At 71.9% G+C, this 56,329-nt stretch carries 50 protein-coding genes and 2 tRNA genes (2 of these 52 running past the window's edge); 23 read left to right on the top strand and 29 right to left on the bottom strand.

Annotation, left to right across the window (positions count from 1 at the left end; genetic code table 11):
* The 5 genes from ACIPTO_RS01440 to ACIPTO_RS01420 form a co-directional block, all read left to right on the top strand.
* Nucleotides 1-1,164: the 3' portion of an ABC transporter substrate-binding protein gene (locus ACIPTO_RS01440; RefSeq protein WP_401188430.1), read on the top strand. 183 nt of this gene lie to the left of the window's left edge; only the last 1,164 of its 1,347 coding nucleotides appear in the window; its start codon lies beyond the left edge, outside the window; the stop codon is at nt 1,162-1,164.
* 4 nt (nt 1,165-1,168) lie between these two features.
* Complete coding sequence (locus ACIPTO_RS01435; protein ID WP_401188427.1) at nt 1,169-2,125, top strand: carbohydrate ABC transporter permease; 957 nt, start codon at nt 1,169-1,171, stop codon at nt 2,123-2,125.
* Nucleotides 2,122-2,997, top strand: coding sequence for a carbohydrate ABC transporter permease (locus ACIPTO_RS01430; RefSeq protein WP_366311247.1), 876 nt, complete (start codon nt 2,122-2,124; stop codon nt 2,995-2,997). Before ACIPTO_RS01435 ends, ACIPTO_RS01430 begins: the two co-directional genes overlap by 4 nt.
* Before the next feature lie 40 nt (nt 2,998-3,037).
* Entirely contained in the window at nt 3,038-4,639 is a 1,602-nt protein-coding gene (locus ACIPTO_RS01425; RefSeq protein WP_401188426.1) for a glycoside hydrolase family 13 protein, read from the top strand.
* Between the two features lie 66 nt (nt 4,640-4,705).
* Nucleotides 4,706-6,886: a discoidin domain-containing protein gene (locus ACIPTO_RS01420; RefSeq protein WP_401188424.1), complete on the top strand. Its 2,181-nt coding sequence runs from the start codon at nt 4,706-4,708 to the stop codon at nt 6,884-6,886.
* Here the strand turns inward: ACIPTO_RS01420 and ACIPTO_RS01415 are convergent.
* The 4 genes from ACIPTO_RS01415 to ACIPTO_RS01400 are packed head-to-tail and all read right to left on the bottom strand — an operon-like array spanning nt 6,876 to nt 10,217.
* Nucleotides 6,876-7,682, bottom strand: coding sequence for an ABC transporter ATP-binding protein (locus tag ACIPTO_RS01415; RefSeq protein WP_401188421.1), 807 nt, complete (start codon nt 7,680-7,682; stop codon nt 6,876-6,878). The two genes, ACIPTO_RS01420 and ACIPTO_RS01415, sit on opposite strands and share 11 nt — an antisense overlap.
* Before the next feature lie 20 nt (nt 7,683-7,702).
* Nucleotides 7,703-8,482 carry an ABC transporter permease gene (locus ACIPTO_RS01410; protein ID WP_401188418.1) on the bottom strand — a complete coding sequence of 260 codons (780 nt, stop codon included), beginning with the start codon at nt 8,480-8,482 and terminating at the stop codon, nt 7,703-7,705.
* The gene (locus ACIPTO_RS01405) at nt 8,479-9,252 is read right to left on the bottom strand and encodes an ABC transporter permease (RefSeq protein WP_401188415.1); all 774 of its coding nucleotides are present in this window, start codon (nt 9,250-9,252) and stop codon (nt 8,479-8,481) included. The genes ACIPTO_RS01410 and ACIPTO_RS01405 overlap by 4 nt, the downstream gene beginning before the upstream one ends.
* Complete coding sequence (locus tag ACIPTO_RS01400) at nt 9,249-10,217, bottom strand: ABC transporter substrate-binding protein (RefSeq protein ID WP_401188413.1); 969 nt, start codon at nt 10,215-10,217, stop codon at nt 9,249-9,251. The genes ACIPTO_RS01405 and ACIPTO_RS01400 overlap by 4 nt, the downstream gene beginning before the upstream one ends.
* A 200-nt stretch (nt 10,218-10,417) precedes the next feature.
* Here ACIPTO_RS01400 and ACIPTO_RS01395 point away from each other — a divergent pair, with 200 nt between their 5' ends.
* The gene (locus ACIPTO_RS01395) at nt 10,418-11,191 is read left to right on the top strand and encodes an IclR family transcriptional regulator C-terminal domain-containing protein (protein WP_401188410.1); all 774 of its coding nucleotides are present in this window, start codon (nt 10,418-10,420) and stop codon (nt 11,189-11,191) included.
* Here ACIPTO_RS01395 and ACIPTO_RS01390 read toward each other — a convergent pair.
* The 3 genes from ACIPTO_RS01390 to ACIPTO_RS01380 are packed head-to-tail and all read right to left on the bottom strand — an operon-like array spanning nt 11,142 to nt 13,314.
* Nucleotides 11,142-12,077, bottom strand: coding sequence for a PDR/VanB family oxidoreductase (locus tag ACIPTO_RS01390; protein ID WP_366311231.1), 936 nt, complete (start codon nt 12,075-12,077; stop codon nt 11,142-11,144). The genes ACIPTO_RS01395 and ACIPTO_RS01390 overlap by 50 nt on opposite strands.
* A complete protein-coding gene (locus tag ACIPTO_RS01385) occupies nt 12,074-12,253 on the bottom strand; it encodes a hypothetical protein (protein ID WP_366311229.1) in 180 nt (59 codons plus the stop codon). The genes ACIPTO_RS01390 and ACIPTO_RS01385 overlap by 4 nt, the downstream gene beginning before the upstream one ends.
* Complete coding sequence (locus ACIPTO_RS01380) at nt 12,250-13,314, bottom strand: Rieske 2Fe-2S domain-containing protein (RefSeq protein ID WP_401188405.1); 1,065 nt, start codon at nt 13,312-13,314, stop codon at nt 12,250-12,252. The genes ACIPTO_RS01385 and ACIPTO_RS01380 overlap by 4 nt, the downstream gene beginning before the upstream one ends.
* 252 nt (nt 13,315-13,566) lie before the next feature.
* Here ACIPTO_RS01380 and ACIPTO_RS01375 point away from each other — a divergent pair, with 252 nt between their 5' ends.
* Nucleotides 13,567-15,210, top strand: coding sequence for an MFS transporter (locus ACIPTO_RS01375; RefSeq protein ID WP_401188403.1), 1,644 nt, complete (start codon nt 13,567-13,569; stop codon nt 15,208-15,210).
* Between the two features lie 55 nt (nt 15,211-15,265).
* Here ACIPTO_RS01375 and ACIPTO_RS01370 read toward each other — a convergent pair whose 3' ends face one another.
* A complete protein-coding gene (locus tag ACIPTO_RS01370; RefSeq protein WP_401189660.1) occupies nt 15,266-16,888 on the bottom strand; it encodes a glycoside hydrolase family 76 protein in 1,623 nt (540 codons plus the stop codon).
* 636 nt (nt 16,889-17,524) lie between these two features.
* Here ACIPTO_RS01370 and ACIPTO_RS01365 point away from each other — a divergent pair.
* A complete protein-coding gene (locus ACIPTO_RS01365; protein WP_401188400.1) occupies nt 17,525-17,905 on the top strand; it encodes a hypothetical protein in 381 nt (126 codons plus the stop codon).
* A 54-nt stretch (nt 17,906-17,959) separates the two neighbouring features.
* Here ACIPTO_RS01365 and ACIPTO_RS01360 read toward each other — a convergent pair whose 3' ends face one another.
* From ACIPTO_RS01360 to ACIPTO_RS01335, 6 genes are all read right to left on the bottom strand, one after another.
* Nucleotides 17,960-18,295 (bottom strand): hypothetical protein, encoded by a 336-nt coding sequence (locus tag ACIPTO_RS01360; protein ID WP_366311183.1) that lies wholly within the window; start codon nt 18,293-18,295, stop codon nt 17,960-17,962.
* 93 nt (nt 18,296-18,388) lie between these two features.
* Nucleotides 18,389-20,314 (bottom strand): glycoside hydrolase family 9 protein, encoded by a 1,926-nt coding sequence (locus ACIPTO_RS01355; RefSeq protein WP_401188397.1) that lies wholly within the window; start codon nt 20,312-20,314, stop codon nt 18,389-18,391.
* Entirely contained in the window at nt 20,311-21,597 is a 1,287-nt protein-coding gene (locus ACIPTO_RS01350; protein ID WP_401188395.1) for a sensor histidine kinase, read from the bottom strand. The genes ACIPTO_RS01355 and ACIPTO_RS01350 overlap by 4 nt, the downstream gene beginning before the upstream one ends.
* Entirely contained in the window at nt 21,594-22,259 is a 666-nt protein-coding gene (locus ACIPTO_RS01345) for a winged helix-turn-helix domain-containing protein (protein ID WP_401188392.1), read from the bottom strand. Before ACIPTO_RS01345 ends, ACIPTO_RS01350 begins: the two co-directional genes overlap by 4 nt.
* A 76-nt stretch (nt 22,260-22,335) precedes the next feature.
* Nucleotides 22,336-23,763, bottom strand: coding sequence for a cellulose binding domain-containing protein (locus tag ACIPTO_RS01340; RefSeq protein WP_401188390.1), 1,428 nt, complete (start codon nt 23,761-23,763; stop codon nt 22,336-22,338).
* A 122-nt stretch (nt 23,764-23,885) separates the two neighbouring features.
* Entirely contained in the window at nt 23,886-25,418 is a 1,533-nt protein-coding gene (locus ACIPTO_RS01335) for a beta-N-acetylhexosaminidase (RefSeq protein WP_401188387.1), read from the bottom strand.
* Nucleotides 25,419-25,694: 276 nt separating this feature from the next.
* Between ACIPTO_RS01335 and ACIPTO_RS01330 the strand changes: the two genes are divergently transcribed.
* From ACIPTO_RS01330 to ACIPTO_RS01315, 4 genes are all read left to right on the top strand, one after another.
* The gene (locus ACIPTO_RS01330) at nt 25,695-26,534 is read left to right on the top strand and encodes a GntR family transcriptional regulator (RefSeq protein WP_401188384.1); all 840 of its coding nucleotides are present in this window, start codon (nt 25,695-25,697) and stop codon (nt 26,532-26,534) included.
* A 173-nt stretch (nt 26,535-26,707) separates the two neighbouring features.
* Complete coding sequence (locus ACIPTO_RS01325) at nt 26,708-27,766, top strand: NAD(+)/NADH kinase (RefSeq protein WP_366311169.1); 1,059 nt, start codon at nt 26,708-26,710, stop codon at nt 27,764-27,766.
* 148 nt (nt 27,767-27,914) lie between these two features.
* Nucleotides 27,915-29,969, top strand: coding sequence for a phosphocholine-specific phospholipase C (locus ACIPTO_RS01320; protein WP_401188381.1), 2,055 nt, complete (start codon nt 27,915-27,917; stop codon nt 29,967-29,969).
* A 53-nt stretch (nt 29,970-30,022) separates the two neighbouring features.
* Nucleotides 30,023-30,856, top strand: a complete 834-nt coding sequence (locus ACIPTO_RS01315) for a phospholipid scramblase-related protein (RefSeq protein ID WP_366311165.1) — start codon at nt 30,023-30,025, stop codon at nt 30,854-30,856.
* A gap of 6 nt (nt 30,857-30,862) precedes the next feature.
* Here the strand turns inward: ACIPTO_RS01315 and ACIPTO_RS01310 are convergent, their stop codons facing one another.
* Entirely contained in the window at nt 30,863-31,822 is a 960-nt protein-coding gene (locus tag ACIPTO_RS01310; RefSeq protein WP_366311163.1) for a hypothetical protein, read from the bottom strand.
* On the bottom strand, nt 31,819-32,613 hold the full coding sequence (locus ACIPTO_RS01305) for a phosphatase PAP2 family protein (RefSeq protein ID WP_366311161.1): 795 nt from the start codon (nt 32,611-32,613) through the stop codon (nt 31,819-31,821). Before ACIPTO_RS01305 ends, ACIPTO_RS01310 begins: the two co-directional genes overlap by 4 nt.
* Nucleotides 32,614-32,837: 224 nt before the next feature.
* On the opposite strand from ACIPTO_RS01305, the gene ACIPTO_RS01300 reads away from it, so the two are divergent.
* Entirely contained in the window at nt 32,838-33,452 is a 615-nt protein-coding gene (locus tag ACIPTO_RS01300) for a TetR/AcrR family transcriptional regulator C-terminal ligand-binding domain-containing protein (RefSeq protein ID WP_366311159.1), read from the top strand.
* A 147-nt stretch (nt 33,453-33,599) separates the two neighbouring features.
* Here ACIPTO_RS01300 and ACIPTO_RS01295 read toward each other — a convergent pair whose 3' ends face one another.
* The 3 genes from ACIPTO_RS01295 to ACIPTO_RS01285 form a co-directional block, all read right to left on the bottom strand.
* A complete protein-coding gene (locus ACIPTO_RS01295; protein ID WP_366311157.1) occupies nt 33,600-34,631 on the bottom strand; it encodes a DUF2510 domain-containing protein in 1,032 nt (343 codons plus the stop codon).
* Nucleotides 34,632-34,739: 108 nt separating this feature from the next.
* Entirely contained in the window at nt 34,740-35,894 is a 1,155-nt protein-coding gene (locus tag ACIPTO_RS01290) for an anhydro-N-acetylmuramic acid kinase (protein WP_401188377.1), read from the bottom strand.
* On the bottom strand, nt 35,815-37,191 hold the full coding sequence (locus tag ACIPTO_RS01285) for an MFS transporter (protein ID WP_401188374.1): 1,377 nt from the start codon (nt 37,189-37,191) through the stop codon (nt 35,815-35,817). The genes ACIPTO_RS01290 and ACIPTO_RS01285 overlap by 80 nt, the downstream gene beginning before the upstream one ends.
* A 155-nt stretch (nt 37,192-37,346) precedes the next feature.
* Between ACIPTO_RS01285 and ACIPTO_RS01280 the strand changes: the two genes are divergently transcribed.
* A complete protein-coding gene (locus tag ACIPTO_RS01280) occupies nt 37,347-40,031 on the top strand; it encodes an ATP-binding protein (protein ID WP_401188372.1) in 2,685 nt (894 codons plus the stop codon).
* Between the two features lie 120 nt (nt 40,032-40,151).
* Here ACIPTO_RS01280 and pcaD read toward each other — a convergent pair whose 3' ends face one another.
* From pcaD to ACIPTO_RS01245, 7 genes are read right to left on the bottom strand one after another with little or no spacing between them, the layout of a single operon-like run.
* The gene (gene pcaD, locus ACIPTO_RS01275) at nt 40,152-41,270 is read right to left on the bottom strand and encodes a 3-oxoadipate enol-lactonase (protein ID WP_401188369.1); all 1,119 of its coding nucleotides are present in this window, start codon (nt 41,268-41,270) and stop codon (nt 40,152-40,154) included.
* Nucleotides 41,267-42,601, bottom strand: coding sequence for a 3-carboxy-cis,cis-muconate cycloisomerase (gene pcaB / locus ACIPTO_RS01270; RefSeq protein WP_401188366.1), 1,335 nt, complete (start codon nt 42,599-42,601; stop codon nt 41,267-41,269). Before pcaB ends, pcaD begins: the two co-directional genes overlap by 4 nt.
* On the bottom strand, nt 42,598-43,203 hold the full coding sequence (gene pcaG, locus ACIPTO_RS01265) for a protocatechuate 3,4-dioxygenase subunit alpha (RefSeq protein WP_401188364.1): 606 nt from the start codon (nt 43,201-43,203) through the stop codon (nt 42,598-42,600). Before pcaG ends, pcaB begins: the two co-directional genes overlap by 4 nt.
* Before the next feature lie 6 nt (nt 43,204-43,209).
* On the bottom strand, nt 43,210-43,983 hold the full coding sequence (gene pcaH / locus ACIPTO_RS01260; RefSeq protein WP_401188361.1) for a protocatechuate 3,4-dioxygenase subunit beta: 774 nt from the start codon (nt 43,981-43,983) through the stop codon (nt 43,210-43,212).
* 7 nt (nt 43,984-43,990) lie between these two features.
* A complete protein-coding gene (locus tag ACIPTO_RS01255) occupies nt 43,991-45,193 on the bottom strand; it encodes a thiolase family protein (protein WP_401188358.1) in 1,203 nt (400 codons plus the stop codon).
* Nucleotides 45,190-45,834, bottom strand: coding sequence for a CoA transferase subunit B (locus ACIPTO_RS01250; RefSeq protein WP_401188356.1), 645 nt, complete (start codon nt 45,832-45,834; stop codon nt 45,190-45,192). Before ACIPTO_RS01250 ends, ACIPTO_RS01255 begins: the two co-directional genes overlap by 4 nt.
* Nucleotides 45,834-46,589: a CoA transferase subunit A gene (locus tag ACIPTO_RS01245; protein WP_401188353.1), complete on the bottom strand. Its 756-nt coding sequence runs from the start codon at nt 46,587-46,589 to the stop codon at nt 45,834-45,836. Before ACIPTO_RS01245 ends, ACIPTO_RS01250 begins: the two co-directional genes overlap by 1 nt.
* 210 nt (nt 46,590-46,799) lie before the next feature.
* Between ACIPTO_RS01245 and ACIPTO_RS01240 the strand changes: the two genes are divergently transcribed.
* On the top strand, nt 46,800-47,264 hold the full coding sequence (locus ACIPTO_RS01240; RefSeq protein ID WP_401188350.1) for a MarR family winged helix-turn-helix transcriptional regulator: 465 nt from the start codon (nt 46,800-46,802) through the stop codon (nt 47,262-47,264).
* Nucleotides 47,265-47,353: 89 nt separating this feature from the next.
* On the opposite strand, the gene ACIPTO_RS01235 is transcribed toward ACIPTO_RS01240, so the two are convergent.
* Nucleotides 47,354-48,352 (bottom strand): DUF3048 domain-containing protein, encoded by a 999-nt coding sequence (locus ACIPTO_RS01235; protein ID WP_401188348.1) that lies wholly within the window; start codon nt 48,350-48,352, stop codon nt 47,354-47,356.
* Nucleotides 48,353-48,479: 127 nt separating this feature from the next.
* Complete coding sequence (locus ACIPTO_RS01230; protein WP_401188345.1) at nt 48,480-49,559, bottom strand: ATP-dependent DNA ligase; 1,080 nt, start codon at nt 49,557-49,559, stop codon at nt 48,480-48,482.
* Between the two features lie 74 nt (nt 49,560-49,633).
* On the opposite strand from ACIPTO_RS01230, the gene ligD reads away from it, so the two are divergent.
* The 3 genes from ligD (at nt 49,634) to ACIPTO_RS01215 (ending at nt 52,874) form a co-directional block, all read left to right on the top strand.
* Nucleotides 49,634-50,758: a non-homologous end-joining DNA ligase gene (gene ligD, locus ACIPTO_RS01225; RefSeq protein ID WP_401188343.1), complete on the top strand. Its 1,125-nt coding sequence runs from the start codon at nt 49,634-49,636 to the stop codon at nt 50,756-50,758.
* A gap of 4 nt (nt 50,759-50,762) precedes the next feature.
* Entirely contained in the window at nt 50,763-51,692 is a 930-nt protein-coding gene (locus ACIPTO_RS01220) for an ornithine cyclodeaminase family protein (protein ID WP_401188341.1), read from the top strand.
* 135 nt (nt 51,693-51,827) lie between these two features.
* Nucleotides 51,828-52,874 (top strand): LacI family DNA-binding transcriptional regulator, encoded by a 1,047-nt coding sequence (locus ACIPTO_RS01215; RefSeq protein WP_366311125.1) that lies wholly within the window; start codon nt 51,828-51,830, stop codon nt 52,872-52,874.
* A 222-nt stretch (nt 52,875-53,096) separates the two neighbouring features.
* Here ACIPTO_RS01215 and ACIPTO_RS01210 read toward each other — a convergent pair whose 3' ends face one another.
* Nucleotides 53,097-53,888 carry a VOC family protein gene (locus ACIPTO_RS01210; RefSeq protein WP_401189659.1) on the bottom strand — a complete coding sequence of 264 codons (792 nt, stop codon included), beginning with the start codon at nt 53,886-53,888 and terminating at the stop codon, nt 53,097-53,099.
* Nucleotides 53,889-54,185: 297 nt separating this feature from the next.
* On the opposite strand from ACIPTO_RS01210, the gene ACIPTO_RS01205 reads away from it, so the two are divergent.
* The 5 genes from ACIPTO_RS01205 to ACIPTO_RS01185 form a co-directional block, all read left to right on the top strand.
* A complete protein-coding gene (locus tag ACIPTO_RS01205) occupies nt 54,186-54,434 on the top strand; it encodes a WhiB family transcriptional regulator (protein WP_352181364.1) in 249 nt (82 codons plus the stop codon).
* A 60-nt stretch (nt 54,435-54,494) separates the two neighbouring features.
* Nucleotides 54,495-54,569, top strand: a tRNA-Cys gene (locus ACIPTO_RS01200).
* Nucleotides 54,570-54,579: 10 nt separating this feature from the next.
* Nucleotides 54,580-54,651: transfer RNA gene (locus ACIPTO_RS01195), tRNA-Asp, on the top strand.
* 30 nt (nt 54,652-54,681) lie between these two features.
* The gene (locus ACIPTO_RS01190; RefSeq protein ID WP_401188338.1) at nt 54,682-56,037 is read left to right on the top strand and encodes an SDR family NAD(P)-dependent oxidoreductase; all 1,356 of its coding nucleotides are present in this window, start codon (nt 54,682-54,684) and stop codon (nt 56,035-56,037) included.
* 275 nt (nt 56,038-56,312) lie between these two features.
* Nucleotides 56,313-56,329: the start of a ribonuclease inhibitor gene (locus ACIPTO_RS01185; RefSeq protein WP_401188335.1), read on the top strand. Its footprint extends 1,108 nt past the window's final position; the window shows 17 of its 1,125 coding nt (coding positions 1-17); it begins with the start codon at nt 56,313-56,315; its stop codon lies beyond the right edge, outside the window.

Raw genomic sequence — 56,329 nt, 5'->3', positions numbered from 1 at the left:
TTCGAGAAGAAGAACCCCGACATCGACGTCGTCACCCATGACGCGTTTCCCTGCCAGGATCCGAAGACCTTCGACGCGAAGCTCGCCGGCGGCCAGATGGAGGACGTGTTCTACACGTACTTCACCGACGCCAAGCACGTCGTCGACATCAACCAGGCGGCCGATCTCACGCCGTACATCAAGGAGTTGAAGAGCTACGACACGCTGCAGAAGCAGCTGCGGGACATCTACACCGTGGACGGCAAGATCTACGGCATCCCGCGCACCGGCTACTCGATGGGCCTGATCTACAACCGCAAGCTCTTCCAGCAGGCCGGTCTCGACCCCGACAAGGCGCCCACCACCTGGGCCGAGGTCCGGGCCGACGCCAAGAAGATCGCCGCACTCGGCAACGGCACCGTCGGCTACGCCGACTACAGCGCCCAGAACCAGGGCGGTTGGCACTTCACCGCCGAGATGTACTCCCAGGGCGGCGACGTCGTCAGCGCCGACGGCAAGAAGGCCACCATCGACACGCCCCAGGGCCACGCCGTGCTGCAGAACCTGCACGACATGCGCTGGACCGACAACTCGATGGGCAGCAAGCAGCTCCTCGTCATCAACGACGTGCAGCAGCTGATGGGTTCGGGCAAGCTCGGCATGTACCTCTCCGCGCCGGACAACATCCCGATCCTGGTCAAGGAGAAGGGCGGCAACTACGACGACCTCGCCCTCGGCCCGATGCCCGGCGGCCAGGGCACGCTCATCGGCGGCGACGGCTACATGTTCAACAAGCACGACACGCCCGCCCAGATCCGCGCCGGCCTCAAGTGGCTCGACAACATGTTCCTCACCCCGGGCAGCGGTTTCCTCGGCGACTACGCCCGTGCCAAGAAGTCCAACGCCCCCGTCGGACTGCCCGAGCCCCGGCTCTTCACCGGCGCCGCCGACGCCAAGGACCAGCAGGTCAAGAAGGCCAACTCCAATGTCCCGGTGCAGAACTACCAGGCCTTCCTCGACGGCAACCAGTCGCTCCAGATGAAGATCGAGCCGCCGGACGCCCAGCAGATCTACTCCGTCCTCGACGGGGCCGTCTCCGCCGTCCTCACCAAGAAGGACGCGAACATCGACCAACTCCTCAAGGACGCCTCCGGAAAGATCGACGGCATCCTGGCCCGGGGCTGACCCGATGACCCGAACGGCCACCAGGCGACCCGTCGAGACGACCCACGTACGGCAGGTCCAGGCGCCGCCCCCGGCAGGGGGCCAGGGGCGGCGCCGCCTCCTCGACCAGGCCCGCGCCTACGCCTTCCTCATCGGCGGCCTGATCTGCTTCGCCCTGTTCTCCTGGTACCCGGCGATCCGCGCCGTCGTGATCGCCTTCCAGAAGTACACGCCCGGCTCCCCGCCCGAGTGGGTCGGCACCGCCAACTTCACCCAGGTCTGGCACGACCCCGAGTTCGCGTCGGCCTGGCGCAACACCCTCGTCTTCACGGTGCTGGCCCTGCTCATCGGCTTCGCGATCCCCTTCGTACTCGCCCTGGTCCTCAACGAGTTGAGGCACTGGAAGGCGTTCTTCAGGGTCGTCGTCTACCTCCCGGTGATGATCCCGCCGGTGGTCACGGCCCTGCTGTGGAAGTGGTTCTACGACCCGGGAGCCGGCCTCGCCAACGAGACGCTGCGCTTCCTGCACCTGCCCACCTCGAACTGGTCCAACGGCACCGACACCGCCCTCGTCTCCCTGGTGATCGTGGCCACGTGGGCCAACCTGGGCGGCACCGTCCTGATCTACCTGGCCGCGCTCCAGTCCATCCCGGGCGAGCTGTACGAGGCGGCCGAACTGGACGGCGCGAGCCTGCTGCAACGCGTCCGGCATGTGACGATCCCTCAGACCCGTTTCGTCATCCTGATGCTGATGCTCCTTCAGATCATCGCCACGATGCAGGTGTTCACCGAACCGTTCGTCATCACCGGCGGCGGACCCGAGAGCGCCACCGTCACCGTCCTCTACCTCATCTACAAATACGCCTTCCTCTACAACGACTTCGGCGGCGCCTGCGCGCTCAGCGTGATGCTCCTCGTGCTGCTCGGTGTCTTCTCGGCCCTCTATCTGCGGCTCACCCGATCCGGAGAGGACGACCTGTGACCACCCGCACGCTGCTCTCCCCGGCGAGCCTCGCCCGACCGCGCGGCAGGGCCGTCTACTGGACCGTGTTCAGCGGCGTCGTCGTGCTCTTCGCCCTCGCCTTCCTCTTCCCGGTGTACTGGATGGTGACCGGCGCGATGAAGTCGCCGGACGAGATCGCGCAGACCCCGCCCACGATCGTGCCCCACCAGCTGCACATCAGCGGGTACACCGACGCCTGGGACCTGATGCAGCTCCCGGAGCACCTGTGGAACACGGTGGTCCAGGCCGCCGGCGCCTGGGCGTTCCAGCTGGTCCTGTGCACGGCCGCCGCCTACGCCCTGTCCAAACTGAAGCCCGCCTTCGGCAAGGTGATCCTCGGCGGCATCCTGGCGACGCTGATGGTCCCGGCGCAGGCCCTGGTCGTCCCCAAGTACCTGACCGCCGCCGACCTCCCGCTGATCCACACCAGCCTGCTCAACAGCCCGCTCGGCATCTGGCTCCCGGCCGTCGCCAACGCCTTCAACCTGTATCTCCTCAAGCGGTTCTTCGACCAGCTCCCGCGCGATGTCATGGAGGCCGCCGAGATCGACGGCGCAGGGAAACTCCGCATCCTGTGGTCCATCGTGCTGCCCATGTCCCGGCCGGTGCTCGGCGTCGTGTCGATCTTCGCGCTCGTCGCCGTCTGGCAGGACTTCCTGTGGCCGCTGATGGTCTTCTCCGACACCGACAAGCAACCGATCAGCGTGGCACTCGTCCAGCTGTCGCAGAACATCCAACTGACCGTGCTCATCGCCGCGATGGTGATCGCGAGCATCCCCATGGTCGCGATGTTCCTGGTCTTCCAGCGGCACATCATCGCCGGTATCAGCGCGGGCAGCACGAAGGGCTGACGCCGCCCCCTCGACGCCCCCCGACCGAAAGGCCAGCACCGTGGGACAGCCCACCCCTGCCCAGAGCCACGACGACTGGTGGCGCACCGCCGTCATCTACCAGGTCTACGTCCGCAGCTTCGCGGACGGCGACGGCGACGGCACCGGCGACCTCGCGGGAGTCCGCTCCCGGCTGCCGTATCTCGCCGAACTCGGCGTGGACGCCCTGTGGTTCAACCCCTGGTACCTGTCACCGCTGAAGGACGGCGGCTACGACGTCGCCGACTACCGCACCATCGACCCGGCCTTCGGATCGCTCGCCGAGGCCGAGAAACTCATCGCCGAGGCGCGGGAGCTGGGAATCCGCACGATCGTCGACATCGTGCCCAACCACGTCTCCGACCAGCACCCGTGGTTCCGTGCCGCCCTCGCCGGCGGACCCGAACGCGAGCTGTTCCACTTCCGCCCGGGACGCGGCGAGCACGGTGAACTCCCGCCCAACGACTGGCCGTCGCAGTTCGCCGGCTCCACCGAACCGGTCTGGACCCGGCTGCCCGACGGCGACTGGTACCTCCATCTGTTCACCCCCGAACAGCCCGACCTCAACTGGGCCCACCCGGCGGTGCGCCAGGAGCACGAGGACATCCTGCGCTTCTGGTTCGAGCGCGGTGTCGAAGGCGTCCGCATCGACTCGGCGGCCCTGCTCGCCAAGGACCCGGACCTGCCCGACTTCGTCGACGGACGCGACCCGAACCCCTTCGTCGACCGCGACGAACTCCACGACATCTACCGCTCCTGGCGGGCCGTCGCCGACGAGTACGGCGCGATCTTCGTCGGCGAGGTCTGGCTCCCCGACACCGAGCGCTTCGCCCGCTATCTGCGCCCCGACGAACTGCACACCGCCTTCAACTTCTCGTTCCTGTCCTGCCCCTGGGACCCGGACCGGCTGCGCGCCTCGATCGACGAGACCCTCGCCGAGCACGCCCCGATCGGCGCCCCCGCCACCTGGGTGCTGTGCAACCACGACGTGACCCGCACGGTCACCCGCTACGGCCGCGAGGACACCGGCTTCGAGTTCGCGACCAAGGCCTTCGGCACCCCGACCGACCTCGCCCTCGGCACCCGGCGCGCCCGGGCCGCCGCCCTGCTCTCACTGGCCCTGCCCGGTGTGGTCTACCTCTACCAGGGGGAGGAGCTGGGGCTGCCCGAGGTCGAACTGCCCGCCGACCGTATTCAGGATCCGATGTACTTCCGCTCCGGCGGCACCGACCCGGGCCGGGACGGCTGCCGGGTGCCGCTGCCCTGGGCCGAGGACGCGCCGTACGCGGGCTTCGGTTCACGGGGCGAGCCGTGGCTGCCGCAGCCGGCCGACTGGGCATCGTATGCGGTCGACCGTCAGCAGCGGACCGTCGACTCCATGCTCAACCTGTACCGCCACGCGATCCGCCTCCGGCCGGTCTTCGGCGACGGCCCCCTCACCTGGCTGCCCGCCTCCGACGGTGTGCTCGCCTTCACCCGCGCGGAGGGCGTGATCTGCGTGGTCAACCTCGCCGACGCGCCCGCCGACCTCCCCGCGCACACCCGGCTCCTGCTCACCAGCGGCCCCCTGGACGACCAGGGCAGGCTGCCGCGGGACACGGCGGCCTGGCTGCACACCGCCTAGCCGCCGGCCTCCGGCCGCCACCCCGCATCCGCTGTCCCCGCACCCCCACCTCGAAGGGATCGGCACATGCACAGCACCATCCTCCCCTCCCTCAGGCGCATGCCCGTCATCGGTACGGCTGTCGCGCTCGCCGCCGGCACGCTCGTCGCCCTGGCTCCCGGCGCCGCCCACGCGGCCCCGGGCGCCACCCTCCCCTTCACCTCCGTCGAGGCCGAGTCGGCCACCACCACCGGCACGAGGATCGGCCCCGACTACACCCAGGGGACGGTCGCCTCCGAGGCGTCCGGGCGGCAGGCCGTACGGCTCGGGTCCGGGCAGCGGGTCGAGTTCACCGTGCCGCGCGCGGCCAACGCCGTGAACGTGTCCTACAACGTCCCGGACGGCCAGAGCGGCAGCCTCGACGTGTACGTCAACGGCGTCAAGATCAGCAGAACCCTCCCCGTGACGTCCAAGTACTCGTACGTCGACACCAGTTGGATCGCCGGCGCCAAGACCCACCACTTCTTCGACAACGCGCGCCTCCTGCTCGGCCAGAACGTCCAGCAGGGCGACAAGGTCGCGCTGGTGGCCACGGGGGTCCAGGTCACCGTCGACGTCGCCGACTTCGAACAGGTCGCCGGGGCCGCCGCGCAGCCCTCCGGTTCGGTCTCCGTGGTCTCCAAGGGCGCCGACCCCAGCGGCGCGGGCGACTCCACCCAGGCCTTCCAGGACGCCATCTCCGCCGCGCAGGGAGGAGTGGTGTGGATCCCGCCGGGCGACTACCGGCTCACCTCCTCGCTCAGCGGGGTGCAGAACGTGACGCTGCAGGGCGCCGGTCAGTGGTACTCCGTCGTGCACACCTCGCGCTTCATCGACCAGACCAGCTCCTCCGGCGGCGTCCACATCAAGGACTTCGCGGTCATCGGCGAGGTCACCGAACGCGTCGACTCCAACCCGGACAACTTCGTCAACGGATCGCTGGGACCCGGCAGTTCGGTCTCCGGGATGTGGATCCAGCACCTCAAGGTCGGCCTCTGGCTCACCGGCAACAACGACAACCTCGTCGTCGAGAACAACCGCATCCTCGACACCACCGCCGACGGCCTCAACCTCAACGGCAACGCCCACGGCGTCGTCGTCCGCAACAACTTCCTCCGCAACCAGGGCGACGACTCCCTCGCCATGTGGTCGCTCAACTCCCCGGACACCAACAGCAGTTTCGAGAACAACACCATCTCGCAGCCCAACCTCGCCAACGGCATCGCGATCTACGGCGGCACGAACATCGCGGTCAGGAACAACCTGGTCTCCGACACCAACGCCCTCGGCAGCGGCATCGCGATCTCCAACCAGAAGTTCCTCGACCCCTTCTCCCCGCTCGCCGGAACGATCACGGTCGACGGCAACACCCTCGTCCGCACCGGCGCGATCAACCCCAACTGGGGCCACCCCATGGGCGCGTTGCGCGTCGACTCCTACGACAGCGCGGTCAACGCCACCGTCAACATCACCAACACGACGATCAGCAGCAGCCCGTACAGCGCCTTCGAGTTCGTGTCCGGCGGCGGGCATGGCTACTCCACCGGAAACGTCACCGTCAGCGGGGCGAACGTGCAGAACACCGGCACGGTCGTCGTCCAGGCCGAGGCACAGGGCGCGGCCAAGTTCAGCAACGTACAGGCCGCCGGGGTCGGGGTGGCCGGCATCTACAACTGCCCCTACCCGTCCGGCTCCGGGGCCTTCACCCTCACCGACGGCGGCGGCAACTCCGGCTGGAGCAGCACCTGGTCGGACTGCTCGGCCTGGCCGCAGCCCGGCCAGGGCACCCCGCCCCCGGACCAGAACGCCAACCTCGCCAAGGGCCGCCCGGCCACCGCGACCGGCTCGCAGGACGTGTACACGCCCGGCAAGGCGGTCGACGGCGACGCGAACTCCTACTGGGAGTCCGCCAACAACGCCTTCCCGCAGGCCCTGACGGTCGACCTCGGCGCCAACCGGGCGGTGCGCAGGCTGGTGCTGAAGCTGCCGCCGTCCTCCGCGTGGGGCGCGCGCACGCAGACGCTGTCCGTGCTGGGCAGCACCGACGGCTCGTCCTACTCGACCGTCGCCGGCTCCACCGGCTACCGCTTCGACCCGGCGTCCGGGAACACCGTCACCGTCGCCCTGCCCAGCGGCACGAACCTGCGCTACCTGCGGCTCAACGTCACCGCCAACACCGGCTGGCCCGCGGCGCAGTTGAGCGAGGTGGAGGCCTACCTCACTTCGTGAGCCGGTCCTGCACCGGGAGAGTCCCGCGCTTCGCCGCCTGGATCTGCTCGTAGACATGGGTCCGCAGTTCGGCGAAGCGCGGGGCGACCCGGGTGTGCAACTGGTCGCGTTCCAGGGGCAGATCGACCTTCAGCTGCTCCTGAACGACGGTCGGGGACGCGGACAGCACGACGACCCGCTCGCCCAGGTAGACGGCCTCGTCGATGTCGTGCGTGACGAACAGGATCGTGATGCCGCGCTCCCGCCACAACCCCCGCACCAGGTCCTCCAGATCGGCCCGGGTCTGCGCGTCGACCGCCGCGAACGGCTCGTCCATCAGCAGGACCTCGGGCTCGTAGGCGAGCGCGCGGGCGATGGCGACCCGCTGCTGCATCCCGCCGGACAGCTGCCACGGATACGCTCCCGCCGCCTCCGTCAGACCGACCGACTCCAGCGCGTCCGCGACCAGTTCGCGCCGCCGATCCTTCGACACGTCCTTCTGTTTCAGAGGGAGTTCGACGTTCTCGCCGACCCGCATCCACGGGAAGAGACTGCGTCCGTACTCCTGGAACACGAACGCCATCCCGGGCGGCGGACCGGTCACCTTCCGTCCGCCCAGGAGGACTTCGCCCGCGGTGGGCGCGAGCAGGCCGGCCATGCATTTCAGCAGGGTCGTCTTGCCGCAGCCCGACGGGCCGACGAGACAGACGAGTTCACCGGCGTCGACGGTGAAGGTGAGGTCCCGTACCGCCTCCACCCGGCGACCGGAACCCTCGTAGACCTTCCGCAGGCCGGATACGTCGAGTTGCGCGTGCATGGACCGCCCTTTCATGAGCGTCACGAGGACCGGCGGGTGGCGGCGCGCAGGCCGTGGTACCAGCCGAGCACCCGCCGCTCGACCACCTGGAAGACGACGGAGAGCAGGAATCCCAGGATCCCGAGAACGAGGATGCCCGTCCACATGTCCGGTAGGGCGAAGCTGCGTTGGAACTGGACGATGGTGAAGCCCAGTCCGTCGGTGGCCGCGAACATCTCGCTGATGACCATGAGGATGATCCCGATGGACAGCGCCTGGCGCAGGCCCGCGAAGATCTGCGGGCTCGCCGAGCGCAGCACCAGCGAGCGCAGCCGGGCGAGGCCCGTCACGCCGTAGGAGAGGGCCGTCTCCTTCATGACCGGGTCGACCGCGCGGACGCCCTCGACGGTGTTGAGGAGGACGGGCCAGACGCAGCCGCTGGCGATGACGACAATCTTCATCGTGTCGCCGATGCCCGCGAACAGCATGATGACCGGGACCAGCACCGGAGGCGGTACGGCGCGCAGGAACTCCAGGACCGGTTCGCACACCGCGCGGACCCGGCGGTACGAGCCGATCACCGTGCCGAGCGCGACACCGACGACGGCCGCCGTGGCGTAACCGGCCGCGAGGCGCAGGACGCTGGGCAGGACGTCCGTCCTGAGGCGGTGGCCGGTCCATACGTCGGGGAAGGTCGTGAGGATCGTGCGCAGCGGCGGCCAGTACACGTTGGTGCTGCCGTCCGAGGCCAGCCACCACAGGGCGATCAGGACGGCCGGGAGGGCGACGACGAACAGCAGCCGGATCAGGGTCCGCCTCACACCGTCACCTCCCCGCGCACCGACTGGTGCCAGGCCAGCGCCCGCCGTTCCACGGTGCGCGCGCCCACGTTGATGACGAGCCCCAGCAGTCCGGTCACCACGATCAGCGCGTACATCTCGGGCACGGCCTGCGAGCTCTGGGCGACCGCGATGGTCGCGCCCAACCCCGGTGCGCCGATGACCAGTTCGGCGGTGATGGTGAGGATCAGCGCGACGGCCGCCGCGAGCCGCACGCCGGTCATGACGTACGGCAGCGCGCTCGGCCACAGCACGTGCCGGACCCGTGCCCAGGTGCCGAGACCGTACGACCGCGCCGTCTCCTCGGCGACCGGGTCCACGTCCTGGACGCCGTAGAGGACCTGGATCAGGATCTGCCAGAAGGAGGCGTAGACGACGAGCAACAGCACCGACTTCAGCTGGGTGCCGTACAACAGCACGGCCAGCGGGATGAGGGCGACGGACGGGATCGGGCGGAGGAACTCGATCGTGGAGGCCGTGGCCTCGCGGAGGTGGGGGACCACGGAGAGCAGGACGCCCGCGGCGATGCCCGCGCCGACGGCGATCGCGAGGCCCAGGGCCCAGCCGGTCAGGGTGTCCCCGAGGGCCGACCAGAACGCGCCGTCCGCGAGCTCGTCCCAGAACGCGGAGGCGATGCGGCTGGTGGGCGGGAAGTAGGCCTGCTTGACGATGCCGACGCGCGGCACGACCTCGCCGAGGGCGAGGAAGGCCGCGAGCCCGGCCGCACCGAGTGCGGTGTTCTGTCCCTTCACGGCAGCAGCTTGTCCAGGTCGGGGGCCGTCTTGAAGAGGCCGTCCGTCACGCTCAGCCGCGCCAGCGCCTCGATCGACGAACGATTCGGGTCCGCGGGCCACTTGGGCAGGATCACCTTGGCCAGCACACTGGCGGGCACCTTCGTGTAGGTGGCGACGATCTGCCGGACCTCGTCCGGGTGGGCGTCGGCGTAGGCCAGGGACTCGGCGGTGGCCTCCTGGAACTTCTTCACGGTGTCCGGGTTCTTCGCGGCGTACGCCAGCGAGGTGAAGTACATGGCGACGGTGAGGTTCTTCGCCACGTCCACCATCGGCCAAGCGATCTGCTGGGCGCCCTGGCTCAGCATGGTGGTCAGCGCGGGTTCGACGGCCATGGCGGCGTCGATCTGGCCCTTGTCCAGCGCGGCCGGCATCTGGTCGAAGGCCAGCTCGACGAACTTGACCTTGTCCGGGTCGCCGCCGGCCTTGCGGACGGATTCGCGGACGGCGGTCTCGTTGATGTTCTTCAGCGTGTTGACCGCGACCTTCTTCCCCTCCAGCTCCTTCGCCGACTTCAGGCTGCTGCCCTTCTTGACGACGAGCGCGCCGAAGTCCTTGCCGGACACGCCCGTTGAAGCGACGCCGTTGGCGATGGCCTTCACCGGCACGTTCTGCGACTGGGCGAGCATCAGCGAGGTCATGTTGGAGAAGCCGAACTGGAACTGGCCGCTGACCACTCCCGGCACGATGGCCGCGCCGCCCTGCGCGAGGGTCATCGACAGTTTCAGGCCGTGCTTGCCGAAGAAGCCCTTCTTCTGGCCGAGGTAGAGCGGGGCGACGTCGACGATGGGGATGACGCCCACCTTGACGGTCGTGGTGCCTCCGGACGACGCGCTCTTCGACGAACCCGACCCGCCGGACGAGCCGCAGGCCGCGGTGGCGAGCAGAAAGGTGCCGACCGTGAGGCCGGCGAGCAGACGACGCATGGCTCCTCCTGTGCAGACAACGGTGTTCCGACAGGCTGTGCGCACAGCGCACAGGGGTGCTCTTCTTGGTGTTCAGCGGGAAGGTAGAACCCGGCGTCCGACCGGGTCAATGGTTTGGCTAACAAAATTGTTGACAGTTATCGAAATGCGCTTCTACCGTGCTCCCGGGGCGCACCCCGTGCGCCCGACGGGAGGCGACGATGCCTGCGGCAGTCCGCGCACCGCACTTCGTGAGGTCCTTCGAGCGCGGCCTCGCCGTCATCCGCTCCTTCGACGCCGAGCACCCCGCGCGCACCCTCAGCGAGGTGGCCCGCGCCTGCGAACTCACCCGTGCGGCGGCCCGCCGACTGCTGCTGACCCTGGCCGATCTCGGCTACGTCCACTCCGACGGGCGGCTCTTCCGGCTCACCCCGCGCGTCCTGGAACTCGGCCACGCCTATCTCGCCGGCTCCACGCTGCCGCGGACCGCGGCCCCGCACCTGGAGCAACTCGTCGCCCGGACCGGGGAGTCGGCGTCCCTGTGCGTCCTCGACGGCGACGACGCCGTCCACGTCGCCTGTCTTCCCGCCCGCCGCGTCCTGGCCGTCACGATCACCGTGGGCACGCGGCAGCCCGCCCGCGCCACCGCGGCGGGCCGGGTGCTCCTCGCCCATCTGCCCGCCGGGGAACTCGACGCCGGGCGCCCAACCGGCTTGCTGCGCAGGGAACTCGACCGGATCCGGCGCGAGGGGCACGCGCTGGTGGACCCGGAGCTGGAGGAGGGCCTTCGCGCGGTCGCCGCCCCGGTGCGGGACCGGGACGGCGCGGTGGTGGCCGGCGTGAGCATCGGGATGCCCGCGGGCCGGTGCTCCGTCGACGCCGTACGGCGCGACCTGCTGCCTCAACTCCTCGCCGCGGTCGCCCTGATCGAGAGCGACCTGAGCATCACAGATCCAGCACGAGCCGCTTCCCCCGGCAGCGCGAGACACAGATGAGCATCGTCTCCCCGGCCGCCCGCTCCTCCTCGCTCAGCACCGAGTCCCGGTGGTCCGGCACGCCGTCCAGGACATCGGTCTCGCAGGTCCCGCAGGTGCCCTCGGCGCAGGAGAACAGCACCTCGACACCGGCGGCGCGCACGGTGTCCAGCACGGAGACGCCGACCGGGACGGTGAGCGTCCTGCCGCTCTGCTCCAGCACCACCTCGAACTCGCCGTCGGCGCCCACCACGTGGACCTTCGGCCGGAACCGCTCCACGCGCAGGACGTCGCCGGGACACCGTGCCTCGACCGCGTCGAGCAGCGGCCCGGGACCGCAGCAGTAGACGAGGGTGCCCTCCGGGACGTCGTCGAGGACGGAGGGCAGGTCGAGCAGCCCCGCCTCGTCCTGCGGAACGACGGTGACCCGGTCGCCGTAGCGCCCCAACTCCTCGGTGAACGCGAGGGAATCGCGGGTGCGACCGCCGTAGAGCAGGCTCCACTCGGCGCCCGCCGCCTCGGCGGCGGCCAGCATCGGGAGCAGCGGGGTGATGCCGATGCCGCCCGCGACGAAGCGGTAGCGAGGGGCGGGCTCCAGGCGGAAGTGATTGCGCGGGCCGCGCACCCGCACCTTGTCGCCCTGCTCCAACTGCCCGTGCACATAAGCGGATCCGCCACGCCCCTCCGGCTCCCGCAGCACCGCGATCCGCCACGCCGTACGGTCCGCCGGGTCGCCGCACAGCGAGTACTGGCGCTCCAGACCCGGGCCGAGCAGGACGTCGATGTGGGCCCCCGGTTCCCAGGGCGGGAGTCGCTCGCCGAGCGGATGGCGCAGGGTGAGGGCGAGGACCCCGTCGGCGGCGAACTCCTTCGTCCCCACGACGAGTTCGGCTTCGAAGTCGTTCATGCGCCGGCTCCCCGCGGTGCGTCGACCGTGTGGCCGCGGGGGTGGGCGAGCATCCACTCCCACATCTCGATCGGGTCCTGGGAGGTGTGCTCGCGGCCGCAGTGGCAGGTGCCGTGCAGGACGTCGGTGCCCGGCAGCCAGTCGATGCGGTAGACCTCGCCGGTCGGAGCGGTCACTGGACCCTCTCCACGGGCTTGGCGCCCTCCTCGGCCAGCCGGGCCAGGATACGGCGGGCGGCGAGACCGCCGGTGTCGATGTTGATGCTCAGCTCCTGGTAGCCGGAGCGTTCCGAACCCAGCGTCCTCTGCAGGAGGTTGAGGGCGTCGACGTCCTGCATGACGACGGTGTGGTTGTTGCTCCGCAGGAACTCGGTGACCTCGGCGTCGGCCGTGGCCCAGTCGCGGGAGACCGCCCAGAAGTCGTAGACCCTGCCGTCCGACGAGGGGGTGATGGCGTAGGTGATCTCGGTGTGGAAGCCGTTCGGGTCGCTGCCGTCCTGCTCGGGGAGCACACCGACCGGGGCGATGCGGCTGTGCAGCAGATACAGGCAGGGCGCGTGGTACTCGATGTCCTGCCAGCGGGTGATCCGCCCCTGTATTCCGGTGGACCTGGCGTAGAACGGCGGGCACTCGGCGTCGTCCATGTGCCGGCTCACCCGCACGACGCCCGCGCCCTCGTCGACCTCCGTGGTGATCGGAGTCTCGGCGACCTCGGGGGAGCCGATGTAACCGCCGTGCAGATACGTCTCGTGGGACAGGTCGAGGAGGTTGTCGACGAGGAGGCCGTAGTCGGCGTCGATCGGCTCCATGCCGCTGACGGTGACCCAGTCGGGGGAGGCGAGATGCGGGGCGCGGGGGATGATCCCCGGGTCCGCGAGCGCCGGGTCGCCGATCCACACCCAGATCAGCGCGTCCTGCTCGGCCACCGGGTAGGAGGCGACACGGGCGGTGCGGGGGACGCGTTTCTGGCCCGGCACGTACACGCAGGTGCCCGTCGTGTCGTAGGTGAATCCGTGGTAGCCGCACACGACCCGGTCCCCGTCGAGACGGCTCTCGGAGAGCGGGAACCGGCGGTGCACGCACCGGTCGTGGAGCGCCACGGGCGTGCCGTCGTCCTCGGTGCGGTAGAAGACCAGGGGCTCACCGAGGATCGTCCGGCCGAGCAGGTCGCGGCCGACCTCGTGGCTGTAGGCGGCGACGTACCACTGGTTCCTGGCGAAGGCGGTGATGTGCGGCATGGGTGATCCCGTCCCTGTCGGCGGGGCTCCGTCGCCCCGCGTGCCGTGGTTGGAATCAGGGTCGTGACGGGGGCGGGGGCGCGACAAGGCGGCTTCTGCCAGACGGAAGGGTTTCGGGGGCGGGGGAGAGGAGGGCGGACACGTGCGGTGCGCGCCTTCGGGCCCGCCCTCGTCCGATCCGCCGCCGGCTCCGCCCCCGGGCTGCCGTACCTTCTTCTGGACCGACCGCACACCTGGCCCGGGAGCAGCAGCATGAGCGCGAGGACGACGACGGGGAGGACCGGGGCGTCCGGCTCGGCGTGGGCGCCGTTGGCCCGGCCGGTGTTCCGGGCGCTGTGGATCGCCCAGTTCGTGTCGAACATCGGCACCTGGATGCAGACCGTCGGCGCGCAGTGGCTGCTGCTCGGGCACGGGGCGACCATGGTGACGCTGGTGCAGACGGCGTCGAGTCTGCCGATCGTGCTGCTGGCACTGCCGTCGGGTGTGCTCGCGGACCGGTTCGACCGGCGCGGGCTGCTGCTCGTCGCGCAGGTCGCGATGTTCGCCGTGTCGGCGGTGCTGACGGCGCTGGCCTTCGCCGACGCGCTGTCCGCCGTACCCCTGCTGGTCCTCACGTTCCTGCTCGGCTGCGGGACCGCGCTGATGGGCCCGTCGTGGCAGGCCATCCAGCCGGAGCTGGTGGAGCGGGAGCAGTTGGGGCAGGCGTCGGCGCTGGGCGCGGTCAACATGAACCTCGCGCGGGCGGTCGGTCCCGCGCTCGGCGGTGTCGTGGTCGCGGCGGCGGGCGCGGGCTGGGTGTTCGGCTTCAACGCGCTCTCGTTCCTCGGGATCGCCGCCGTGCTGCTGCTGTGGCATCGCCCGGAGTCCACCGTTCCCGCCGCCCAGCGGGAACGCCTCCTGACCGCGCTGTACGCGGGCCGCCGCTATGTGTGGAACGCTCCGGGCGTCCGCCGGGTCCTGCTCCGCACCGCCCTGTTCATCCCCGGCGCGGCGGCCCTGTGGTCGCTGCTCCCGCTGATCGCCGCCGACTCGCTCGGGATGGGCTCGGGCGGTTACGGCCTGCTGCTCGGCGCGGTCGGGGCCGGCGCCGTGGGAGGCGCGTTCGCACTGCCGTGGCTGCGCCGGCACCTGGGGATCAACGGCATCCTGGCCGCCGGTGCCGTCCTGTTCGCCCTCGTCCTGTCGGTCCTCGCGACCGTGCACACCACCTGGGTCGCCGTCCTCGTGCTGCTGCCCGCCGGGGTGGCCTGGATCGGCGTGCTGTCCACCCTCAACGCGGCGATGCAGACCCGGCTCCCCGGCTGGGTCCGGGCCCGCGGTCTCGCCGTCTACCTGCTCGTCTTCCAGGGCGGCCAGGCCGTCGCCGCCCCTGTGTGGGGCGCCCTGGTCCAGTGGCTGGGCCTGACCACCGCCCTCCTCGTCGGCGCCGTGGTCATGCTGCTCGGCGCGCTCACCCTCCTCCGCTGGAAGCTCTACGGCATGGAGGGCATCGACCCCTCCCTCTCCGACCACTGGCCGACCCCGCCGCTGGTCTTCGAGCCCGGCCCCGCCGACGGACCGGTGCTCGTCTCCGTCGTCTACCGCGTGGGACCGGACGACCGCGCCGCGTTCATCGACGCCATGGACCGTGTCGCCCTGTCCCGTCGCCGTACCGGCGCCCTGACCTGGGGCCTCTTCGAGGACGGCAACGAACCCGGCCGGTTCGTCGAGAACTACCTCGTCGGCTCCTGGGCCGAGCACCTGGCCCAGCACCACAACCGGCTCACCACCACCGACCGGGACTTCGAGGAGCGCGCCCGCGCGCTCCTCCTGCCCGGCACCGGACCCGAGGTGACCCACGCCTTCGACGCCACCGCGGGACCGGTGGTCACCGGGACGCGGACGCCCTCCTCCTGACGAACTCGGGGCGGGCAACGGCCCCCGGAATCAGGCCTGTTGCCGACCCCGGCGCTCAGCCCGCGGCGGCGGTGAGCGCCTCCAGCGCACTGGCCTGGGTCCGCCAGTCGGTCTGGTTCGGGCCGGTGCCCGCCCAGCGCTCGCCGAGGGCGTTGAGCGTGGACCGGTCCGCCGCCCACAGGGTGTCGGCCTGCTTCTGGAGGTAGGCCCGGTAGGTGCCGGAACCGGTCGCCTGCGCGAGATCGGCGAGGTTCCGTACGAAGATGCCCTTGAACTGCTTCTGGTTGTCGTCGCAGGACGCCGAACCGACGTCGCAGGACTCGGTGAGCACTCCGCCGGACGTCAGCGCGGGACTGCTGACCGCCGCGTCCGCCAGCGTCCGCGCCGTCGTCAGCAGCGAACCGTCCCCCGTCGACCTCCACAGTTGCGTGAAGGCGCCGATGGCCAGGCCCTGGTTGTAACTCCACACGGTGGAACCGTTGTTGGCGCACGACGAGGACAGTCCGTCGTTCACCAGACCCGAGGAGTTGATCATCCCGCTGGCCTTGTACCAGGCGGCCGACGTCCGCGCCCGCTGCAACCACACGGTGTCGCCCGCGATCCGCTGGTGCAGCGCGGTGGTCAGCCACAGGTACTGCCCGTTCGTCACCGCGTTCTTGTAGGTCCGCTCCCGGTCCCACCACACACCGCCGCCGCAGGTGCCGGTGTCCCAGTACTGCTGGATGTAGTCGGCGATGGTGACCGCCTCGTCGAGGTACCGCGCGTCGTGCGTGTAGTCGTAGGCGTCGATCCACGCGATGGCCCACCACCCCGAGTCGTCGATCGCCCGGCTGATGAAGTCGCCCTCGATCGCGTCCGAACTGCGCGTCCCGGCCGGGAACACACCCTTGTTCCGGTCGAAGGTGCGGGCGATGATCCAGTCGTAGTCGTGCGTCCCGGTCGTCCTCGCGAAGTCGATCACGGCGGTGAGGGTCGCCGCCGAGTTCCACCAACTGCTGGGCCACCAGCCGTTGTAGGGGTCGTACGACGTCATCAGCGCGTCCGCCGCCGCGCGCGCCCGGGTCGGCACGGGCCGGTACCAGGCGGTGCAGCTGCCCTCGTTGTGGCTCGCCTCCCGGCCGCAGGCCCGGACCGCTCCACCGAAGAGGAGGCCGCGTGGATCGCGGGTGGCGTACATCGCGGTACGGGTCGTGGTCGCCCCGGACGGGGTGCTCGTACGGCCGAGGGAGGAGCCGTCCGGCCAGCTCGAACCGCCGTCCCAGGACCGGTCGAGCCAGATCTCGTCACCGGCGCCACCGGTGTCGATGCTTCCCCAGGCCATGGAGTTCTTCTGGTCCACGTGGAGCCGAATCGTCCGGCCGTACAAGGTGGTCGAGGGGATCGGCTGGTCGTCGCCCGCCGCCTGGGCCGGGCTCGTGCCGTCGCAGACGGTGTCGCAGACCGTGGGGCGGACCCAGTCCGTGCAGCCGACGCCGGCCGCGTCGCCGCAGGCCCGGACCAGGCCGCGCCGGTGGTCGCGCGGGTCGGTGATGTTGTACATCAGCGTCCTGGTACCGGTCCATGTGCTCGGGATGCTCGCCTTGCCGAGCAGGCCGTCCCAGGTGGCGCCGCCGTCCCAGGACCGGTCGAGCCAGACCGCGTCGCCGGTCGTGCCGCCGTCGATGCTCGCCCACGCCATGTCGTCCGCGTCGGACACATGGAGCCGGACGATCCGGCCGTTGAGATTCCTGTCCGGTACTGGAAACGTTTCCTGCCGTGCCTGCGACGGGTCCAGCGTGTCGCAGGACAGGACGCACACCTGGGCGGCGGCGGACGCGGGCGACGCGAGGGGGACGAGTGCCACGACCGCGAGGACGGCCGTCAGGAGAAAGCTGAGGAACCGTGGTCCGACAACGATGTCGAAGCTGCGTGGGGGCACCGGGACTCGCCTCGATTTCACGATGGGGGGACGCGGGCCGGCGGGTGCGGCCGGGGCTTTCGGCTCGTGGTGGGGTGAGCCGGGCGTGAATGGATTCAGCACGGGATCAATGGTCCGAACCTGCACCCGTCTCCGAGGCAGTGAACTCGCTTGGCGCGACCCTGTCAATGCGGCAAGAACGGGTTGTTGCGCGGGAGTTGGGCGGAAGACGATGGTCGACATGACGGGTTGACACCCGCTTTTCGGGCGCCCATCATCGGTGCGAACTTCGGCGAGTCATCTCGCACCCCCGTTGCCGCTCCCGCCTCAGGCCCTCGCGGCCGGTCGGATTGAATCGATTCACCATCCGGCGGGGGGAGTTGAGCAGCGGGTTCCCCACCGATCCGGGAGGTACTGATGCGTCGTCGCCGACCACCGCCGGGCCGAAGGCCCCGACCAAGACGCGCGGTCGGGCTCACCGCGGTGGTGGCCGCCGCGCTGGCGCTGACGCCCGCACTGTCCGCGGGAGCGGCGGCCGCGCCCCCGACGCTCGCGACCACGGCACCGGCAACACCCGCTCCCCGAGCGGTACGTGACGTGCCGAACTACTCGCCGACCTCCCGCACCCTCAAGCCGACCGCCGTCCACCGCACGTCCGGCAGCGTCGCCAACCCGACGAACGTGCTCGACGGCCGGGCGACCCGGGTCTCCGGCTCGCAGTCGGCCGTCACGCTCGACTTCGGGAAGGAGGTCGGCGGGTTGGTGACGTTGTCCTTCGGGGGCGTCCTCACGCCCTGAGCGGCCCGGTGCGTCCGGCGGCCTCCACTCCCCGCGTGACCGGAGGCCGCCGGATCACTCCGGATGCGCGACCGCGTCCTTCTGCAGCTGCACGGCGGCCAGCAGACTCAGCCGCGGCTCCGCCTTGCGCAGCGCCCGCACCGCCTCGACCGAGGCGGGGTCGCCGGCGAAGCCGACGGAGTCCAGCCGGGACCGTACCCAACGCGCGTGCAGCCGGCCCTCGTCGGCGGCGGCCGTGGACTCGACGAGCGCGACGGCGCGTTCCAGGCCGGGGCGCTCCTCGGGAGACGCCCCGGCGAGTGCCTCGCGCAGAGCCGCCGCCACCACGTCCGAGTCCCGGACGGTCAGTACGAAGGTGTTCTTCTTGCTCAGTCCCGTGATTCCTGTCATGGGGCCCAGCCTGTCCCTCGTGTCCCGGGTGTGCAAAGCGACTTGAGGAGGCTCAGAGGGAAGAGCGCGGGGAACGGAGCGCAGGGAAGAGCGCTACGCGTCCTCGTCCGCCGCCGTCAGGGCGAAGGCCAGCAACGCGGTCGTGGTGAAGTCCAGCGAGGGCTCCACCGTCTGCCAGGCGCCGACGTCGTCCACGTACCGCGACCCCTTGCCGTCGAAGTCGGTCCAGGCTCCCGACGGCGGGGCGGCGGTGCACTTCCTCATGGTGGGGAACCTGTTCAACTCGGCGAGTTGGTCTGCCGCGTTGGGGCCGTTGACCACCGCGCCGCGCAGGATCGCGCCCTTCCCGTCGAGGCTGCCCCGGAGGTTGGCGACCTGGTGTTCCGGGCAGTGCGGGTAGACCTCACCGGCGCCGATCATGAAGCTGGTGCCCCACGGGTTGGCGCCGAGCGCCCAGCCGCGCTGCCGCCCGGCGAAGGCGTCGTAACGCGTGTCCCCGGTGGCCCTGGCGTAGAGGCGGGCGGTGGCCACCAGCCCGAACGTGTGCGGTACGGCGTCGAAGTCGTCGTAGACCGCGCCGGCACCGAACGGGTCGTGCGCGCCGCGGCCGACCCCTTCCTCCAACTGGCGGCGCAGGTCCCTGTCGAGGTCCGCGGCACCGATTCCGTTGCGGTGCGCGCCGTCCAGGGCGGTGCTCAGGTCGGCGTGGGCCAGGGCGCTGACGTCCGCGACGTCGAGGGTGCCCTTCACGTCGGAGTCCAGGTAGGCCTTGGCCCAGTGGGCCGCCTCGCCGGTCCAGGCGGTCTCCCGGTCGTCGCCCAATGCCCGTGCAGCCAGGGCCAGTTCGGCTCCGGCGAACTCCATGTCGTCCTGCCAGGAGTCCTCTGGGTAGAAGGCGCTGGGGAAGGCGGTGACGAGCGGCTCGTCGGGGTCGTGGCCGGTGTCCGCGAGGTCGTGGACGGCGGCGGCCTTGTCCAGCCACTCCCGCGCCAGGTCCGGGTCGGAGTCGGCGGTGCGCTGCGCGGCGAGGGCGAACACCGCGGCCACCCGTCCCGCGAGGCTCGGTGTGATCGGCCCGCCCGGTGTGTTGGCGCGGAACACCGGCCGGTGCTTGACCGGGTAGTCCGGGTCGCCGGGCGCCACATCGAGCCGGTCGTCGGCCTCCGGCAGCCGCCACACGTCGTGATCGGTGCGCACGGCGTCGTTGCCCGCGCCGATGCCGACCTGTGCGTAGAGCGTCCCGCTGTCGCCGTCCCACATCCTGTCCAGCCACTCCAGCCCGTGCTCCGCCTCGGCGGACAGCGCGTCCATGTCGGGCAAGTCCCGCTCGGCGAGCAGGAGTTCGGCTGTCGAGTAGGAGGTGGTGCCGGTGAACTTGAGGAAGTCGCCCGCGTCGAACCAGCCGCCCGAGACGTCGGTCGTGACACCCGTCGGGGTCAGCCGCTCGTCGAGGAGTTCCTCGCCCGCCTCGTCGTAGTGCGGGTCGCTGTAGACGGTCGCGTCCTCGTCGGCCAGATGGGACGGGCCGTGGGACAGCCCGCCGGGCACCACGTCGGCGCCGTCGCGCTGGGCCTGGAGGAAGCGGACGTTGTCCCGGACGAGCGGGGTCATCAGCTCGCTCGCGTCGGCGATCCGGAAGGCGGGGGAGCGGCCGGACGCGCTGCCGGACAGGACGATGCGGTAGGTGCCGGGCCGGTCCAGCACGGTGAGGTCGACGGTCCGCACCGACGGGAACCTCGCGTTCCAACGGCCGGTGACGGCACCGAGCCGGCCTGCCGTGACCACCTCGTCCCGCGCGTCCACGACCTTGAAGCGCGCTCCCGCGAGCGCCTTCGTGGGCCCCATCACGTACGCCCGCTTCGCCTCGCCGCGCACATAGCCGACCTGGTCGACGCGGACGGCCACCGTCGGGGCGGACGGGGTGACGGCCTCGCCGTAGACGTTGAGGCCGACGAGTACGGCGCCGACGGTCACGGCGGTGGTGGTGACCAGCAGGACTGGGCTGCGCAGTGCGTTCATGCGTCCACGGTGCCGGGACCTTCATGAGATGACGATGAGGACCCCGGATGCGCGTCCGCGGGGAGGCGGAGTTCGGCGAGGAGACCGCCGCCGGGGGCGTCCGTGAGACGGGCGGTGCCGTGGTGCAGACCGGCGACCCAGCGGACGATGGCGAGGCCCGCGCCCGTGCCGGGCCCGGACCCGGTGACCCCGCGCGCGAACACGCGCTCCCGGTCCGCGGGCGGCACGCCCTCCCCGTGGTCGCGGACCGTGACAAGGCCCGGCGTGACGGCGACCTCCACCGGCGAACCGGCCGGCCCGCCGTGCCGCTGCGCGTTCTCCACCAGGTTGCGCACGGCCTGCGCCAGCAGATCCGGGTCCCCGCGCACCACCACCGGCTCGGCCGTCACCGTCACGCTGTCGTGGTCCGGCAGCTCCTCGACCGTGGTCTCCACCAACTGGTCGAGCCGCAACGGCACCAGCTCCACCCGCTGCGCCCCCGACTCCAGCCGCGCCCGCGCGAGCAGCCCGGTGACCAGCCGGCTCAGCCGGTCCACGAGCCGCAGCGCCTCCTCGGACGACCCCGTCCGCTCCACCACCAGCCGCAGCGTCGCCAGCGGGGTCCGCAGCTCGTGCGCGGCCTCGGCCAGGAACTGCTCCTGCCGGCCGAGCCCGAGCAGCGCGGGCCGCATGGCCCGACCGGACAGCAGATGCCCTACGGCCGCCGCGCAGCACACCAGCGCCGTGCAGCCGAGGGCGAGCCAGCGCACCAGGAGGTCGTGGTCGTGCTCGCTGCGCGCCAGCTCCGTGCCGACCAGGACGGCCGCCCCGATCCGGTCGTCGTCCCAGACCGGCGCCGCCGCCCACCGCAGCCGCCCGCCCCTGGCGGCGGAGGCGCTGACCTGCACCGTCTCCTGTTCGTCCAGGACGCGGTGCCAGATCTCGTCCAGCCGGTCCGCGCCGGGCAGCGACGACCGCCCCGGTACGACGTTCCGCGCGGTCGGCGACTTCCCGGGTGCCGCCTGCAGCACCGCCAGCACCTGGGCGCCCTGGGCGAGTTCGTCCTCGCGCAGCGGCTCAAGATGCAGGACGCCCGCGTCGAACCAGACAGCCCGCGACAGCCCCGCCGCACGGCTGCCGACCTCGTGGTCGAGGCCGGAGCGGCGGGACGCGGAGTCGATACGGATCGCGACGACGGCGAGGACGACGAGGCAGGCCGCGGTCGTCGCCGCGAACAGCAGCGTCATCAGCCGGCGGGTGCGGCGCAGCCGGGCCACGGCGGGCGACGTGCCGGGGCGGTTCACGCCTCGCCGCCCAGGCGGTAGCCGACCCCGCGCACCGTCGCGATCGGGTCGGGGGGCCCGAGCCGTCTGCGCAACTGCCCGATCAGCACGTCCACCACGTTGGACATCGGTTCGCTCGCCTCGTCCCAGCAGCTCTCGATCAGCGCGCTGCGGGTGACCACCTCGCCCGCGCGGAGCATGAGCAGTTCGAGCACCGCGAACTCCTTCGCGGAGAGGCTGAGCAGGACCCCGGCCCGGGTCACCCGGCGTCGTGGCAGGTCGAGTTCCAGGTCGCCGGCGCGCACGACGGACGGGCGCGCGGGCTGCTCCCTGCGGCACAACGCCCGGACGCGGACGACCAGTTCGGCGAAGGCGAACGGTTTGACCAGGTAGTCGTCCGCGCCGTGCTCGAAGCCGGCCACCCGGTCGCCGACCGTGTCCAGCGCCGTCAGCAGCAGGAACGGCAGCACCGACCCCGCGCGCCGGTGCGCGGCGAGCAGCGTGAGGGAGTCGCCGTCCGGGACCGAGCGGTCGGCCACGACACAGTCGTAGCGGTTGACGGAGAGTTTGAGGTCCGCCTCGGCCAGCGTGCGCGCGAGGTCCACCGCGAACCCCGCGTCACGCAGTCGGGCGGCGACGACGGGACCCAGTTCGGGGTCGTCCTCCAGGACCATGACGCGCATGGCCCGGAGCTTAGGCGACGGCGGGCCGCGCGCCCGGAGGCGCTGCGCCGGGTGCGCGGCCCGCCGCCCCGCGTGATCAGCTGCCGGGCACGGTGTCCTCGAACGTGGTGCCCGCGCCGCGGTACGCCGTCACCTTCGCGGCGACCTGCGCCGGGGTGAGGACCTGGTCCTTGACGTGCAGGACGTAGTCGACCTGCTCGTCGTAGGCCCGTGGGGTGGAACTGGTCAGGCCGCCGAAGTCGATCAGCCACTGGTTGAAGTTGATCGACATCGGCCGCTCCGGGAGGTACGCGGCGTCGTGGGTGCCGAAGAGCCGGCCGTCGATGTAGTACTTGATGCTGTTGTCGTCGATGGTCAGCACCAGGTCGTGCCAGCCGTTGTAGCTCTGCCGGCCCTCGGTGTGCTGGTTGACGGCCACCCACGGGTCGGCCTGGTAGGTCTCCCAGGACGTCGTGTAGAGGATGTTCGAGCTCTCGCCCCAGCCGCCGTTGGGGAGGTACTCGAAGTCGTACTCGGAGTAGTCGTCCGCCATCGGTGCGGTGAGGTCGTTGATGGTGAAGAACGTCTGGACGAGGTGGTCGCCGTCCGGGCCCGACGTGGGAGCGTCGTTGAACCTGACCCGGGCCGCGTAGGTGCCGTTCTTGAACTTCCGCGCCGCGGTGACGACTTCGGTCTGCTTGGTGCTCTCGCCGGTGCCGGAGGTCGACGTCTCCAGGTTCATCACGGAGCTGCCGCCGGTACTGGCGAAGGTGACGTTCTCGGGCGCCCAGGTGGCGCCGGAGACACCGGGGCCGCCGGAGCTGGAGCGCACGCTCCAGCCGTGCGCGGAGATCTTGGGGTCGCTGTGGCCGCTGTAGTTGAAGTCGTCGAACAGCGTGGCGCCGGTGGCCGGGGGGTCGGTCGGCGGGTCGGTGGGCGGGTTCGTCGGGTCGTTGCCCGCGGGCGCCTGGCCCCACAGGGTGGTGCCCGCCAGCTGCGCGGTGACCTTCGACCAGTCGGCGTACGACGTCTGCGAGGCGCCGAAGGAGTAGTCGTCGCTCTGGGTCAGCGTCTGCCACGTCGACTGGTAGAAGCGCAGCTGCAGGTCACCGGTGTCGGTGCCGGGCGCGAGGGTGCCGGCGCCGGAGGTGAAGCCGATCTCCAGGTAACGGTCCGCTGTGGCCGTCGGGTTGGCGAGCGTGCCGAAGGTGCCGGTGACGTTGGCGCAGCCCTTGACGGCCCAGGAACACGCGAAGCGGTAACTCGCGCCCGCCGAGTCCGCCTTGAAGTAGTAGCGCAGCCTGACGTTCGCCAACTGCACTGTGGTGGAGCCGGTGTTGCGCACCTTGAACCAGGGCTCGGACTGGTCGGCGGTGGCTCCGGTGGCGCTCGTGCGGTACTGCACGCTCAGACCGTCGCCCGCCGCGCTCGCGGTGGACGGCATGGCGGTGAGCGCGGCGGCGCCCAGGGCCACCGCGACGGCGGCGGACGCGGCGGCGCGCACTCTGTTCTTCGCGTATCTCATGGTGGGGCCTCTCCAGAAAGGTGGGGTGATTCCGGAACGGACATATGAGGGGCGGTACGTGGGCGCGGGACGGGCCGGGGCCGGAGAAGGGACGGGCGGGGTCGCGGGCGGCGGGGGACGGCTCAGGGGTGGTACGTGACGCCCAGCGCGTCGAGCCGGGCGGTGTGCGCGTCCAGCCGGCTGCGGAAGTCCGCCCAGTCGGTCGCCCCGCTCCAGGCCCGGTCCGCCAGCGCGCACAGCCGGGGATACGTGAGGTACTCGATCTGCTCGGGCGTCCTCACAAACTCGGTCCACAGCTGCGCCTGGGTGCCCGACACCCGCTCGGCGGCGCTTCGTTCGGCGCCCTCGGGCACCGGATCGTGGTCGTGCACGGCGCGCAGATCGACGACGTCGCCGGGCTGGGCCGGAGGCTCGCCCGGGTCCTGGGACTGGGCGTAGTCGAGATAGGTCGCCCGGTGGTACGCGCTCACCACGGGGTGGCCGCGACGGGCCGCCGTCAGGGTGTGGGCCGCGTCCCGCCAGGTCATCACCGTGAAGTCCAGGGGGAGTTCGGCACCCGTCTCGGCCCAGGCGACCGGCCGCCGTCCGTGCCGCACGAGGAAGTCGCCCATCCGCCCGAGGAACCAGCCGTGCAGCGCCGCCGGGCTCGACAGGCCCTGCGCCAGGGCCCGTTCGCGGGCGGCGGCACTGTCCGTCCACTCGGAGGTGGGGCACTCCTCGCCGCCGATGTGGAGGTACGGCGAGGGGAAGACGTCCATGACCTCGTGGAGGACGGTACGGCAGAAGTCGAGGACCTCGTCGTGGACGCCGAGGACGGTGTCGCACACGCCCCAGCGGGTCCAGACGTCGAGGGTGCGGTCGGGGCGGTTGCCCAGTCCGGGATAGGCGGCGAGCGCGGCTCGCACATGTCCGGGCATCTCTATCTCCGGCATGACGGTGACACCGCGAGCCGCCGCGTAACCCACCAGACCGGCGAGTTCGGCGCGGGTGTACGAACCGCCGTGCGGGACACCGTCGTACACGTCGCCGCCCGCGGGCCCGACGAGGGACTCGGCGCGCCGGCCGCCGATCTCGGTGAGCTTCGGGTAGGCGGAGACCGGCATGCGCCAGCCCTGGTCGTCGGTGAGGTGGAGGTGGAACACGCCGATCTTGTGCAGGGCCAGCAGGTCGACGTACCGGCGCAGATACGCGACGGGCTGGAAGTGCCGGGCCACGTCCAGCATCGCGCCGCGCCACGGGTGCCGGGGCAGGTCGGTGATCTCGACGCACGGCAGCTCCCACCGGAAGCCGGGCCGCGGCGACGCCGACAGGGCCTGCGGGGGCAGGAGCTGACGGATCGTCTGGATGCCGCGCAGCAGGCCGGTGAGGTGTGCGGCACGCAGGAGGACGGCGTGCGGGGCGACGGTGAGGCCGTAGCCCTCCTCGCCGAGACCGGCCAGGCTGGGGTCGAGGGTGAGGGTGAACTGTCCGTCGGGGGAGGATGGCAGGGGCAGTCCGGTGGCCGGGGCGAGCAGGGTGCGCAGCAGGTCGGCGGCCGGTTCGGCGCCCGCGCCGATGTGCAGGGCGGTGCCGGCGTCGAGCGTGAACAGGCCCGGCCGGACGGTGGACTTGGTGGGCCGGGGGACGAGAGCGAGCGCGGAACGCTGTGCGGGCATGGATCGTCTCCGGGACGGGGGCGTACGGGAACTGACCACCTGACCAGTGAAGCCCACTGGACAGCTCACCTCTCGATGTGGGGTCGAAGGTGGCATAGACCAATACGGGCGTCAACCCCTGCTGCGGTAAGGGGACTTGGCGTGCACGGCCGTACGGATCGGATGGATCACCGGCCGGTGGTGGTTACACTGCCCAGATCGACAGGGCAACTGCGGGCAGCAGTTGGTCAACTGGTCAAGTGGAAACCCGGGGGCTCCGCGCATGAGGAGTACGACATGAAGGCCGACGCGCCAGGGGCGGTGCTCAAGCGGGAGCGGGTCCGGGACTTCATCCTCGACCTCGTCGAGTCGCACCACCCGGGGGACGCGATCCCCTCGGAGCGCGCCCTCTGTGCCCAACTCGGCGTGTCCCGGCCGACGTTGAGGGCGGCGGTGGACGAACTCGTCGCCTCCGGGCTGCTGGTGCGGGAGCACGGGCGCGGCATGTTCGTGGCCCCCGAGAAGATCACCCAGGAACTCGTCGCCGGCGAACGGTCCATGACGGCGCCTCAGGCCTCCGGGGCCTGGTCGAGCCGGCTGCTGGAGTTCACCACCATCCCGGCCGGCGCCCGCGTGGGACGCAGGCTGCGGCTCTCGCCCGCGGCCGAGATCGTGTACGTGGCGCGGCTGCGGCTGGTCGACGGCGCGCCGATGGCCATCGAGCACCTGCACATCAGGGCGGACCTCGTACCCACCCTGTCCGCACGCGAGCTGGAGGCCGGCGACCTGTACGAACACCTGCGGGAACACCACGGAGTGCACGTCCAGGAAGCGGTCCAGGCGATCGAGCCCACGGTCGTCACCCGCGCCGAGGCCGAACTCCTCGACGTCCCGGAACTCTCCCCGGCCCTCCTCTTCGAACGCCTCACCACGGACACGGCGGACCGGCCGGTCGAGTACGTCCACTCCGTCTACCGGGGCGACCGCTACCGCATCGTCTCCCGCCTCACCCTCGGCCCTGCCCTCACGGCCCCGTCGACACCGCTCGGCCACCACCCGGGCATCCCTCCGGGCGACTTCGCGCACCGGGACACGATCGCCGCCTCGACGCGGGGGGACATCCAGAAGGGAGGCTGACGACACCCCGGCGGATCCGCGGGAACAGGTCCAGGAGGCCTACCGGCAGGTGTGGCGACGGCTCGCGCGCGGGAGGATCGTGCACAGCCCGGTTCCGCCCGACCGACGCCCGCACCGGCCGCCGCACTCCGCGTCCGGCACCCGCGCGCCGACCGCTCTCCACGGAGGACCCCATGTCCGTACGCCGTATCGGCCTCGTCGTCCACCAGGGGCGCGAGACCGCCCGGGACGCGGCGGCCGCCGTGCACGCCTGGAGCGAGGCCCACGGCGTCCGCTGCACCGAGATCGACGTGTGGGCCAAGGACCACCACCGCCGTACCGGACGCGCGGAGGCCGAGGCCGCGGGCAACCCCGACCTCGTCGTCACCCTCGGCGGCGACGGCACCTTCCTGCGCGGCGCCCGCATCGCGGTCAAGAGCGGAGCCGTGGTCCTCGGCGTCGACCTCGGCAAGGTCGGCTTCCTCACCGAGGTCCCGGCCCACGACATCGGCGAGGCCCTCGACGCCGTCCACGAGGAGCGGGCGATCGTGGAGGAGCGCATGACCCTGACCATGCGGGCCTCCCGCCCCCTGGACATCCCCGAGGAGATGGAGGCCCTGCTGCGGTACGGCCGGGGTCCCGCGCTGCCGCCGCCGCGGGTGCGGCCCGAGACCACCGAGGGCGGCGGCTGGGGCTGCGCGCTGGACGTGACCGCGCTCAACGACGTCGTCCTGGAGAAGCTCGCCCGCGACCGGCAGGTCGGGGTCGGCGTCTACCTCGCCGGACGACTGCTCGCGACCTACTCCGCCGACGCGCTCGCCGTCGCGACCCCCACCGGGTCCACGGCGTACAGCTTCGCCGCCGGCGGACCCGTCCTGTCGCCGCACATGGACGCGCTCGTCTTCACCCCGATCGCCCCGCACATGACGTTCGACCGCAGTGTCGTCGCCGCCCCCGACGAGCCCGTCGGCCTGCGCGTCCTGCCCCACTCCGGCCAGGCCGCCGTCAGCGTCGACGGCCAGCTCCGCGGTGTCCTCGACCCCGGCGACTGGATCGGCGTCTTCCGCGCCCCCCAGCGCGTCCGCCTCGTCCGCCTCCGCCCCACCGACTTCTACGGCCGCCTGCGCGACCGGTTCCGTCTCACCGACGCCCCCGCCAACGCCCAGGACGGCCCCTCGGAACCCTTCTTCCGGCCGGACACTCCGGTCCCGCCGGACCTCGCCGGGATGCGCCTGCCGCCGCCCGGCGTGTAGGCCACCCGTCGCCCCCGCACGTACGGGGGAGTTTCACATGGGCGCCACCGGACCCTTCCCTGACGTTTGTTGCACTTGGAACACTCGCACCGCGCGCATTTCGCCATGTTCCGGCCGGCCGCGCGTCAGGATGAGAGGTGCCTCACCCATGTCCGAAGTCAATCGGCGTCGCTTTCTCCAACTCGCCGGTGCCACGACGGCGTTCACCGCGCTGTCGAACAGCATCGAGCGGGCCGCCGCGCTCCCGGCCAACCACCGGTCCGGGAGCATCGAGGACGTCGAGCACATCGTCGTCCTGATGCAGGAGAACCGTTCGTTCGACCACTACTTCGGGTCGCTCAGAGGCGTCCGGGGCTTCGGCGACCCGCGTCCGGTCGTGACCCGGCAGGACGGGAAACCGGTCTGGTACCAGTCGGACGGCACGAAGGACATCCTTCCGTTCCGCCCCGAGGCCGACGACCTGGGCCTGCAGTTCATCCAGGACCTCCCGCACAGCTGGAACGACGGGCACGCCGCGTTCGACGGCGGCAAGTACGACAAGTGGGTGCCGTCCAAGGGCTCCACGACGATGGCGTACCTGACCCGCGAGGACATCCCCTTCCACTACGCCCTCGCCGACTCCTTCACCATCTGCGACGCCTACCACTGCTCGTTCATCGGCTCCACCGACCCGAACCGCTACTACATGTGGACGGGTTACACCGGCAACGACGGTGTCGGCGGCGGCCCCGTCCTCGGCAACGACGAGGCCGGCTACAGCTGGACGACGTACCCCGAGCGCCTGGAGAAGGCCGGGGTCTCCTGGAAGATCTACCAGGACGTCGGCGACGGCCTCGACGCGAGCGGGGGCTGGGGCTGGATCTCGGACGCCTACCGCGGCAACTACGGCGACAACTCGCTCCTGTACTTCAAGCAGTTCCAGAACGCGAAGCCGGGCGACCCGCTCTACGACAAGGCCCGCACCGGCACCGACGCCACCACGGGCGAGGGCTTCTTCGACCGGCTGAAGGCCGACGTCAAGGGCGGCACGCTGCCGAAGATCTCCTGGATCGTCGCCCCCGAGGCGTTCACCGAGCACCCCAACTGGCCCGCGAACTACGGCGCCTGGTACGTCTCCCAGGTCCTGGACGCGCTGACCTCCGACCCGAAGGTCTGGGCGAAGACGGCCCTGTTCCTCACCTACGACGAGAACGACGGCTTCTTCGACCACGTGGTCCCGCCGTTCGCGCCGGGCTCGGCCGCGCAGGGCAAGTCGACCGTCGACGCGGGCCCCGACTTCTTCAAGGGCAGCGCGGGCAACCCGGCCGGCCCCTACGGCCTGGGCCAGCGGGTGCCGATGATCGTCGTCTCGCCCTGGAGCAAGGGCGGTTACGTCTGCTCGGAGACCTTCGACCACACCTCGGTCATCCGGTTCATGGAGGCCCGCTTCGGTGTCCACGAGCCCAACATCTCGCCCTGGCGGCGCGCGATCTGCGGCGACCTGACCACCGCGTTCGACTTCTCCCGGACGGACGTCAGGAAGGTCCCGCTGCCGGACACCGACGGTTACCAGCCGCCGGACAGGAACCGTCACCCGGACTACGTGCCGACCCCGCCCGCCAACCCCGTGCTGCCCCGGCAGGAGCGCGGGCAGCGCCCGGCCCGGCCGCTCAAGTACGCGGCGGCGGTGGACGGTTCGGCCGACCCGGCGACCGGGAAGTTCACGCTCACCTTCACCTCCGGCGCGAAGGCCGGCGCGGGCTTCCTGGTCACCTCCGCCAACCGGACGGACGGGCCCTGGAGTTACACCACCGGGGCCGGCGCGTCCGTCTCCGACGCCTGGAACTCGGCGTACTCGAACGGCTCGTACGACCTGACCGTGCACGGTCCGAACGGCTTCCTGCGCGCCTTCAAGGGCCCCGGCAGGACGGCGGGCCCCGAGGTCACCGCCCGCGGCTGCGGCGACGACATCGAGCTGACCTTCACCAACAAGGGCTCCGGCACAGTGCAGTTGAAGGTCGTGAGCGGCTACGGCGGTCGCGCTGAGACCGTCAAGGTGCGGGCCGGCGCCACCGTACGGCACACCGTCGACCTCGGCGCCAGCAAGCGGTGGTACGACCTGACGGTCACCTCCGACGGCGACGCGACGTTCCAGCGGCGATTCGCCGGACATGTCGAGAACGGCCGCGCGGGGGTCAGCGACCCAGCGTTCGGGACCGTCTGAGGGGCTTGCCGGGAGCCGGTTGTTTTCCGGGGCACTCGCGGTAGTGTGCCCCGGTGACCACGCATTCGAACACACCTGCAGGCTGGTACCCGGATCCGCACGGAGCGCCCCAGACGCTCCGGTACTGGGACGGCGCGAAGTGGACCGACCACACCAACGCGGACCAGCAGGGCAAGGCCGCCCCGCAGCAGCCGCAGGCCGTGCCGCAACAGCAGTCGGGGCCGGACCCGCGGGTCCAGCGACAGGTGCAGCAGCAGGCCGGGGTCGCCGCGGGCGGCCCCGGCGGCGGCAGCCTGTTCAGCGAGCCGGTGCTCGTGGTGAACCAGAAGGCCAAGCTGATCGAGCTGACCAACGAGTACAAGGTCATGGATCAGAACGGCAATCTGATCGGCTCGGTCACCGAGATCGGCCAGAGCACGCTGAAGAAGGCGCTGCGCTTCGTCTCCAGCCTCGACCAGTTCATGACCCACCGGCTGGAGATCCGCGACGCGTACGGGCAGCCGCAGCTGGTGCTGACCCGGCCGGCGAAGATCATGAAGTCCAGGGTGATCGTGTCCCGTCCGGACGGCTCGACCGTGGGCGAGATCGTCCAGCAGAACATGATCGGGAAGATCAACTTCGCGCTGAACGTGGACGGCCGGCAGATCGGCGCGATCAAGGCCGAGAACTGGCGGGCCTGGAACTTCGCCATCGTCGACCACACGGACAACGAGGTCGCCCGGATCACCAAGACCTGGGAAGGCCTCGCCAAGACGATGTTCACCACGGCGGACAACTACGTCCTGCAGATCCACTACCAGCTGCCCGAGCCCCTGTTGAGCCTGGTGGTGGCGACGGCGCTGACCGTCGACACCGCGCTCAAGCAGGACTCGCGCGGTCTCGGCTGAGCCCGCTCAGAGCGCGGTGAGATGCCCCGGCGCGGACTTCCGCTCCGGCTGCCGGGGCAGCAGCCCCGGTTCGGCGGACGCCGACCGGGGCTCCAGTGCGAGTACGGCGGCCACGGGATGGTCGTCGTACTCGTGGGGCAGCGGTACGGCCGGGGAGACCCGGGTCAGCAGGACCACACCCCAGGACGCGAGTCCGGCTCCCGTCAGGGCGAGGAGGATGCCGGCCGCGCCGCCCTGGAGGCGTTCGCCCAGCAGGGCCAGGCCGATCGCCGCGGCCGCCACCGGGTTCGCCAGGGTCACCACCGCCAGCGGAGCGCCGAGGCCGCCGCGGTAGGCGGTCTGCGAGAGCAGCAGCCCGCCCGCCGCGAACACCGCGACCAGCAGGGCCACTCCGACCACCTGCATGCTCAGCACCGGACCCGAACGGTCCGTCGCCGCGACCGTCACGGTCTGCGTGAGCGCGGAGGCCACACCCGAGGCGACACCGGACGCCGAGGCGTGCCGCAGACCGGGCTTCGCGCCGCGGCGGGCCAGCAGGCCGATCAGGGCGGAGGTCGCGCCCGCGACCGCCAGCGCCTGGGGAACGCTGAGGACCTGGTCCGGCTGCGGGCCGGACGCCGTGACCAGCAGGGCCGACAGGCCGAGCAGGGTGAGGGCGGTGCCCCGCCACTCGACCGGCGTGACCCGCCGCCCGGCCACGCGGGCGCCCATCGGGACGGCGGCGACGAGGGTGAGGGCTCCCAGCGGCTGGACGAGGGTCAGCGGGCCGTACTTGAGGGCCACGACGTGCAGCAGCGCGGCCGACGCGTTCAGGACGACCGTCCCCCACCAGGAACCGGTGGCGAGCAGGCGCAGCGTGCCGGCGTCGGAGTTGCGCGAGGCCAGCCGCTCCTGGGCCACGGCCGCCGCCGCGTAGGCGACCGCCGAGAACAGGGACAGGACGACGGCGACCAGGGTGGCGCTCATCGGCCGGCTCCGACGAGAACCGGCGCTTCCACGGGGAGCCGGGGCCGGTCGCGGCCCGCCGTCGTCGCCGTGCGGTGCGGGGGACGGATCAGCGCGAGGGTGATGCCGAGCATGGCGGCGGCCACGATCGAGTCCAGCCAGTAGTGGTTCGCCGTGCCCACGATCACCGTCAGCGTGACCAGCGGGTGCAGCAGCCACAGCCAGCGCCAGCGCGAGCGGGTCGCGACGATCAGGCCGATCGCCACCATCAGGGCCCAGCCGAAGTGCAGGGAGGGCATCGCCGCGAACTGGTTGGAGAGGTGGTCGCTGGTCGGCGGGCCGTAGACCGAGGGGCCGTAGACCTTGGCGGTGTCGACCAGGCCGGTCGCGGCCAGCATGCGCGGGGGTGCGAGGGGGAACACGAACGGCAGCACGAGGGCGGCGGAGGTGACCGTCGCGAGGACGCGGCGGGCCCAGACGTAGTGCGCGGGGCGCCGCAGGTACAGCCAGACCAGGAAGGCGACGGTGGCCGGGAAGTGGACGGTCGCGTAGAAGGTGTTCGCGATGTGCACAAGGGTGTCGCTGTGCAGCAGCACCGACTGCACCGAGCCCTCGCCGGGAAGGTGCAGCGTCCGCTCCAGGTCCCACACGTGCCCGGCGTTGTGCAGGGCCTCACGGGTGTGGCCCGTCGCCAGCTGGCGGCCGAACTTGTAGACGAGGAAGAGCCCTGCGACGAGCAGGAGCTCACGGACGAGCGGGGGCCGCGCTATCGCGCTGGTCCCCTTCTCTGCAGGCTCGGTGCGGGCATTCATCCCCCGGCCCCTTCGCTGACGGTGGTGCGTGTGGTGGTGCAGGCAGGGTTTGTGACCCCGCGCGCGGTCCGAACTCATCGGTACGAATTCGTTCCGATACGCCAGTGTACCGATACGAGCGTGTACCGATACGGCGTGGTACCGGTACACTGGCGTATCGATAGCGAAACGAGACACACTGGAGAGCGGACCTCTAGTCCGCGGACCGAGCGAGGAGACGAGCCATGACGTCGCAGGCTGAGGACGCACCGGACACGGTCGCCGCCTCGCGCCGCTCCAAGATCACGCCCGAGCGTGAGCGGGAGTTCTTCGACGCCGTGCTCGAACAGATCCGGGAATGCGGGTACGACTCCGTCAGCATGGAGGGCGTCGCCACCAGCACCCGGTGCAGCAAGTCCACGCTCTACCGGCAGTGGGGGACCAAGCCCCAGTTCGTCGCCGCCGCGCTGCGGGCCAATCGCCGGGTGCACTTCACCGGCATCGACACCGGGTCCCTGGCGGAGGACCTGCGCCAGGCCGCGCGGGCGGCGGGCGCCTGGTCGGCGAAGGACACGAAGCTCGTCTCGGCGCTCGGTCACGCCGTCATCCAGGACAGCGAACTCGCCCAGGCGGTGCGCGAGGCTCTCGTCCATCCCGAGATCGCCGCGCTGGAGGACATCCTGCGCCGCGGTGTGGAGCGCGGCGAGATCGCGCCGGACCACCCGGCCCTGCCGTACGTCCCCGCCCAGATCTTCGGCGTCCTGCGGGCCCGCCCGGTCCTGGAGGGCTGCTACGCCGATCCCGACTACCTGGTGAAATTCGTGGAGGCCGCGGTGCTGCCCGCACTCGGACTCACCTGAGAACCAGGCCGCCGTCCATGGGATGACTGGACGGTGACCTGCTCGCGCCGCACCGTGGGGACGGGGGCGGCGCGCACCCCCCGGCCGGGTGGGGTTCCTCTTGAGCGGAGAGGCGCCCCACCCGGCCGACCGGTGTGCGGGGCCGGATCAGATCTTCTGCCCGTTGTCGCCGGTGCCCGAGGACACCTTGATGCCCGAGGTGATCTCGTCGATGACGGACTGCTTCTGGCCGACGTCGACACCGAAGCGGACCACGACGATCTGGTTCGTGCGGGCGGGCGAGGGGAACGCGAGCGACTCGACGTAGCCGTCGGAACCCTTGCTGGTGACCGCCTTCCAGCGGACCATGTAGCCCTTCTGCCCGGCGACCGTCACGGCCTTGGACGCCAGCACCTCGTGCGAGGTGATGCTGCCGTACGTCGTCCCGCCGTAGGACTCCTTCGCGTTGGCCGCGATGTCCGCCTTCGCGACCTCCTCGGCCGTGCTGCCCTTGGTGCCCAGCACCACCGCGGGCGCGGAGTACGCCCCGCCGTCGGTGCAGGTCTGGGCGGTGTTGCCGGGGCACTTGTACGAGGTGTTCGACGTCACCTGCGCGCCGATCTCGATGACCTGGCCGTACCAGTCGGACGGGACGGGCAGGCTGATCCCGTCGAGCGAGTCGGTCACGTCGCCGCCGGCCGGGACCTTCGGCTGCGCGGACTGGCTGGGCGCGGGCGTCGCGCCGCCGGAACCACCGGAGCCGCCGGAACCACCCGTCCCGCCGGACCCGCCGAAGGGTCCGCCCTGGCCGCCGTTGCCGCCCTGGCCCTCGGGACCGCCCTGACCGCCGGTGCCGCCCTGCCCGTTCGGCGCCTGCTGCGGGTTGGCCTGGTTGCCGTTCCCGCTGCCGTTGTCGGACAGCGCGTACGCGCCGACACCGATGGCGGTCAGCACCGCCACCGCGACGGCCACGGCTATGCCCGTGCGCAGACCGCGGCGCGGCGCGGCCGGGGGCGCGGCGGGATACGCCGGGTACGCCCCGCCGTACGGCGGCTCCGTCGGGGGACCCCATTCACCGGCCGAACCGGCCGGGCGGGTCCGGTCCGTCCATGCCGTGCCGTCCCACCAGCGCTCGGCGGCGGGACCGTCATTCGTCTGCCCGGGATCGGGGTACCACCCGGGGGGAGTCACCTGCGTCATGCCCCTACCGTATGAGGCGTCGGTGAAAGCGGGATGAGAGGATCCGGCTCGCATCCCGGGGAGCGGCGGCCAGGGGCTCCTTCGTCCGGCCCCGGACCAGCCGCGGCCTCACTCCAACACCAGCCGCACAGGCCCCCGTTCGGCCGCCGGAGGCACCGTCCACCCCGCTCTCCCCGGTGTCACGGACCCGAGCACGCTCGGGTGCCGGGCGCCCGTGCTCGCCGGGACCGTGCCCGGGAGGCCGTGGGCCGTCAGGAAGCCGAGGACCGCGAAGGCGTAGGCCTCCTTCGCCGCAGCGGGGAGGCCCAGCTCGTCCGAGGTCCGGAGCGGGACGCCGGCCAGCTCGGCGGCGAGGAGGGCCATCAGGACCGGGTTGCGGGTGCCGCCGCCCGAGGCGACGACCTCCGTCGCGGCCACCGACCGCACCGCGTCCGCGACCGTGCGGGCCGTGAGGAGGGTGAGGGTCGCGATGACGTCCTCGGCGGACAGCGTGCCCAGACCGGCGAGCGCGTCCCGGAGACTGCCGAGGTGGAACAGCTCCTTGCCGGTCGTCTTCGGGGCGGGGAGCGCGTAGTACGGCTCGCTCGACAGCCGCTCCAGCAACGGCTCGTGGACCGTTCCGCGGGCCGCGAGGGCGCCCTCCGCGTCGTAGCCGAGACGCCCGCCGCTGAAGCCCCGGGCCGCCGCGTCGATCAGGGCGCAGGCCGGTCCCGTGTCGAAGGCCGTGCCGTCGGGGGCGGTGAGGTTGGCGATCCCGCCGAGGTTGAGGGCGACCGGGGTGCCCGGACGGCCGCGCAGCCACAGCAGGTCGACGAGGCTGACGAGCGGCGCGCCCTGGCCGCCGGCGGCGATGTCGCGTGGCCGGAAGTCGGCCACCACGGGCAGCCCGGTCGCCTCCGCGATCCAGGCGGGCTGCCCCAGCTGCAGCGTGCCGCGCGCCGCGCCGTCCGCCACCCAGTGGTAGACGGTCTGCCCGTGCGAGGCCACCAACTCGGCCCGCCCGTCGCACAGTTCGGCGTTCGCGCGGACCGCCGTGGCGGCGAAGGCCCGCCCGATCAGCGTGTCCAGCCGGCAGACCTCGGCCAGCGTCGTCGCGGCCGGCGGCAGCGCCGCCGCGAGCGCCTCCCGCAGGTCCTCGTCGTACGGCTCGCTCACCATCCCGAGCGGCTTCAGTACGACGCTGTCACCCACCAGGCGCAGATCGGCCGCCGCCGCGTCGATCGCGTCGTACGACGTCCCGGACATCAGCCCGATCACCCGCATCCGCTTCCTCCCGACTCCCCGTTCCCGCGGGGTTCCTGGTGACGGTGAGCGCGAGCGCGCTCACCGCGCAGGCCGCCGCCGCGTAGTAGGCCGGGACGTCCACGTTCCCGGTCCGCCGCACGCTCTCGGTGATGATGAGCCCGGCACACCCCGAGAAGACGGCATTGGACAGGGCGTAGGCGAGTCCCAGACCGGTGTACCGCACACCTGTGGGGAACATCTCCGCGAGCATCGCCGGACCCGGACCCGCCATCAGCCCCACCACCGCACCCGCCCCGAACACCGACACACCCTTCAGCGTGTCCGAAGTCCCCCCGTCCTGAAGGAGGTCGAGCAGCGGCACGGACAGGACCACCACCAGCGCGGCCCCCGCCAGCATCACCGGCCGCCGCCCCACCCGGTCGCTCAGCAGCCCCGCCGGGAGGATCGTGACCGCGAACCCCGCGTTGGCCAACACCGTGGCCAGCAAGGCCTGTTGGAAGCTCGCGTCCAGCGTGCTCTGCAGATACGACGGCAGCACCACCAGGAAGGTGTAGCCCGCCGCCGCCCACCCCATCACCCGCCCGGCGCCCAGCGCGACCGCCCGGCGGACCTCGCGCGCGGACGGCACCTCCCGCACCGCCCCGCTCCGGAACGCCGGTGTCTCGTCCAGCCGCAGCCGGAGCCACAGCGCGCCGATCCCCATCGGCAGCGTCAGCAGGAACGCCAACCGCCATCCCCAGTCCGCCAGTTGACCGGCGTCGAGGACGGTCGCCAGCAGCGCCGCCACCCCGGCCCCGCCCAACAGCCCCAGCGCCACGGTGAACGACTGCCACGCCCCGTACAGCCCACGCCGTCCCGGCGGCGCGCACTCCGTGAGCAGCGACACCGCACCCCCGAACTCCCCACCCGCGGACAGTCCCTGAAGGATCCTCAGCACCGTGAGGAGCCAGGGCGCGAGGGCGCCGACGGTCGCATACGTGGGCAGGACGCCGATCAGCGTGGTCGCGCCGGTCATCAGCGCGATCACCAGGACCAGCACCGGCCGCCGCCCCACCCGGTCGCCGAGCCGGCCGAACAGCGCGGCGCCGACCGGCCGGAAGAAGAACGCCAGCGCGAACGAGGCGTACGTCCGCACCAGCCCCTCGGCCGCGCCCGCGCCCTCCGGGGTGAAGAACCGCGCCGCGATCACCGTCGCGAAGTAGCCGTAGACCCCGAACTCGTACCACTCGATGAAATTGCCCACCGACCCGGCGACCAGCGCCCGTGCGGCAGGCCTGTCCGGGCATGGTCGGGAATGATCGGAAAACACCTTCATTTAGCGCCTCTTGACCGTTCGTCACGCGCGGGGACACGGCTGACGGACCTCCGTCATCCGTTGTGGCAACAGCTGCCCGGACCGGCCTCCACTTCGGCATCCGGACGGCTAGGCTCAAGGGCTGTACGTCATTCGGGCTACTGGGGAGGTACGGGATGACGGAGGAACGGCCTCCGAAGGCGTCCTCGGCCTCCCTGTGGGAGCGCGAGGACGCGCTCGCCGGTGTGGCGGAGGCGCTCGACGCGCTCTGCGCGGACCGGTCCTCCTCGGGCAGCCTGCTGGTGGTCAGAGCCGAGGCCGGATTCGGCAAGACCGCCCTGCTCGCCGAGACCCGCCGCATGGCCGAGGCACGCGAGTGCGTGGTCTGGCAGGCCCGCGGCGGCGAGACCCTCAAGTCCGTCCCCTTCAACGTCGTACGGCAGTTGCTCCAGCCCGCGCTCATCTCGCTGATGCCCGAGGAGACCCGCGAGTACCTCGGCGACTGGTACGACATCGCGGGCCCCGCCCTCGGCATCACCGAACCCGGCGAGCGGCAGGCGGACCCGCAGGGCGTGTGCGACGGACTGGTCGCCGCGGTGCGCCGCCTCGCCAAGCGCGACTGGCCGCTGGTCCTGCTGATCGACGACGCCCACTGGGCCGACCAGGAGACCCTGCGCTGGCTCGCCGCGTTCGCCGAACGCCTCGACGACCTCTCCGTCCTCATCGTGGTCGCCCGCAGGCCCGGCGAGGTCACCGGCGAGAGCGCCCGCTACCTGGACGCCATTTCCGCCACCGCGGGCCCGCCGACCACCGTCCTGGAGTCCCTCACCCCGACGGCCACCGCCGGGCTCACCCGCGCCACCCTCGGCCCGCACGCCGACGGCGCGTTCTGCCGCGAGGTGTGGGCGGTCACCGACGGCAACCCGTACGAGACCGTCGAACTGCTCGCCAAGGTGAAGGACAGCGGCCTCGCACCCGTCGAGGACTCGGCCGCCGAGCTGCGCGAACTCAACCGCTCCGCGCGCGGCGGCGGACTCGTCGCCCGCCTCGACGACCTGGGCTTCGAAGCCACCCGGTTCGCCTGGGCCGCCGCCATCCTCAGCACCGGCATCTCGGTGAGCCTGGTCGCCAAGCTGGCCACCATGGGCCGCGACGAGGCGGCACGCTGCGCGGAACTCCTGCGCACCGCCCGCATCCTCACCGCACCCGACCCCGCCGCCTCCCAAGCGGGCGCGGGCGAGCTGGAGTTCGTCCACCCGCTGATCGCGAGCGCCGTCTACGACTCCATCCCGGGCGGCGTGCGGACGGCCATGCACGGTATCGCCGCACAGGTCGTCACCGACTCCGGACTCGGCGCCGCCTCCGCCTCACGGCACCTCCTCCAGGTGCACCCGGACGACGACCAGGAACTCGTCGAGCAGCTGCGCGAAGCGGCCCGCGAACACCTCTCCATCGGCGCCCCGGACGCCGCCCGCCGCTGCCTGGAGCGCGCCCTCCTGGAACCGCCGCTCGCCGAGACCCACGCGCGCGTGCTCTACGAACTCGGCTGCGCCACCCTCCTCACCGCGCCCGCCACCACCATCGGCCACCTCCAGACCGCCCTCGGCATGCCCGGACTCGACGGCCACGCACGCGTGGACGCCGTGTTCCGTCTCTCCCAGGCGCTGACCCACAACGACCAGCTGGAGGAGGCCGTCCGCACCGTGGAGGCGGAGGCCGCCCGGCACGAACCCGGCGCCGCCCGGATGCGGCTCCAGGCCGTCCAGTTCATGTGGGAGGGCATCTACGCGGGCGAGAGCTCCTCCCCGGGACGCTCCGAACGGCTCGCCGCACTCGCGGGCACCTGCGCGGGCCGGGACAACTCCGAGCGGGCCCTGCTTATCCTGCGCGGCTTCGACGCCATGACCCACGGCGAGAACGCCGAGGAGGTCGTCGAGCTGTGCGACCGCGCCCTCGTCAACGGACGGCTCGCGCCGGGACTCGGCTGGACCGACACCGAGTGGGGCCTGGAGATCCTCATGATGCTGGCCAGCTCGTACGCCTACACCGACCGCCTCGACCGCGCCGAGAGCCTGTACAACGAAGCCCTGCGCGCCTACGTGTCCGCGGGCTGGAGCGGCGGCCATCTCTCCCTGGCGCACGCCTACATCGGCCTCGGCCACCGGCGGCGCGGCCGTCTCCGCGAGGCCGAGACCTCCCTGCGCGAGTCCCTGCGCCTCGCCGAGCGCGTCGGCCGCGGACTGCCCCTGTACTGGTCGGCCACCTGCAACCTCGTCGACACGCTGCTCGCCCGCGGCCATGTCGACGAGGCCTGGGCGATCGCCGAGCAGTACGGGTTCGCTCCGCCGTACCCGTCCACCATCGTGCTGCCCGATCCGCGCTGCGTGCGGGGCCGGCTGCTGCTCGCCGTCGGCCGTACGAAGGACGGCATCAACGAACTGGAACAGGCCGCGAAGGCGGCGACGGTCCGCGGTCACCACAACCCGGTGCTCGTGCCCTGGGCCGTGGACCTCGCCCGCGCCCTCGCCGTCGAGGACCCGACCCGCGCGGCCCAGCTCGCCTCCGACGCACGCCGCCAGGCCGAGCACTTCGGGACGGACACGGCGATCGGTGAGGCGCTGCGGTGCGCGGCGTCGCTGGAGACGGGCCAGCGGGCGGTACGGCTCGCCGCGCAGGCCGTCGCGTATCTGGAGTCCTCGCCGTGCCAGTACGAGCACGCGGCGGCGCGGGTCGAGTACGGGATCGCGGCGCGGTCCGTCGCGGAGATCAACAGAGGCCTGACGCTCGCGCGTTCGTGCGGGGCGGACGGCCTGGTCACCCAGGCACGGGAGGTGCTGGAGACGGGACGGGGGTTGCGGTGAGCCGTTCGTGGCCTGCGGCCCTGAAGGCACAGGCTGACCGTTGCTTTTGAGGGGCGCGGGGAACTGCGCGACCGGCCACGACGTAGCCGCGGACGACGCTCGACAGACGCCCCCACCCCCTCAGTCGCCCTCTTCGGCCAGAACCCGCTGAGCCACGGCGAACGCCGAGTTGGCCGCAGGCACCCCCACATACACGGCACTCTGCAGGAGAACCGCGCCGATCTCGTCCGGAGTGAGCCCGTTGCGGCGGGCCGCGCGGACGTGCATCTCCAGTTCGTCGTAGTGGCCGTGGGCGATCAGCGCGGTCAGCGTGATCATGCTCCGCTCGCGCCGCGACAACGTGGGATCGGTCCAGATCTCGCCCCACGCGTACCGGGAGATGAAGTCCTGGAAGCGGGCCGTGAACGGCGTCTGCCGGGCCTGGGACCGGTCCACATGGGCGTCGCCCAGCACCTCACGACGGACCTCCATCCCGCGCCTGGCGCCGCCGTCCAGGTGTGCGCGGAGCGCGGTGAGGACCGCCTCCGGGCACTGCGCGGGGGCCAGATGGGAGGCGCCCGGGATCTCGACGAGCGCCGCGCCCGGCACCGCGTCCGCGATCTCCCGCAGATGCGCGGGCGGGGTCGCCGGGTCCGCGCGCCCCGCGACCGCCAGGGTGCGCGCGCCGATCTCGGGGAGCCGCTCGCGCAGATCGAACGCGGCGAGCGCGTCACAGCACGCGGCGTACGCGGCGGGGTCGGCGTCGCGCTGGTCGGCGACCAGCTCCGGGACGGTGAACCCGGGCGTGAACCAACGGGAGTCCGCGCTCTCCACCAGCCAGTCCAGGCCCTCGCTCCGTACCCGCGCGGCCCGTTCCCGCCACGGCTTCGCCCCGTTGAAGTGGGCCGAGGAGCAGATCACGGCGAGCGAGGTGATCCGCTCGGGACGGTGCACGGCGAGGTGCAGGCCCACCGCACCGCCCAACGACACGCCCGCGTAGGCGAATCGGTCGATCCCGAGGGAGTCGGCCAGCGTCAGCACCAGATCGGCGAGGTCTCCGACCGTGGCCCCGGGACCGATCAGTCCGGGCGCCGAACCGCCGTGTCCGGGCAGGTTCCAGCGGATCACCCGGTGCGTGACGGACAGTTCGGGCGCGATGGCGTCCCACAGGGCGTACGACGTGCCCAGCGAGGGGCCGAGGAGGAGCGGGGGAGCGGAGGCCGGGCCCTCGGCACGGAAGGTGAGGAGTTTCTCGGTCAACGTCGCTCCAGCGCACGGTCGGTGAGGGCTCCGGCGGAACCCGTGTAGCGGGCGGGGTCGGTGGGTGCGGAGAGGTCGAGGTCCTTCAACTCCGGCTGCTCGGCGAGCAGTTCGGCCAGAGGACGGCCCTCGGCGTACGCCTGCCGGGCGACCTCCGTGAGCAGCTCCTTCGCCCGGGTCCTGCCCAGCAGCGGCGCCAGCTCGGCGGAGAGCCGCTCGGAGACGATCAACCCGTGGGTGAGATCGAGGTGTTCACGCATCACGTCCGGGTGCACCCGCAGCCCCTCGGTCAGTTCGACGGCGTCGCGCGCCGCGCCGCCGACCAGCCGCAGCAGCTCCCGCAGCGGTTCCCACTCGGCGTGCCAGGCGCCGGCCGGCCGCTCGTCCTCGGCGACCAGCGAGCCGTGGAGGACGGCCGCGAGCTGCGGCGCCCGGCGCGCGGCGGCGGCGATCAGCGTGGCCCGTACGGGATTCGCCTTGTGCGGCATGGCCGACGAGCCGCCGCCGCTGCCCTCGGAGACCTCGGCGATCTCCGTGCGGGACAGCACGAGTACGTCGGCGGCGGCCTTGCCCAGCGCGCCCGCCGCGAAGGCGAGGCACCCGGCGAGATCGGCGATGGGCGTCCGGAGCGTGTGCCAGGGCAACTGCGGTGCCGTCAAGCCGAGTTCGCGGGCGTACGCGTCCGGCAGCGCGAGCGGGTCCGCCGCGCCGTACGCCGTGAAGGCGGCCAACGTGCCCGCCGCGCCGCCGAGTTGGACCGGCAGCGTGTCGCGAACAGCCCGTACCCGGTCCCGTGCGTCGAGCACCAGGGACCGCCACCCTGCCGCCTTCAGCCCGAACGTCGTCGGTACGGCGTGCTGGGTGAGCGTGCGGCCCGGCATCGCGGTGTCGCGGTGGGCGGCGGCCAGCCGGGAGAGCGCCTGTGCCGTGCGGTCCAGGTCGGTCAGGATCAGGTCCAGGGTGCGGGACGCGACCAGCATCGTGGCGGTGTCCATGATGTCCTGGCTCGTCGCACCCCGGTGGACGTACGGGCCGTACTCCTCGCCGACCGCCCGCGTCAGGTCCGCGACCAGCGGGATCACCGGGTTTCCGCCGGCCCTGGACCGTTCCGCGAGGGAGCGTGCGTCGAAGCGGTCCGCGTCGGCCGCGGCGGTCACCGCCGTCGCCGCCTCGGCGGGGGCGAGGCCCAGGGCGGCCTGGGCGCGGGTGAGGGCGGACTCCGCGTCGAGCAGGGACCGCAGAAACGCGGTGTCGCCCGTCGCGGACGCGGCGGCGGAGCCGGTCCACCCGGGGGCGAGCAGGCCGGTGCCCGACGGGTCGTCGACTGTCACTGGAACTCCAGGAACACCGTCTCGCCTTCGCCCTGAAGGCGGATGTCGAAACGGTAGGTGCCCCTGCCCTCGTCCCGCGCGATCAGCGTGTCGCGGCGCGCCGGGTCGAGCCCCGACAGCAGCGGGTCCGCGGCGAGGGCCGGCCCGTCGTCCGGGAGGTAGACGCGCGTGAAGAGGTGCACCAGCAGTCCGCGCGCGAAGACGCACGCGCTGAGGTACGGGGCGCTGCGGCCGCGCGCTCCCGGCCGCAGCGTCCGTGCGTACCAGTGGCCGTTGGCGTCCGTCTGGACGCGGCCCCAGCCGGTGAACTCGACGCCGTTGCGGCCGAGATAGCCGCCGCCGGCCGGGTCGCGCCGGATCGAGCCGTCGGTCGTGGAGACGTTCCCCTCGGGGTCGGGGCCCCAGAGTTCGACGAAGGCGTCGGGGAGCGGTGTGCCCTCGCCGTCGTAGACGTGGCCCTGGACGGTGATCGTGTCCGGGTGCCCGACCGGGGCGATGTCGCCGCCGCCGGGGAAGGGCAGCGCGTAGCCGTAGAAGGGGCCGACCGTGTGCGACGGGGTCGGCAGCACGGACTCCGGGCGGCTGGTGTCGATGGTCGTCATGGCGGGTCAGCGTCCTTCTTCGATCCAGGTGGCGTGCGGGCCGTCGAGCACGATGTCCCAGCGGTAGCCCATCGAGAACTCGGGCACCGACAGGCTGTGGTCGTAGGTCGCGACGAGCCGCCGGCGGGCCGTGTCGTCCGTCACCGACTGGATGATCGGGTCGTACGGGAACAGCGGGTCGCTCGGGAAGTACATCTGCGTGACCAGCCGCTGTGTGAACGCCGAGCCGAACATCGAGAAGTGGATGTGCGCCGGGCGCCAGGCGTTGACGTGGTTGCGCCAGGGGTAGGGGCCGGGCTGGACGGTCGTGAAGTGGTACGTGCCCTCGTCGTCGGTCAACGTCCGGCCCACGCCTGTGAAGTTGGGGTCCAGCGGGGCGTCGTGCTGCTCGCGCTGGTGGGCGTAGCGGCCGGCGGAGTTGGCCTGCCAGATCTCGATCAGCTGGCCGCGGACCGGCCGCCCCGACCGGTCGAGCAGCCGTCCGGAGACGGTGATCCGTTCGCCGATCGGCTCGCCGTTGTGCTGCCGGGTCAGGTCGTTGTCGATCTCCGTGATGTCCCGCTCGCCGAAGGCGGGCGAGGCCAGTTCCACCAGTTCCGGGTCCTTCGAGACGTCGATGGTGACCGGCGGCTGTTTCGGGTGGCGGAGCAGGGAGGAGCGGTACGGGGCGTAGTCGCGGCGCGGATGGTGCTCGACCGGCGCGCCGTCGGCGACCCGCTTCTCGTACGTCGCGTGCTCCGCCGCTATTTCGAGGTCGATGTCGTGCTGGGTGAGCGTCATGGGGTTCCTACCGTTCGAGGAGGAGGGCCAGGCCCTGGCCCACGCCGATGCAGAGGGTGGCGACGCCAACTCCCGTGCCCTTGCGGGCGAGTTGGTGCGCGACGGTGCCGGCGAGCCGGGCGCCGGAGGCGCCGAGCGGATGGCCCAGCGCGATGGCACCGCCCTGCGGGTTGAGGATCGCGGGGTCGAACTCGGGCCACTCGGCGACGCATCCGAGCACCTGCGCGGCGAACGCCTCGTTCAGTTCGAGGACCGACAGGTCGTCAAATCCCTTGCCCGCCTTGGCGAGTGCGCGGTTGACCGCCTCCACGGGGGCGAGTCCGAAGTACTGCGGGTCGATCGCGGAGACGCCGGTGGCGCGGACGCGGGCGAGAGGCTCGCGGCCGGTGGCCTTCAACCCCTCCTCGTCGACCAGGAGCAGGGCGGCGGCACCGTCGTTGAGGGGGGACGCGTTGCCCGCGGTCACCGTGCCGTTCTCGGGCCGGAAGGACGGCTTCAGCTTGGCCATGGCGGCGAGGGAGGCGTCCGCGCGCACGGATTCGTCGGCGGCGAAGAGGGCGGGGTCGCCCTTGCGCCGCGGGACGGCGACGGGGGCGATCTCTCGGTCGAGGAGTCCGGCCGCCTGCGCCTGGGCCGCCTTCCGGTGACTGGCGAGCGCGAACTCGTCCTGCTGTTCGCGGCTGATCTTGTGCTTGTCGGCGATCAGCTCCGCGCTCTCGCCGAGCGGGATGGTCCACTCCGGGTTCATGGCCGGGTTGACCATGCGCCAGCCGAGCGTGGTCGAGTACAGCTCGGTGTGCCCGGCGGGGAACGGCCGGTCCGACTTGGGCAGCACGTACGGCGCCCGGGTCATCGACTCCACCCCGCCCGCCACGGCGATGGAGGCGTCCCCGACCGCGATGGCGCGGGCTGCCTGGATGACCGCTTCGAGGCCGGAGGCGCAGAGCCGGTTGACCGTGACGCCCGGCACGGAGGTGGGCAGGCCCGCGAGGAGGACGGCCATGCGGCCGACGTTGCGGTTCTCCTCGCCGGCGCCGTTCGCGTTGCCGAAGTAGACGTCCTCGATGCGGGAGGGGTCCAAGTCGGGGGTGCGGGCGAGGAGTTCACGCAGGGCGTGGGCGGCGAGGTCGTCGGGGCGAACGGAGGCGAGGCCTCCGCTGTACCTGCCGATGGGGGTGCGGACGGCATCGACGATGTAAACTGAGTTCACAGCAGGCCTTCCGTGACGGTGAGTTTCGCGTCGGTCTTGGCGACGATCTCCTCGACGCCCACACCGGGCGCGGTCTCGATCAACACGAGACCGTCGGGCGACACGTCGATCACCCCGAGATCGGTGATGACTCGGTTCACACACGCCTTGCCTGTGAGCGGCAGCGCGCACTCCGCGAGGATCTTCGGGGAACCGTCCTTGGCCACATGGGTCATGACGACGATGACGGTCCGGGCGCCGTGGACGAGGTCCATCGCCCCGCCGATGCCGGTGATCATCTTGCCGGGGATCGCCCAGTTCGCCAGGTCGCCGCCCGCCGACACCTGCATGGCACCCAGCACGGCGACGTCGATGTGCCCGCCCCGGATCATCCCGAAGGAGAGCGCGGAGTCGAAGAAGGAGGCACCCGGCAGCACCGTCACGGTCTCCTTGCCGGCGTTGATCAGATCCGGATCGACCTGGTCGTCGGTCGGATACGGGCCGGTGCCGAGGATGCCGTTCTCGGATTCGAGGATCACCTCGACGCCCGGCGGGAGGTAGTTGGGGATCAGGGTCGGCAGGCCGATGCCGAGATTGACGTACTGCCCGTCCTGAAGTTCGCGCGCCGCGCGGGCCGCCATCTGCTCGCGTGTCCAGGCCATCAGCTGCTCACCGTCCGCTGCTCGATCCGCTTGTCGGCGGCCTGCCCGGGGGTGAGGGCCACCACCCGCTGCACGAAGATCCCGGGCAGGTGCACCGCGTCCGGGTCGATCTCGCCAGGCTCGACCAGCTCCTCCACCTCGGCGATCGTCACCCTGCCCGCCATCGCCGCGAGGGGGTTGAAGTTCCGGGAGGACTTGTTGAAGACGAGGTTCCCGTGCCGGTCGCCCTTCGCGGCGCGGACCAGGGCGAAGTCCGTGCGGATACCGCGCTCCAGGACGTACTCGGTGCCGTCGAACTCCCGCACCTCCTTCGCCGGGGAGGCGAGCGTGACGCCGCCCGAGCCGTCGTAGCGCCAGGGCAGTCCGCCCTCGGCGACCTGGGTGCCGACGCCGGCGGGGGTGTAGAAGGCGGGGATGCCCGCGCCGCCCGCGCGCAGCCGCTCGGCGAGGGTGCCCTGGGGGATCATCTCGACCTCCAGTTCCCCGGCGAGGTACTGGCGGGCGAACTCCTTGTTGGCGCCGATGTAGGAGCCGGTCACCCGTGCGATGCGGCCCGCCGAGAGCAGGATCGCGAGGCCGGACTCCATGGCCCCGCAGTTGTTGGAGACCACGCCGAGGCCGCCGACACCGCGTTCGTGAAGGGCCTGGATCAGTACGTTCGGCACACCGCTCAGCCCGAAGCCGCCGACCGCGAGCGTCGCCCCGTCCGGCACATCGGCCACGGCCTCGTCGGCCGTGGCGACCACCTTGTCCATCCGTGAAGCTCCGTCCCGTTCGAGCGCCCGGTCAGCAGATAGTCAGGGCACTGAGCATTTCGGTGAAGTTTCCTTCACGCTGTCACCGCGGCGGCCTGCCGTCAAGAGCCGGGAGAAGTGCCGGGCCAGGACGGTGCACGAGACTGGACTCGGTCTCGGGGTCGCCGAGTATCGTTCAGTGCACGGACGAATCCGATATCGGGAGGGCACATGGCCGCGGTGGACCTCACCACCCACCCCGGGCACCTCGCCCGGCGGCTCCAGCAGGCGCACTACCTGCTGTGGAACACGATGGTCTCCGAGGAGACCACCTCACCGCAGTTCGCGGTGCTCAACGCGCTCGTCGACGAACCGGGGCTCGATCAGCGCACGGTGGGGGAGCGGGTGGGGCTCGATCGGTCGACCATCGCCGAGGTGATCAGCCGGCTGAGTCGGCGCGGGCTGCTCGACAAGGTGCGGGACGCCCAGGACGGGCGGCGGTTCCTGTTGCGGCTGACCGGAGACGGGGTGCGGGTCCATCGCAAGCTGGTCGTGCGGACGGCTCGGATGAACCAGGTGTTCCTGGGGCCGCTCTCCGCCGACGAGCAGGGGGCCTTCTTCGATCTCATCCAGCGGGTGTCGGACGCGGCGGAGGGGCTCCGGAATCCTGGGGAGCCCCTGGTCGCGCAGCGGTAGGTGAAGGGGCCGTCTTTTTCGTCGCGGTCGGTGGGGGGCTGGGCGCGCAGTTCCCCGCGCCCCTGCAGGGCGCTTCCGTCCCGCGTGTGTCACGACTTCGCGTAGATCACCCAGACCTGGCCCTGCGCGAAGTTCATGGGCTTGCCGTCCGGGGTCGTGAACCGGGTTCCGTCCGTGGCCTTCGGGCGCTTCCAGTCCACGCTGTAGGTGCGGCCGTCCCGCAGGACGTCCGCCTTTCCGGAGCCGACGGTCACGGTGTACGGCGTGTTGTTGCCGAGGACGTCGTGGTAGGCGGACCTGCGGATCTTGACGTACTGGACGACGACCGTCGCCGGAGCGACCCGCTTGCCGTCGGTCGTGACGGTGGGGGTGCCGTCCTCGGTGACCAGCCAGCGGTGCCTGTCGCCCGACCAGGTGAAGGCGAAGCGGGCCGCCGGGTAGCGGACCGTGCGCGAGGCGGTGGGCTTGCCGCCCGCGGGGGCCGCGCCGTAGACGAAGCCGGTCGTCAGGGCCGCCGCGCCCGGGGCGGAGGACATGAGCCGCTCGGGGCGCAGGTAGAGGTTGTGCGGGGCGACCTTGCCGCCGCCCCGGTAGTAGGCCTGGCCCTCCTCGTCGGGCGACGCGGACCGCAGCGGGGCCTTGTCGATCAGCGGGAGGAGCTTGCCCTGCGCGCCGGAGAAGGCGAGCGTCGGGTCGTGGAACTGGCGCAGCAGCTCCAGGTCGGACACGCGGGCGCTGCGCACGGGCCCGACGGACCGCGGGAACCGGGTCGCGAACACCGCCATCAGCCTGCTCAGGCCACCCTCGACCTGCTCCGCGTACACGATGTCGGCCGCGTCGAGACCCGTCTGCGGGCGGGCCTCCGGCACGTTGTCGATCTTCACCGCGAGCACCGGGCCGGCGGCGGGAGCGGTCGTGCCGCTCGCGCTCGGGCTCTGCGCCGGGGACTGGCTCGGTGTGTGCCCCCGTCCGTCGTCGACGGACCCGCCGTGCTGTGCGGTGCAGCCCACCGCCAGGGAGGCCGTCAGCGTGGCGGCCAGGAGCGCCGCTCTCTTCGCGCCGCTCCGCCGGGGTGCTCTCTGTGCCATTCCCACCGTTGCCACCAAGTCTGTGTTTTCGATTGTGCGCTTATCAGTTCATTGGTGGCCTTACCCGCTTGGTCGTGCTGGTGCGCGCTGATTGCGCCGATCGGCCCACTACAAGATGCGGAAGGGGTCAGTCCGGCGCACCCTGCGTGCCCAGGATCTCCCCGAGGTCGTAGCGGACCGGCTCCTCCAGCTGTGCGTACGTGCAGCTCTCGGGCGTGCGGTCCGGGCGCCAGCGGCGGAAGCGCGCCGTGTGCCGGAAGCGCGCGCCGTTCTCCATGTGCTCGTACGCCACCTCGGCCACCCGCTCCGGCCGCAGTGGCACCCATGACAGGTCCTTCTTGCCCGACCAGCGGCTCGGCGCCCCCGGCAGCCGGGCCGACTCGTGCGCGGCCTCCTCCGTCCAGGCCGCCCAGGGATGCCCCGCCGTGTCGTCCATGCGCAGCGGCGCCAGCTCCTCGATCAGCTCGGCCCGCCGTTTCATGGTGAACGCGGCGGCCACGCCCACATGCTGCAGCGCGCCCCGGTCGTCGTGCAGACCGAGCAGCAGGGAACCCACGACCGGGCCGCTCTTGTGGAGGCGGTAGCCGGCGACGACGACGTCCGCGGTCCGCTCGTGCTTGATCTTGAACATGGCGCGCTCGTCCTGCCGGTAGCCCAGGGCCGGCGGCTTGGCCACGACACCGTCGAGCCCGGCGCCCTCGTACTGCTCGAACCAGCGTCGTGCCACCTCGATGTCGGTGGTCGCGGGCGCCAGATGCACGGGCGCGTCCACGCCGGACAGCACCCGCTCCAGCAGCGCCCGACGGTCGCCTAGCGGCACGTCGAGCAGCGACTCGTCGGCCAGGGCCAGCAGGTCGAAGGCGACGAAGGAGGCCGGGGTCCGCTCGGCCAGCGTCCGCACCCGCGAGTCGGCCGGGTGGATGCGCTCGGTCAGCGCGTCGAAGTCGAGCCGTCCGTCCCGCGCGATCACGATCTCGCCGTCCAGCACACAGCGGTCCGGGACCCGCTCCTTCAGTGCCGCCACCAGCTCGGGAAAATACCTGGTCAGCGGCTTTCCGTTACGGCTGCCCAGCTCGACCTCGCCGCCGTCGCGGAACACGATCGCCCGGAAACCGTCCCACTTCGCCTCGTAGTGCATGCCCGGCGGAATCCTCGCGACCGACTTGGCGAGCATGGGCTTCACGGGCGGCATCACCGGCAGATCCATGGTCCGATTCTGCTCCCGTACGTCGCTCGCCGCCCGGTATGCGATGTCCGTGCGCCGGGCCTACGGTGGCGAGCATGGGCGAAGCGGTGGAACTGGAGGCGGGCGGCCGGACCGTACGGCTGTCCAGTCCCGGCAAGATCTTCTTCCCGGAGCGGGGCTTCACCAAGCTGGACCTCGCCCGGTACTACATCGCGGTCGGCCCCGGGATCCTCCGGGCGCTGCGCGACCGCCCCACCACCCTGGAGCGCTACCCGGACGGGGTCGAGGGCGAGAACTTCTTCCAGAAACGGGCGCCCAAGAACATGCCCGACTGGATCCCGACCGCCCACATCACCTTCCCCAGCGGACGCAGCGCCGACGAGATGTGCCCCACCGAACAGGCCGCCGTCCTGTGGGCAGCCCAGTACGGCACGCTCACCTTCCACCCCTGGCCGGTACGCCGTGGCGACGTCGACAGCCCCGACGAACTTCGCATCGACCTCGACCCGCAGCCCGGCACCGACTACGACGACGCGGTCCGCGCCGCCCACGAACTACGCGCCGTGCTCGACGAGTTCGGCGGTCTGACGGGTTTCCCCAAGACCTCCGGCGGACGCGGTCTGCATGTCTTCGTGCCGATCGAACCGCGCTGGACCTTCACCCAGGTCCGCCGCGCGGCCATCGCCGTCGGCCGCGAACTGGCCCGCCGCATGCCCGACCAGGTCACGGTCAAGTGGTGGAAGGAGGAACGCGGCGAACGCATCTTCGTCGACTACAACCAGACCGCCCGCGACCGCACCATCGCCTCCGCCTATTCCGTACGCCCCCGCCCGCACGCCCCCGTCTCGGCGCCGCTGCGCTGGGACGAGGTCGGCACCGCGCACCCCCGCGACTTCGACCTGGTGACGATGCCGGCGCGTTTCGCCGAACTCGGCGACGTGCACGCGGACATGGACGACCACCGCTACTCCCTCGACGCCCTCCTCGAACTCGCCCGGCGTGACGAGCACGACCACGGGCTGGGCGATCTGCCCTATCCGCCGGAGTATCCGAAGATGCCGGGTGAGCCGAAGCGGGTGCAGCCGAGCAGGGCGCGGAAAGGGCGCGGCGCGGAGGCCGGGGGCGGTGCGGACGCGGACTCGGGTAAGGACGCGAACTCGGGTACGGCCGCGGACGCCGGTTCGGGTGCCGGCTCCGATGCCGCCCCCGAGGGATCATGAGCGTATGACCCGCCTGCTGACCCGGAGCGATCTCGCATCGCTGCTGGAGCCCTCGGCCTGCCTCGCCGCGCTGCGCGCCGGGTTCCTCGCCAGGGGGGACGCGGCGGCGATCCCGGGTCAACGGGTGCGCACCGACCTGCCGTTCGACGGTACGGCGACCGCGCTGCTCCCGGGACTGCTGCCGGGCATCGAGGCCTACACCGTGAAGGTCAACTCCAAGTTCCCCGATGCGCGGCCCGCGTTGAAGGGCGTGCTGTGTCTGCACAGCGGTGCGGACGGGGAGTTGCTCGCCCTGCTGGACTCGGCGACGGTGACCGCGTGGCGCACGGGTCTGGCTGCCGCGCTGGGCACGCATGCCCTCGCGGGGGCGGGGGAGGGCGCGGTGGTGGGGGTGATCGGGGCGGGCGCACAGGCCGAGTTGATGGTGCGGGGGCTGGGCGCGCTGCGGTCGTACGGTCGACTCGTCGTCCACGACACGGACGCCGGGCGTGCCGGTGGGTTCGCCGTACGGCACGGCGGCCGGGTGCTCGGCTCGGCGAAGGAGATCGCCTCGGCCGCCGACATCGTCCTGCTGTCGACCTGGTCCCGCGTGCCCCTGCTGTCCCTCGCGGACACCAGGCCGGGCCAGCACCTCACGAGCCTGGGCGCCGACGAACCGGGCAAGCGGGAACTCGCCCCCGATCTGCTCGACGAGGCCCTCGTGGTCGTCGACGACCGTCGACTGGTCGAGTCCGTAGGCGTGTTGGCCTCGACGGACATCGACACCACGCTGGGCGACGTGCTGCGCGGCGACCATCCGGGAAGGGCCGATGCCGAGGCGCGTTCCGTCTACGCCCCCGTCGGAATGCCGTGGCAGGACCTGGCCCTCGCCTGGCTGGCGTACGAGCGGGCGGAGCGGGACGGGGTGGGGCGGCGGGTGGATCTGCTGGGGTGAGGGACCGACGGGCCGACGGACGCACGCGTGCCGTGAAGCGGGTGGTGGGTCGGCGGGGCGCCCGGTCGCAGCAGCCTCTCACCGGCCGGTTCGGCCGCGGCTATCCTGATCCGCATCATCGAGGGGGGTCCAGACGTGACCGAGACAGCACCGCGTCCCACGCTGGAGGCCGTGGCCGCGCGGGCGGGGGTGTCGCGGGCCACCGTCTCGCGTGTGGTCAACGGCGGGGACGGCGTGCGGGAGTCACTCGTCGAGCGGGTCCGGCAGGCGGTGGACGAACTCGGGTACGTCCCCAACCAGGCCGCCCGGAGCCTGGTGACGAAGCGGCACGACGCCATCGCCGTGGTGATCGCCGAACCGGAGACCCGGGTCTTCGCCGATCCCTTCTTCGCCATGCAACTCCGGGGCATCAGCAAGGAGTTGACCGCCCACGACTCCCAGCTCGTGCTGCTCCTCACGGAAGGCCGGGACGACCACGCCCGCGTCGGCCGCTATCTCGCCGGCGGACATGTGGACGGCGCGCTCGTCTTCTCCCTGCACCTGGAGGACCCGCTGCCCGGGCTGATCCAACGGGCCGGTGTCCCCACGGTGTTCGGCGGCCGGCCCGGCTGGAGCGAGGGGACACGGGCGTCCGGGCCCACGGTGTACGTCGACTGCGACAACCGGGGCGGCGCCCGCGAGGCCGTACGGCATCTCGTCGGGCTCGGCCGGACCCGGATCGCGCACATCACCGGTGCGCTCGACCAGACCTCCGCGGTGGACCGGCTCGACGGGTTCCGGGACGTCATGGTCGACGTCGATCCGCGGCTGATCGTGGAGAGCGACTTCACCCCGGGTGGCGGTGAGCGCGCGATGCGGGAACTCCTCCGCGACTGCCCCGACGTGGACGCCGTGTTCGCCGCCAACGACCTCACCGCCTACGGCGCCATGAAGGTGCTGCGCGAGGAGGGGCGGCGAGTGCCGGAGGACGTGGCGGTGATCGGCTTCGACGACATGCTCCCGGTCGCCGAACAGACCGAGCCCCCGCTCACCACGGTCCGCCAGGACATAGAGGAGATGGGGCGGCTGATGGCCCGCCTGTTGCTGCGCGGGCTCGACCGGCGGGGGGCCCATGACGGTGTCGGAGGGGCACCGTCCAGCGTGATCCTGCCGACGACGCTCGTGCACCGGGCGTCGGCGTGAGGGGTGGGTGCGTGGTCGCGCGGGTCCGGCGGCAGTAGGGCGGGGTGTGCGGTGTCCGGGGCTCAGCGGGGCGGTCCACGCGGTGGGTGCGCGGAGCCGTGCCCCGCGCACTCCGCGCGGGACCCGGCACCCGTCACTCCGCGCGGGACCCGGCACCCGTCACTCCGGATTCCGACCGAACTCCCCCCGCCTCGCCTCAGCCTCGCCTCAGCCCCGCCTCCGTCACGCCGGAGGCGCCTCGCTCTTGATGACGGCGAAGCGCGCGCCGTGCGGGTCGGTGAGCTGGGCCATGCGGCCGACGCCCTCCATGTCGGTGGCCGGCACCGCGACCCCGCCGCCCGACTCCTGGGCCTTCGCCACCGTCGCGTCGACGTCGGTGACCTCGAAGTACGCGAGCCAGTACGCCCCGGACGCCGCGCCGTCCGGGCCGATGTCGAGCGGGACGATGCCGCCGAACATCGCGTCCTCACCGGCACCGGACGGGTTGACGCAGGTGTAGTCGACGCCCGCCATGGGGGCGGCCGAGGTCTCCAGGCCCAGCGCCGTGTTGTAGAACGCCGCCGCCGCGGCCACGTCCGGTGTGTACAGCTCGACCCAGGTCAGCGAGCCGGGGTCGCCCGCGACGTCGACTCCCTTGAGCTGTCCCGGCTGCCAGATGCCGAACGCCGCGCCCGCCGGGTCCCTGAGGATCGCCATGTGGCCCTGGCCCATCACGTCCATGGGCTGGAACAGGACCGCGCCGTGCGCCTGTTCCACCGTCTTGGCCGTGGCCTCCGCGTCCGGGCTCTGGAAGTACACGCTCCAGGCGGACGAGGTGTGCTCCGCGGGCAGGGGCATCCCGCCGGCGACCGTCCTGCCGTCGAGCTGGAAGAAGCCGTAGCCGCCGGCCTCGGGTCCCGCCGACTGGAACTGCCAGCCGAAGAGACCGCCGTAGAAGGAGATGGCGCTGTCGATGTCGGGGGAACCGACGTCCAGCCAGTTCGGAGCGCCGTTGACGAAACGGGTGGTGAGCATCATTGCCCTCCTGATTGAAGGGTCCCGTCGGGAAGGGCCCGTTCTCTGCACTGCCGAGTCTCGCACCGCCCACTGACAATCGCTGCCGGAGTGACGCCGCCGGACGCGGCGGGTCGTGGAGACGGCATCGGTCACCCTCGGTGACCGCGGAAGTTCTCCGTGTTTTCCTGCGGGTTCCGCGCGCCGCCGTGCGCCCGTGCGGGACCGGGGCCATCATCGGGGCGGCCGGAGGTCTCGGAGCGTGGCGTTGATCCCGCGTTGATGGAACGTTTTTCACCGGGCGGCACGATCCTGGCCATGCACATCGACACGATCACCGCGCCCGACCTGGACTGGCAGCAGGAGGCGTTGTGCGCGCAGACCGGGGCGGACTTCTTCTTCCCCGAGCCGGGCAGCTCGGTCAGGGAGGCCAAGCGGATCTGCGGCATGTGCCCGATCCGCACCGCGTGCTTGGAGTACGCCCTCGACAACGACGAACGCTTCGGAGTGTGGGGCGGCCTCTCGGAGAAGGAACGGCTGGAGATCCGCCGCACCGGCTCCCGCTGAACGAGGCCGCTTGTTCGGTGCGGTGTGCGCGGGGGCGTGCGGTTAGGATCCGGGGGCGCACCCGGGCGTAGCGCAGAGGCAGGCGCAAGCGTCCTGCACGGACGAGGCACATCGGTTCGAATCCGATCCCCGGGCTGCGTCCGGGGGCCCTGTAGAGCAGAGGCAGACTCGCCGCCTTGTCAGGGCGGATACGCCGGTTCGAATCCGGCCGGGGCCCCACTTCATGGCACGGCCGGGGCGGGGAACGATGACGGACGAGGGCGGGATCACCGAGGCGGAACTGGCCGCCTTCCACCGGACGGTGGGCAGGCTGCGGGAGCTGCCCGTCGACGATCCGGTGCGGCTGCGCGCGGAACAGGTCGCCGCGTCCTTCGCCCGCGACGGTCGGCTGCGCCGCCGCAAGAACCGCGGCGCCGAGCTGTCCGCGGCAGACGCGGCGGTGATGGCGGCGACCGCGACCGGGGCGGTGGACCGCCGCGAGGACGCCCCACTGGCTGCCGTGCGGGAGTCCGCGGTGCGCGCGGACGCGGGCGGTGCCTATCGCAAACCGCGCGGCTGCTATGTCTGCAAGTCGCCCTATCGACAGGTGGATTCCTTCTACCACCGGCTGTGTCCCGCGTGCGCCGCCGACAACTCCGCCCGCCGGAGCCTGAGTACGGATCTGAGCGGGCGCCGGGCGCTGCTCACCGGCGGCCGGGTGAAGATCGGTTTCCAGCTGGCGCTGATGATGCTGCGGGACGGCGCGGAGGTACTGGTCACGTCCCGGTTCCCGCACGACGCCGTGCGCCGCTTCCGTGCCGAGCCCGGCAGCGGGAAGTGGCTCGACCGGCTCACGGTCCTCGCCGTGGACCTGCGCGACCCACGCCAAGTGCTCGGCCTCTGCGAGGAGTTGCGGCACTCGGGCGAGCCCCTCGACATCCTCGTCAACAACGCCGCGCAGACCGTACGGCGCCCTGCGCAGTCGTACGCCCTGCTGGCCGCCGGGGAGCGGGAGGCGTTGCCGGAGGGGGCGCGGCAGGCGCCCGGTTTCACGCCGATGCGGATGGTCGCGGGCGGGGCCTCGGCGCTGCCCGTCGTGCTGCGCGAGGCCGACGAGGCCGGACTGCTGCCCGATCCGTCCCCGGAGAACTCCTGGTCGGCCCGGCTCGGCGCCCTCGACCCGGCCGAGGTGCTGGAGACCCAGCTCGTCAACGCCCTTGCTCCCGCGCTCCTTTGCGACCGGCTGCTGCCCCTGCTGCTCGCCTCGCCGCGCCCGCGCCGGTACGTCGTCAACGTCACCGCCGTGGAGGGCCGGTTCGCCGTCCGCAACAAGACGGCCGGGCATCCGCACACCAACATGGCCAAGGCCGCGCTCAACATGCTCACCCGCACCAGCGCCGCCGAACTCGCCGACCAGGGCGTCCACATGTGCGCCGTGGACACGGGCTGGATCACGGACGAGAACCCCGCCCCGAAGAAGGGCCGCATGGCCCGGGCCGGTTTCCGCACCCCCCTCGACATCGTCGACGGCGCGGCCCGCGTCTACGACCCGATCGTGCGCGGCGAGGCCGGCGATCCGGTGTCCGGGGTGTTCCTCAAGGACTACCGGGAGGCGGCGTGGTGATCGGCGACGGAGGGAACGCGCAAGCGGGGGAGGGGAGTGGGGAAGGGAGGTGCGAGTCGCCCACGGCTGAGTCTGCCGCCCCGGACCACGCCACCCCGAACCCTGCCGCCTCGAACCCAGTCACCCCGGACCACGCCACCCCGAAGCCTGTCACCCCAAATCCTGCCGTCCCGAAGCCTGTCACCCGGAACCCCGCGCCTCCGACGATCGCCTTCGCCGGTGTCCCGTACGTCCGGCCGCGTCCGGTCGCGGAACTCGGACCGCTGCTCGACTGGTTGCGCGCGGGTCGCCC

Origin of the sequence: Streptomyces sp. NPDC090083 (genome assembly GCF_044747445.1) — a bacterium.
GTDB lineage: Bacteria > Actinomycetota > Actinomycetes > Streptomycetales > Streptomycetaceae > Streptomyces.
Note: the sequence above shows the minus strand (reverse complement) of the source record. Positions and strands in the feature narration are given on the sequence as shown.

Bases quoted from the DNA above. Each gene is read 5' to 3' on its own strand.
- ACIPTO_RS01435 (WP_401188427.1), top strand. From the start codon at position 1,169: ATGACCCGAACGGCCACCAGGCGACCCGTCGAGACGACCCACGTACGG.
- ACIPTO_RS01420 (WP_401188424.1), top strand. From the start codon at position 4,706: ATGCACAGCACCATCCTCCCCTCCCTCAGGCGCATGCCCGTCATCGGT.
- ACIPTO_RS01415 (WP_401188421.1), bottom strand. From the start codon at position 7,682: ATGCACGCGCAACTCGACGTATCCGGCCTGCGGAAGGTCTACGAGGGT.
- ACIPTO_RS01400 (WP_401188413.1), bottom strand. From the start codon at position 10,217: ATGCGTCGTCTGCTCGCCGGCCTCACGGTCGGCACCTTTCTGCTCGCC.
- ACIPTO_RS01395 (WP_401188410.1), top strand. From the start codon at position 10,418: ATGCCTGCGGCAGTCCGCGCACCGCACTTCGTGAGGTCCTTCGAGCGC.
- ACIPTO_RS01390 (WP_366311231.1), bottom strand. From the start codon at position 12,077: ATGAACGACTTCGAAGCCGAACTCGTCGTGGGGACGAAGGAGTTCGCC.
- ACIPTO_RS01380 (WP_401188405.1), bottom strand. From the start codon at position 13,314: ATGCCGCACATCACCGCCTTCGCCAGGAACCAGTGGTACGTCGCCGCC.
- ACIPTO_RS01375 (WP_401188403.1), top strand. From the start codon at position 13,567: ATGAGCGCGAGGACGACGACGGGGAGGACCGGGGCGTCCGGCTCGGCG.
- ACIPTO_RS01370 (WP_401189660.1), bottom strand. From the start codon at position 16,888: ATGGCGTGGGCGAGCATCGACGGCGGCACGACCGGCGACGCGGTCTGG.
- ACIPTO_RS01365 (WP_401188400.1), top strand. From the start codon at position 17,525: ATGCGTCGTCGCCGACCACCGCCGGGCCGAAGGCCCCGACCAAGACGC.
- ACIPTO_RS01360 (WP_366311183.1), bottom strand. From the start codon at position 18,295: ATGACAGGAATCACGGGACTGAGCAAGAAGAACACCTTCGTACTGACC.
- ACIPTO_RS01355 (WP_401188397.1), bottom strand. From the start codon at position 20,314: ATGAACGCACTGCGCAGCCCAGTCCTGCTGGTCACCACCACCGCCGTG.
- ACIPTO_RS01345 (WP_401188392.1), bottom strand. From the start codon at position 22,259: ATGCGCGTCATGGTCCTGGAGGACGACCCCGAACTGGGTCCCGTCGTC.
- ACIPTO_RS01340 (WP_401188390.1), bottom strand. From the start codon at position 23,763: ATGAGATACGCGAAGAACAGAGTGCGCGCCGCCGCGTCCGCCGCCGTC.
- ACIPTO_RS01335 (WP_401188387.1), bottom strand. From the start codon at position 25,418: ATGCCCGCACAGCGTTCCGCGCTCGCTCTCGTCCCCCGGCCCACCAAG.
- ACIPTO_RS01330 (WP_401188384.1), top strand. From the start codon at position 25,695: ATGAAGGCCGACGCGCCAGGGGCGGTGCTCAAGCGGGAGCGGGTCCGG.
- ACIPTO_RS01325 (WP_366311169.1), top strand. From the start codon at position 26,708: ATGTCCGTACGCCGTATCGGCCTCGTCGTCCACCAGGGGCGCGAGACC.
- ACIPTO_RS01320 (WP_401188381.1), top strand. From the start codon at position 27,915: ATGTCCGAAGTCAATCGGCGTCGCTTTCTCCAACTCGCCGGTGCCACG.
- ACIPTO_RS01310 (WP_366311163.1), bottom strand. From the start codon at position 31,822: ATGAGCGCCACCCTGGTCGCCGTCGTCCTGTCCCTGTTCTCGGCGGTC.
- ACIPTO_RS01305 (WP_366311161.1), bottom strand. From the start codon at position 32,613: ATGAATGCCCGCACCGAGCCTGCAGAGAAGGGGACCAGCGCGATAGCG.
- ACIPTO_RS01300 (WP_366311159.1), top strand. From the start codon at position 32,838: ATGACGTCGCAGGCTGAGGACGCACCGGACACGGTCGCCGCCTCGCGC.
- ACIPTO_RS01295 (WP_366311157.1), bottom strand. From the start codon at position 34,631: ATGACGCAGGTGACTCCCCCCGGGTGGTACCCCGATCCCGGGCAGACG.
- ACIPTO_RS01290 (WP_401188377.1), bottom strand. From the start codon at position 35,894: ATGCGGGTGATCGGGCTGATGTCCGGGACGTCGTACGACGCGATCGAC.
- ACIPTO_RS01285 (WP_401188374.1), bottom strand. From the start codon at position 37,191: ATGAAGGTGTTTTCCGATCATTCCCGACCATGCCCGGACAGGCCTGCC.
- ACIPTO_RS01280 (WP_401188372.1), top strand. From the start codon at position 37,347: ATGACGGAGGAACGGCCTCCGAAGGCGTCCTCGGCCTCCCTGTGGGAG.
- pcaG (WP_401188364.1), bottom strand. From the start codon at position 43,203: ATGACGACCATCGACACCAGCCGCCCGGAGTCCGTGCTGCCGACCCCG.
- pcaH (WP_401188361.1), bottom strand. From the start codon at position 43,983: ATGACGCTCACCCAGCACGACATCGACCTCGAAATAGCGGCGGAGCAC.
- ACIPTO_RS01250 (WP_401188356.1), bottom strand. From the start codon at position 45,834: ATGGCCTGGACACGCGAGCAGATGGCGGCCCGCGCGGCGCGCGAACTT.
- ACIPTO_RS01245 (WP_401188353.1), bottom strand. From the start codon at position 46,589: ATGGACAAGGTGGTCGCCACGGCCGACGAGGCCGTGGCCGATGTGCCG.
- ACIPTO_RS01240 (WP_401188350.1), top strand. From the start codon at position 46,800: ATGGCCGCGGTGGACCTCACCACCCACCCCGGGCACCTCGCCCGGCGG.
- ACIPTO_RS01235 (WP_401188348.1), bottom strand. From the start codon at position 48,352: ATGGCACAGAGAGCACCCCGGCGGAGCGGCGCGAAGAGAGCGGCGCTC.
- ACIPTO_RS01230 (WP_401188345.1), bottom strand. From the start codon at position 49,559: ATGGATCTGCCGGTGATGCCGCCCGTGAAGCCCATGCTCGCCAAGTCG.
- ligD (WP_401188343.1), top strand. From the start codon at position 49,634: ATGGGCGAAGCGGTGGAACTGGAGGCGGGCGGCCGGACCGTACGGCTG.
- ACIPTO_RS01220 (WP_401188341.1), top strand. From the start codon at position 50,763: ATGACCCGCCTGCTGACCCGGAGCGATCTCGCATCGCTGCTGGAGCCC.
- ACIPTO_RS01210 (WP_401189659.1), bottom strand. From the start codon at position 53,888: ATGCTCACCACCCGTTTCGTCAACGGCGCTCCGAACTGGCTGGACGTC.
- ACIPTO_RS01205 (WP_352181364.1), top strand. From the start codon at position 54,186: ATGCACATCGACACGATCACCGCGCCCGACCTGGACTGGCAGCAGGAG.
- ACIPTO_RS01190 (WP_401188338.1), top strand. From the start codon at position 54,682: ATGACGGACGAGGGCGGGATCACCGAGGCGGAACTGGCCGCCTTCCAC.